General features: G+C 36.9%; 47 protein-coding genes and 2 tRNA genes (2 of these 49 cut by a window edge). 13 read left to right on the top strand and 36 right to left on the bottom strand.

Annotated elements, in window-relative coordinates:
- Positions 1–1,036 carry the 3' portion of a phosphoenolpyruvate carboxykinase (ATP) gene (pckA, locus tag H8S01_RS10805; RefSeq protein WP_186837204.1) on the top strand. The gene continues 569 nt to the left of window position 1, outside the view, so only the last 1,036 of its 1,605 coding nucleotides appear in the window; its start codon lies off the left edge, out of view; it ends in the stop codon at positions 1,034–1,036.
- A 154-nt stretch (positions 1,037–1,190) separates the two neighbouring features.
- Here pckA and fliD read toward each other — a convergent pair whose 3' ends face one another.
- From fliD to H8S01_RS10780, 5 genes are all read right to left on the bottom strand, one after another.
- The gene (gene fliD, locus H8S01_RS10800; RefSeq protein ID WP_186837203.1) at positions 1,191–1,868 is read right to left on the bottom strand and encodes a flagellar filament capping protein FliD; all 678 of its coding nucleotides are present in this window, start codon (positions 1,866–1,868) and stop codon (positions 1,191–1,193) included.
- A 159-nt stretch (positions 1,869–2,027) separates the two neighbouring features.
- Positions 2,028–2,906 (bottom strand): carbohydrate ABC transporter permease, encoded by an 879-nt coding sequence (locus H8S01_RS10795; protein WP_186837202.1) that lies wholly within the window; start codon positions 2,904–2,906, stop codon positions 2,028–2,030.
- A gap of 15 nt (positions 2,907–2,921) precedes the next feature.
- Positions 2,922–3,860, bottom strand: coding sequence for a carbohydrate ABC transporter permease (locus tag H8S01_RS10790; RefSeq protein ID WP_021866210.1), 939 nt, complete (start codon positions 3,858–3,860; stop codon positions 2,922–2,924).
- A gap of 108 nt (positions 3,861–3,968) precedes the next feature.
- Positions 3,969–5,336, bottom strand: coding sequence for a carbohydrate ABC transporter substrate-binding protein (locus H8S01_RS10785; RefSeq protein WP_186837224.1), 1,368 nt, complete (start codon positions 5,334–5,336; stop codon positions 3,969–3,971).
- 72 nt (positions 5,337–5,408) lie between these two features.
- The gene (locus H8S01_RS10780) at positions 5,409–6,422 is read right to left on the bottom strand and encodes a LacI family DNA-binding transcriptional regulator (RefSeq protein ID WP_186837201.1); all 1,014 of its coding nucleotides are present in this window, start codon (positions 6,420–6,422) and stop codon (positions 5,409–5,411) included.
- 371 nt (positions 6,423–6,793) lie between these two features.
- Between H8S01_RS10780 and H8S01_RS10775 the strand changes: the two genes are divergently transcribed.
- Positions 6,794–9,238, top strand: a complete 2,445-nt coding sequence (locus H8S01_RS10775) for a GH36-type glycosyl hydrolase domain-containing protein (RefSeq protein WP_186837200.1) — start codon at positions 6,794–6,796, stop codon at positions 9,236–9,238.
- A 38-nt stretch (positions 9,239–9,276) separates the two neighbouring features.
- Positions 9,277–10,575 carry a GH1 family beta-glucosidase gene (locus tag H8S01_RS10770; RefSeq protein WP_186837199.1) on the top strand — a complete coding sequence of 433 codons (1,299 nt, stop codon included), beginning with the start codon at positions 9,277–9,279 and terminating at the stop codon, positions 10,573–10,575.
- Here H8S01_RS10770 and H8S01_RS10765 read toward each other — a convergent pair.
- Positions 10,557–11,129 (bottom strand): TetR/AcrR family transcriptional regulator, encoded by a 573-nt coding sequence (locus H8S01_RS10765; RefSeq protein ID WP_186837198.1) that lies wholly within the window; start codon positions 11,127–11,129, stop codon positions 10,557–10,559. The two genes, H8S01_RS10770 and H8S01_RS10765, sit on opposite strands and share 19 nt — an antisense overlap.
- 195 nt (positions 11,130–11,324) lie before the next feature.
- On the opposite strand from H8S01_RS10765, the gene H8S01_RS10760 reads away from it, so the two are divergent.
- A complete protein-coding gene (locus H8S01_RS10760) occupies positions 11,325–12,167 on the top strand; it encodes a DegV family protein (protein ID WP_186837197.1) in 843 nt (280 codons plus the stop codon).
- A 1-nt stretch (position 12,168) separates the two neighbouring features.
- Here H8S01_RS10760 and H8S01_RS10755 read toward each other — a convergent pair whose 3' ends face one another.
- Both H8S01_RS10755 and H8S01_RS10750 read right to left on the bottom strand, forming a co-directional pair.
- A complete protein-coding gene (locus tag H8S01_RS10755; protein WP_186837196.1) occupies positions 12,169–13,494 on the bottom strand; it encodes an MFS transporter in 1,326 nt (441 codons plus the stop codon).
- On the bottom strand, positions 13,481–14,314 hold the full coding sequence (locus H8S01_RS10750; RefSeq protein ID WP_186837195.1) for a zinc dependent phospholipase C family protein: 834 nt from the start codon (positions 14,312–14,314) through the stop codon (positions 13,481–13,483). The genes H8S01_RS10755 and H8S01_RS10750 overlap by 14 nt, the downstream gene beginning before the upstream one ends.
- A gap of 143 nt (positions 14,315–14,457) precedes the next feature.
- Between H8S01_RS10750 and H8S01_RS10745 the strand changes: the two genes are divergently transcribed.
- Positions 14,458–16,089, top strand: a complete 1,632-nt coding sequence (locus H8S01_RS10745; protein ID WP_021866203.1) for a hypothetical protein — start codon at positions 14,458–14,460, stop codon at positions 16,087–16,089.
- Positions 16,076–16,981 carry a TPM domain-containing protein gene (locus H8S01_RS10740; protein ID WP_186837194.1) on the top strand — a complete coding sequence of 302 codons (906 nt, stop codon included), beginning with the start codon at positions 16,076–16,078 and terminating at the stop codon, positions 16,979–16,981. The genes H8S01_RS10745 and H8S01_RS10740 overlap by 14 nt, the downstream gene beginning before the upstream one ends.
- Before the next feature lie 127 nt (positions 16,982–17,108).
- On the opposite strand, the gene H8S01_RS10735 is transcribed toward H8S01_RS10740, so the two are convergent.
- Complete coding sequence (locus H8S01_RS10735) at positions 17,109–18,752, bottom strand: SulP family inorganic anion transporter (RefSeq protein WP_186837193.1); 1,644 nt, start codon at positions 18,750–18,752, stop codon at positions 17,109–17,111.
- Positions 18,753–18,852: 100 nt separating this feature from the next.
- A complete protein-coding gene (gene tig, locus H8S01_RS10730) occupies positions 18,853–20,031 on the bottom strand; it encodes a trigger factor (protein WP_021866200.1) in 1,179 nt (392 codons plus the stop codon).
- A 189-nt stretch (positions 20,032–20,220) separates the two neighbouring features.
- Here tig and H8S01_RS10725 point away from each other — a divergent pair, with 189 nt between their 5' ends.
- From H8S01_RS10725 to H8S01_RS10710, 4 genes are all read left to right on the top strand, one after another.
- The gene (locus H8S01_RS10725; RefSeq protein WP_186837192.1) at positions 20,221–21,252 is read left to right on the top strand and encodes an FAD:protein FMN transferase; all 1,032 of its coding nucleotides are present in this window, start codon (positions 20,221–20,223) and stop codon (positions 21,250–21,252) included.
- 23 nt (positions 21,253–21,275) lie between these two features.
- A complete protein-coding gene (locus H8S01_RS10720) occupies positions 21,276–22,007 on the top strand; it encodes a lysophospholipid acyltransferase family protein (protein WP_186837191.1) in 732 nt (243 codons plus the stop codon).
- Positions 22,008–22,070: 63 nt separating this feature from the next.
- Positions 22,071–22,514, top strand: coding sequence for a hypothetical protein (locus H8S01_RS10715; RefSeq protein ID WP_021866197.1), 444 nt, complete (start codon positions 22,071–22,073; stop codon positions 22,512–22,514).
- Positions 22,515–22,589: 75 nt separating this feature from the next.
- The gene (locus tag H8S01_RS10710) at positions 22,590–24,041 is read left to right on the top strand and encodes a nicotinate phosphoribosyltransferase (RefSeq protein WP_186837190.1); all 1,452 of its coding nucleotides are present in this window, start codon (positions 22,590–22,592) and stop codon (positions 24,039–24,041) included.
- A gap of 106 nt (positions 24,042–24,147) precedes the next feature.
- Here the strand turns inward: H8S01_RS10710 and H8S01_RS10705 are convergent, their stop codons facing one another.
- The 6 genes from H8S01_RS10705 to H8S01_RS10680 all read right to left on the bottom strand — a co-directional run bounded on the left by H8S01_RS10705 (position 24,148) and on the right by H8S01_RS10680 (position 28,798).
- Positions 24,148–24,621, bottom strand: coding sequence for a DUF1934 domain-containing protein (locus H8S01_RS10705; protein WP_186837189.1), 474 nt, complete (start codon positions 24,619–24,621; stop codon positions 24,148–24,150).
- Positions 24,622–24,680: 59 nt separating this feature from the next.
- A complete protein-coding gene (murI, locus tag H8S01_RS10700; RefSeq protein ID WP_021866194.1) occupies positions 24,681–25,499 on the bottom strand; it encodes a glutamate racemase in 819 nt (272 codons plus the stop codon).
- A gap of 7 nt (positions 25,500–25,506) precedes the next feature.
- Entirely contained in the window at positions 25,507–26,157 is a 651-nt protein-coding gene (spoIIR, locus tag H8S01_RS10695) for a stage II sporulation protein R (protein WP_186837187.1), read from the bottom strand.
- Between the two features lie 92 nt (positions 26,158–26,249).
- Positions 26,250–26,918: a GntR family transcriptional regulator gene (locus H8S01_RS10690; protein WP_021866192.1), complete on the bottom strand. Its 669-nt coding sequence runs from the start codon at positions 26,916–26,918 to the stop codon at positions 26,250–26,252.
- Positions 26,919–26,979: 61 nt separating this feature from the next.
- Complete coding sequence (gene ispE, locus H8S01_RS10685; protein ID WP_021866191.1) at positions 26,980–27,843, bottom strand: 4-(cytidine 5'-diphospho)-2-C-methyl-D-erythritol kinase; 864 nt, start codon at positions 27,841–27,843, stop codon at positions 26,980–26,982.
- Positions 27,844–27,961: 118 nt separating this feature from the next.
- Entirely contained in the window at positions 27,962–28,798 is an 837-nt protein-coding gene (locus H8S01_RS10680) for an AraC family transcriptional regulator (protein WP_207723054.1), read from the bottom strand.
- 198 nt (positions 28,799–28,996) lie between these two features.
- Here H8S01_RS10680 and H8S01_RS10675 point away from each other — a divergent pair, with 198 nt between their 5' ends.
- The 3 genes from H8S01_RS10675 to H8S01_RS10665 all read left to right on the top strand — a co-directional run bounded on the left by H8S01_RS10675 (position 28,997) and on the right by H8S01_RS10665 (position 32,603).
- A complete protein-coding gene (locus H8S01_RS10675) occupies positions 28,997–30,367 on the top strand; it encodes an MATE family efflux transporter (protein WP_021866189.1) in 1,371 nt (456 codons plus the stop codon).
- Positions 30,368–30,423: 56 nt separating this feature from the next.
- Positions 30,424–31,059, top strand: coding sequence for a hypothetical protein (locus tag H8S01_RS10670; protein WP_186837186.1), 636 nt, complete (start codon positions 30,424–30,426; stop codon positions 31,057–31,059).
- 83 nt (positions 31,060–31,142) lie between these two features.
- Positions 31,143–32,603 (top strand): immunoglobulin-like domain-containing protein, encoded by a 1,461-nt coding sequence (locus H8S01_RS10665; protein ID WP_021866187.1) that lies wholly within the window; start codon positions 31,143–31,145, stop codon positions 32,601–32,603.
- Positions 32,604–32,629: 26 nt separating this feature from the next.
- Here the strand turns inward: H8S01_RS10665 and H8S01_RS10660 are convergent, their stop codons facing one another.
- From H8S01_RS10660 to H8S01_RS10565, 20 genes are all read right to left on the bottom strand, one after another.
- Positions 32,630–34,219, bottom strand: coding sequence for a DUF3794 domain-containing protein (locus H8S01_RS10660; RefSeq protein ID WP_021866186.1), 1,590 nt, complete (start codon positions 34,217–34,219; stop codon positions 32,630–32,632).
- Between the two features lie 36 nt (positions 34,220–34,255).
- Positions 34,256–34,714, bottom strand: coding sequence for a protease complex subunit PrcB family protein (locus tag H8S01_RS10655; RefSeq protein ID WP_186837185.1), 459 nt, complete (start codon positions 34,712–34,714; stop codon positions 34,256–34,258).
- A gap of 94 nt (positions 34,715–34,808) precedes the next feature.
- Positions 34,809–36,164 carry a phosphoglucosamine mutase gene (glmM, locus tag H8S01_RS10650; RefSeq protein WP_021866184.1) on the bottom strand — a complete coding sequence of 452 codons (1,356 nt, stop codon included), beginning with the start codon at positions 36,162–36,164 and terminating at the stop codon, positions 34,809–34,811.
- 49 nt (positions 36,165–36,213) lie between these two features.
- Positions 36,214–37,230, bottom strand: a complete 1,017-nt coding sequence (gene galE, locus H8S01_RS10645; protein ID WP_021866183.1) for a UDP-glucose 4-epimerase GalE — start codon at positions 37,228–37,230, stop codon at positions 36,214–36,216.
- Between the two features lie 35 nt (positions 37,231–37,265).
- Positions 37,266–38,297 (bottom strand): hypothetical protein, encoded by a 1,032-nt coding sequence (locus tag H8S01_RS10640; protein WP_186837184.1) that lies wholly within the window; start codon positions 38,295–38,297, stop codon positions 37,266–37,268.
- A 9-nt stretch (positions 38,298–38,306) separates the two neighbouring features.
- On the bottom strand, positions 38,307–39,821 hold the full coding sequence (locus H8S01_RS10635) for an MBOAT family O-acyltransferase (protein ID WP_021866181.1): 1,515 nt from the start codon (positions 39,819–39,821) through the stop codon (positions 38,307–38,309).
- Positions 39,822–39,836: 15 nt separating this feature from the next.
- Positions 39,837–40,577: a polyprenol monophosphomannose synthase gene (locus H8S01_RS10630; RefSeq protein ID WP_021866180.1), complete on the bottom strand. Its 741-nt coding sequence runs from the start codon at positions 40,575–40,577 to the stop codon at positions 39,837–39,839.
- Positions 40,578–40,669: 92 nt separating this feature from the next.
- Positions 40,670–42,184, bottom strand: a complete 1,515-nt coding sequence (locus H8S01_RS13920; RefSeq protein WP_207723053.1) for a hypothetical protein — start codon at positions 42,182–42,184, stop codon at positions 40,670–40,672.
- A 64-nt stretch (positions 42,185–42,248) separates the two neighbouring features.
- On the bottom strand, positions 42,249–43,499 hold the full coding sequence (locus H8S01_RS10620) for a hypothetical protein (protein ID WP_186837183.1): 1,251 nt from the start codon (positions 43,497–43,499) through the stop codon (positions 42,249–42,251).
- Between the two features lie 27 nt (positions 43,500–43,526).
- Positions 43,527–46,247: a YfhO family protein gene (locus H8S01_RS10615; RefSeq protein ID WP_186837182.1), complete on the bottom strand. Its 2,721-nt coding sequence runs from the start codon at positions 46,245–46,247 to the stop codon at positions 43,527–43,529.
- A 35-nt stretch (positions 46,248–46,282) separates the two neighbouring features.
- Positions 46,283–46,831 (bottom strand): hypothetical protein, encoded by a 549-nt coding sequence (locus H8S01_RS10610; protein WP_186837181.1) that lies wholly within the window; start codon positions 46,829–46,831, stop codon positions 46,283–46,285.
- Positions 46,832–46,934: 103 nt separating this feature from the next.
- Complete coding sequence (locus tag H8S01_RS10605) at positions 46,935–49,286, bottom strand: type I phosphomannose isomerase catalytic subunit (protein ID WP_186837180.1); 2,352 nt, start codon at positions 49,284–49,286, stop codon at positions 46,935–46,937.
- Positions 49,287–49,333: 47 nt separating this feature from the next.
- Positions 49,334–50,884: an RNA polymerase sigma factor gene (locus tag H8S01_RS10600; RefSeq protein ID WP_186837179.1), complete on the bottom strand. Its 1,551-nt coding sequence runs from the start codon at positions 50,882–50,884 to the stop codon at positions 49,334–49,336.
- 11 nt (positions 50,885–50,895) lie between these two features.
- Positions 50,896–51,996, bottom strand: coding sequence for a UDP-galactopyranose mutase (gene glf, locus H8S01_RS10595; RefSeq protein WP_186837178.1), 1,101 nt, complete (start codon positions 51,994–51,996; stop codon positions 50,896–50,898).
- A 73-nt stretch (positions 51,997–52,069) separates the two neighbouring features.
- The gene (locus H8S01_RS10590) at positions 52,070–52,810 is read right to left on the bottom strand and encodes a glycosyltransferase family 2 protein (RefSeq protein ID WP_186837177.1); all 741 of its coding nucleotides are present in this window, start codon (positions 52,808–52,810) and stop codon (positions 52,070–52,072) included.
- A gap of 65 nt (positions 52,811–52,875) precedes the next feature.
- A tRNA-OTHER gene (locus tag H8S01_RS10585) sits at positions 52,876–52,961 on the bottom strand.
- A 4-nt stretch (positions 52,962–52,965) separates the two neighbouring features.
- A tRNA-Tyr gene (locus tag H8S01_RS10580) sits at positions 52,966–53,047 on the bottom strand.
- Between the two features lie 85 nt (positions 53,048–53,132).
- A complete protein-coding gene (locus H8S01_RS10575) occupies positions 53,133–54,566 on the bottom strand; it encodes a hypothetical protein (protein ID WP_186837176.1) in 1,434 nt (477 codons plus the stop codon).
- Positions 54,553–56,148 (bottom strand): MBOAT family O-acyltransferase, encoded by a 1,596-nt coding sequence (locus H8S01_RS10570; RefSeq protein WP_186837175.1) that lies wholly within the window; start codon positions 56,146–56,148, stop codon positions 54,553–54,555. Before H8S01_RS10570 ends, H8S01_RS10575 begins: the two co-directional genes overlap by 14 nt.
- A 39-nt stretch (positions 56,149–56,187) precedes the next feature.
- Positions 56,188–57,671, bottom strand: partial view of a sugar phosphate nucleotidyltransferase gene (locus tag H8S01_RS10565; protein WP_186837174.1) — the 3' portion only. It continues 445 nt past the right edge of the window; only the last 1,484 of its 1,929 coding nucleotides appear in the window; its start codon lies off the right edge, out of view — the gene reads right to left on this strand; it ends in the stop codon at positions 56,188–56,190.

The following is a 57,671-nucleotide window of genomic DNA, read 5'->3' as shown; positions in this document are numbered from 1 at the left end:
CCGCGAACAGGTTATTATCAATACATGGTACGGCGGTGAGATGAAGAAGGGTATGTTCTCTATGATGAACTACTATCTCCCATTAAAGGGTATCGCTTCAATGCACTGCTCAGCTAACACAGATTTAGATGGCAAGAACACAGCTATCTTCTTCGGTCTTTCAGGTACAGGTAAGACAACACTTTCTACAGATCCTAAGCGTCTCCTCATCGGTGATGATGAACACGGCTGGGATGATAACGGTGTATTCAACTTTGAAGGTGGATGCTATGCTAAGGTTATCAACCTTGATAAGGACTCTGAACCTGATATCTACAATGCAATCAAGCGTAACGCTCTTCTTGAGAATGTAACACTTGATGCTAATGGTAAGATTGATTTTGCTGATAAGAGCGTTACAGAAAACACTCGTGTATCTTATCCAATTAACCACATTAAGAATATTGTACGTCCTATTTCTTCAGCACCAGCTGCAAAGAATGTAATCTTCCTTTCAGCAGATGCTTTCGGCGTACTTCCTCCAGTATCTGTTCTTACACCAGAGCAGACACAGTACTACTTCCTTTCAGGTTTCACAGCTAAGCTTGCTGGTACAGAGCGTGGTATTACAGAACCTACTCCTACATTCTCAGCTTGCTTCGGTCAGGCTTTCCTTGAGCTTCACCCAACAAAGTATGCTGAAGAACTTGTTAAGAAGATGAAGATGAGCGGTGCTAAGGCTTACCTCGTTAACACAGGTTGGAACGGCACAGGCAAGAGAATCTCAATCAAGGATACTCGTGGTATCATCGATGCAATCCTTAACGGAGATATCCTCAATGCTCCTACAAAGAAGATTCCATTCTTCAACTTTGAAGTACCTACAGAACTTACAGGTGTTGCAACAGAGATTCTTGATCCTCGTGACACATATGCTGATGCTTCTGAATGGGAAGTAAAAGCTAAAGACTTAGCTGGCAGATTCATTAAGAACTTCGCTAAATACGAAGGAAATGAAGCTGGTAAAGCACTTGTTTCAGCAGGTCCACAGTTATAATTATAAACAATGAGTATATGGCTTCATGCCGATATGTCATGTGTTTTTAGATTACTTTAAAAGCACCGCTTCCGGGCAATCCGGAAGCGGTGCTTTTGTAAGCTTCTGCCTATGAAGAATATACTCTTTACAAGTTTCGTAAATTCAATAATTATCAACCAAGAAAATCATATTTTGAGCTGTTGAATGAAGACATAATATCTGCTGTAGAACTATATGTACTGCTCACACTCTGTAAATTAGCTTCAGCATTACTCTCAATCCTGTCTGTAACAAACGAAAGCTTTTTCATAAATTCAGAATCACTTCCAAATATTTTTTCAAGTGAATCAACGTCTGCCTTTTTAAGCTTATCAGAATCAACCTCAAGAGTTCCGTCACTGTTATAAGTTATTCCGACTTTTTCAAGTGATTCCTTAATACTCTTTGGAAGTCCCTTTAATGCTTTCTTATAGAATTCGTCAAGGCTTGAGGACGTTTTTGACATAACTTCAACAAGCGAATTATATTTATCTATAAGTTCCTGTGCTGCTGCTGTAACCTTTGAAGTATCTTTGCTTTCTCTTGCATCTTTAAATACTGTACTCTTTTCACCTGCAAGCTTATCAATAGCATTCTGCAAATCCTCTGATGATTTATCAGTATTTTCATATCCTGTTTTGGAAACTTTTGCTTTCAGCATCTGTGTCGCTGCTGATGTGCTGCCATTTATGCTGTTAAGCATCGAATCTGCTGAACTATCATTATTAATATAATCAAGCAATGTTGAATTATTAATTGGAAGTCCCGCTTTTCTTGCTGTCTCATTTAACATCTGTGTAGTAACTCTCATATTTCTCTCCTTTCCGCTTTATGTTGTATATTTTTTATCAAATGCACATATATATTTTATCGGTCATTTTTTTATATAAATAACCCCGGCAAAAGACTCTTTACAACTTTTACCGGGGTTTTATAAAGGAGGCCTTTGCCTATGAAAAGCAGTTTAAAATCAACCCTTTACACCACCAAGCGTAACACCTCTTACAATAAATTTTGAAAGACACAGATAAACTACAATAACCGGAAGAATTGCAAATCCAAGCATCATATAAACCTTACCCATATCAAACTTCAAAAAGTCAGCACTTCTAAGCTGTGCAATAAGTATTGGAAGTGTTTTTTTGCTATCCTTATTAAGAAGAAGCGAAGGAATAAAATAGTTATTCCATGAAGCAACGAAAGTGAATATCGCCTGTACTGCAATTGCCGGCTTCATAAGTGGAAGCACTATCTGATTAAATATTCTGAATTCATGTGCACCATCAATTCTTGCAGCTTCAACAAGTTCAATCGGAAGTACACTGTCCATATACTGCTTAATAAAGAAAAATACTACCGGTGAAGCTATTGAAGGAACAACAAGCGGTATGAATGAATTCATCAGATGCATATCACTCATCTGCTTGATAAATCCAAGTGCTGATACCTGTGTAGGCACCATCATTATAATCATAATAAATGTAAATGCCAGTTTCTTAAATCTGAAATTATAAGCATGTATTGCATACGCTGTAAGTGCCGAAAAATATACTGAAAGAATTGCTGTTCCACTGGCTACAAGAAGGCTGTTTGCCATGCCGCTTAATACCGGAAGCTGCTTATCTGTCAGAAGATTTTTCATGTTAACCAGAAATGATTTTCCCGGAATAAGTGAAAAACCTTTCTGTATATCCGGATGAGATCTTGTAGTATTTATAAGCAATACATAAAATGAAAACAGGCATAAAATTGATAACAGAATTAATACAATATAGCACAAAGTTCTTTGTATATATAATGCAATTTTATCGCTTTTATCCGCTTTTTTCTTATTTGTTTCTGTACTCATAATCTACGCCTCCCTTCACTTTTTTGCTTTCTTCGATGTTTTTGCACCCGTATCCACCATATCTTTTGTTACATATTTGAATACGAAAATACTAAGCACTGCTGTTATTATAAATAATATAACTGAAAGAGCACCAGCCATACCATAATTCTTACTATACAAATGCTTATTCAGATACATGATGGCAGTCATGCTTGTTCTGTCCGGATTACCATTACCATTAGTAAGAATCTGAGGAACATCAAACATCTGGATACCACCGATAAGTGAAGTTACAAGTGTATAAGCCATGATAGGTTTTATAATTGGAAGTGTAATCTTTCTGAATATCTGGAATGAACTCGCTCCATCAATTCTTGCCGCTTCCATAATTCCTGTATCGATTCCCATAATGCCTGCCATCAGGACAATTGTTGTATTACCGAACCACATGAGGAAATTCATAAGTGCGATAAGTCCTCTGGCTCCGGCGACCTCCGCCAGAAACCTGTATGTAGGAAGTCCCATTGAATTAAGAAGATTATTAATAGGTCCTACATCTGAGAATATTGTATAAAATAACATTGAAAATGCAGATGCCATAATCAGGTTCGGCATATATATAACTGTCTTGAAAAAACCTGAACATTTTAATCTTAATCTTAAATCCGTAAACCATGATGCAAGTAATAATGAGAAAAACATCTGTGGAATAAATCCCATCATCCATATAATAAATGTATTCTTTAAATACATTGGAAGTTCGCTGTTAAATAATATTTCTTTATAATTTTTAAATCCAACAAATGTAGGTCCTACCTGCATAAGACCAACTCTGTAATTTTCAAAAAAACTGTTATAGAAAGTGGAAAGCAACGGAATTAACTGAAAAATAATATATACCAAAAAGAATGGTATCAAAAAAATATATCCCCACTTTGCATAACTCACACATTTTGATTTTTTTCTTTTCATGCCGCCCTCCATTTCCAGCGACAGGAAAGCACGCCTTGAAACCGATTCAGATTAAATACCAATTATTGATTCCCCGACGTGCTTCCATCACTTAATTACATATATTTATTAGTGTGACAAGTTTGGATATTTCTCAATAGCTGCTTTGTAGAAGTTATCAAGTGCTTTATCCTTAGTTACATTTCCATCGAAGTAATCCTTCATAGCTTTCTGGAATTCTTCGTTAAGACCCTGGTCATAAGCTGAAATATTCTTCATGTTAATCTTAGGTGCAGCCTGTGCAAACAGTTTAATATGATTCTGTCCGCCAAGGAATGCTGACTTGAAATCACTTGAAGCAAGTTCATTCATACCTGAAATTGTGTTTGTGTAATCCTGTGTATCTTTTGTTATCTGAACTTCTGTACTCTTATCACATGTAAGTGTCTTCATAATCTCTTTAATGAGGTTTGGATTATCTGTTCCTGCTGCTGCACAGATCCATGTACCACCCCAGTAATAACTCTGTGGTCCCTGGCATACTGCATAATCACCATAGATACCATTACCAACTTCTTCCTTACCGCCTTCCTTTACAGGAGTTGCAAGTGAGTTACCAAGAAGTGTGAAGTTAATGCCCCATGTTGAATAGAAGAAACCAAATACCTTACCTTTAGGACCCTGGTCTGCTGCCCATACATTATCCCAGAGAGATGACTTGTTATTATATCCTTTCTCTGTGAAAAGCTTTGTCTGGTCAACCCACTTCATAATATTGTCATCAATTACAATCTTGTTATTTGAATCAACCCAAGGTGCTGATACGTTGTTAGAAAATACCCTGTATGCATCATCATAACCTGAAAGCATCTTATAACCTTTGGCAGCTGCCTTTTCAGCAACAGAATTAAACTTATCCCATGATGAAAGTGCTTCCTGAACCTTATCCGGATTATCAGTTCCTAATACATCCTTTGCAATAGAACGTCTGTAAGCGAAAAGTCCAGGTGTTGCCTGCCATGTTGTACCTTTCTGGACACCCTTTGAATCAGTTACGATATCCTTTGTATACTGATACTGGTCAGCAAGGTCATCTTTTGTAAGACCAATATCATTTACAACATCAAGTGTATAATCACTGTCTACATATTTTAATGCGTAATCGGCTTCTACAAGGAAAATATCAACCTTTTCATCTGCCGGTGCATCTTTCTGCTTTAACAGTGCTGCATCAAGTGCATTCTGATAAGCATTATTCTCATTTGGTGTAACAACGAAATTAACCTTTACATCTGAAGGTAATTTTCCTGATTTTTTAAAGTATTCAAATCTTTCCTGAAATTCCTGATTCCAGCAATAAATATTAAGAACCTTTCCCTGTGCTGCTTCACTTGTATCTACCTTTGCAGCTGGCTTTCCACCGGAATTACCGCATCCGGCAAGCGTTGTCATTACCATTGCTGTTGCAAGAAACAGACTTGTTAATTTTCTTTTCATCATAATCAAACCTCCTCTAAAACTTAACCAATACATAACCCTTTGTTTCTTTGCCTGTTGCATCACATCTGTTTACTTTTGTCTGATGTCTTTTACTGTCTCTCCTTCCAGTAATCTGCCATCAACGACAACTCTTTTAACCAATGCAGTCTTGGGATTCTCAACACATGTTATAAGCTCTCTCGCAGCAAGCATTCCTATCTTTCTTGATTGCTGTTCTACTGTCGTAAGCTTTGGATTCAATATCTGTGAAAGCTTAATGCCGTCATAACCTACCATTGAAATATCATCCGGCACTTTTAAGCCTCTGCTTTTTATAGCATTAAACCCTCCCGAATAAGATAAATCATCAGGATAAAAAATACATGTCGGTGCATCCGTCATATTAAGAAGTTCATTTGTAAGCTTCTCTGCTTTAACCGCATTCAAATATTCAGATGACTTAACATATTCATCCGGAACATCTACATCCAGTTCTTCAAGTGTCATATAAAATGATGCAAGTCTTTCTTTTGTTACTTCTGAATTACTCTCACCATGTATATAAGCAATCTTACGATGTCCCATCTTATATACATACTGTACAAGTTCTCTCATCCCCTTTACATTATCTGAGCTGACGGAAGTACAGTTGTTAAATATGTAATCAATAGTCACTGAGGGAATAGCACCATTGACAACTTCCTGTACTTCAGGTTCTTCAAAATCCGCGCAGGCAATAACAACACCGTCAAGATTGCGATATTTGCAATGTTCATAGTATGTCATCTTTCTGTTATGGGTATTGATAAATGTAATATCATATCCACGACTTTCGGATTCGACCTTAACACCCTCCAGCACCGCTGAAAAATATTCATGTGTCAGACCACTGTGTGCTCTATCGTTCATTAACACGCCAATGTTATATGAACGGTTAGTTTTCAATGCTCTGGCTGCTGAGTTAGGATAATAACCCATATCACTTGCAGTCTGACGTATCTTCTTTCTGGTCTCTTCACTGATGTCACTATGATTATTAAGTGCCTTGCTTACTGTCGCAACTGACACGCTGCATTTTTCTGCAATATCTCTCATAGAAACCATCGTATCTTACCCCTTTACCTGTGCTTGTTGTTATTACTTAATCGTTTTCGTAAGTTCACTATAGCACGACATCTATTTTAATGCAACTGTTTTTTATTTTTTTATAGTTATGACAAATTTTGTATATACATTTTTGTGCAATATGACTATTTTTCTGTTTTTTATCATTAAACATTGCTTTTTCATTTTCATTAAAATATACTCAAATCAGATAAATATATTCTTAATTTTTTAATTAGGACAATCATATTATATAATATACAGGTTTTATCTTAATTTCTCCTGTGTTTTACTGATTTTTGTTCCTTAATCGTTTTCGTAATATCTAATACAGCTTGCATATGAATAAAATATGCAGAAACGAGGTTTATATGAATTTGGGATATTTTGATGATGATAATAAAGAATATGTTATAACAACTCCCAGAACTCCTCTTCCATGGATTAATTACCTTGGATGTGAAAGTTTTTTCAGACTTATAAGCAACACAGGCGGCGGATATGCATTTTATAAAGACGCAAAGCTTTTAAGGCTTACAAGATACCGCTATAACAATGCTCCGCTTGATTCTAACGGTCACTATTTTTATATTAACGATAACGGATGCATCTGGAATCCGGGATGGCAGCCTGTACAGACTGAACTTGACAGCTACGAATGTCGTCATGGTCTTGGATATACAACATACAAAGGCAGCAAAAATGGCATTGAAGCACATGTTACATCATTTGTTCCAATTGGAGCAAACTGTGAGCTTACACGTTTAAGTCTTAATAATACTTCCGATAAATCTAAGACATTTTCAGTTTATTCATATATTGAATTCTGTCTCTGGAATGCCGTTGATGATATGAACAATTTCCAGCGTACATACAGCACCGGAGAAGTTGAGATTGAACCTTACAAAGCAAATTCATGTATTTATCATAAGACCGAGTACCGCGAACGCCGCAATCACTACGCTTTATGTGCAATGAATTCATCTTGTGACGGTTTTGATACTGACCGTGACAGTTTCCTTGGAACGTATGGAAGCCCTCAGATGCCTGATGCAGTCGCTGCAAAAACATCACATAATTCAAAAGCAAGCGGATGGAACCCTGTTGCATCTTTCAGAAAAGACATAACACTTAAACCTAATGAAAAATGTCATTTTATTTACATGTTAGGTTATATAGAAAATCCTGATGATGAAAAATGGGAAGCACCTCAAAAAATAAACAAACAACGTGCTAAAGCAATGATTGACACATATATGACTGATGAAGCTTTTGATAATGCATTTAACCGGTTGAAAGAACACTGGAACAATCTTCTTTCAAAATATACGCTTGAAACTTCCGATGACAAATTATGCCGTATGGTTAACATCTGGAACCAGTATCAGTGCATGGTTACATTCAATATGTCACGTTCCGCTTCATATTATGAGTCAGGAACAGGCCGCGGCATGGGATTTCGTGATTCATGCCAGGATCTGCTCGGATTTGTGCATCTTATTCCTGATGCTGCAAGGCAGCGTATTCTTGATATTGCCTCAACACAATTTGAAAACGGAAGTGCATATCACCAATACCAGCCGCTCACAAAACAGGGCAATTCCGATATCGGAAGCGGATTCAATGACGACCCGCTCTGGCTCATAGCCGGAACTGCCGCATACCTCAAAGAAACAGGTGACTATTCTATACTCGACGAAATGACGCCTTTTGACTGTAACAAAGAAAATACAGCACCTTTAATGGAACATCTGCGTCGTTCATTTAATTTCACAACGACACATCTTGGTCCTCACAACCTGCCGCTTATCGGGCGTGCCGACTGGAACGACTGTCTGAACCTCAACTGTTTTTCAACTGTTCCGGGCGAATCATTCCAAACTACCGGACCATCAGAAGGACCTGTAGCAGAATCAGTATTTATAGCCGGAATGTATGTTAAATATGGAAGGGATTACGAAGCAATATGCAGACATCTCGGTCTTGATGACGAAGCCGATGCTGTATGCAATCATGTAAATGACATGATTAAAGCTGTTACCGAATCAGGCTGGGACGGAGAATGGTTTTTACGTGCATATGATGCCGCAGGAGAAAAAGTTGGCTCCCATGAATGTAAAGAAGGTCAGATTTTCATTGAACCACAAGGTTTCTGTGTTATGGCAGGAATAGGAACCGATAATGGTCTTGCAGTCAGAGCACTCCGTTCAGTCGAAGAAAAACTTGACACAAAATATGGCATTGTTCTTTTACAGCCTGCTTATACATCTTATCATCCTGAGCTTGGTGAAATAACTTCTTATCCGGAAGGTTACAAAGAAAATGCAGGAATTTTCTGTCACAACAACCCCTGGATTTCAATTGCGGAAACTGTTGTCGGACATGGCAACCGTGCTTTTGATGTATACAAGAAAATCTGCCCGGCATATCTCCAGGATGTAAGTGATCTTCACAAGACTGAAAGTTATGTATACTCACAGATGATAGCCGGCATTGATGCTGCTCATTTCGGAGAAGCAAAAAACAGCTGGCTCACAGGGACAGCAGCATGGACATTCACCAACATTTCACAGTACATTCTTGGAATACGGCCTGAATTTGATGGTCTGTGCATAGACCCATGCATACCGGATTACATGAAAGAATTCAGCGTAAAGAGGACCTTCCGTGGTGCCGAATATAATATCCACATTGACAACTCTTCCGGTTCACAAAAAGGCCTGAAATCACTTATCGTCAACGGAAAATCTGTTGAAGGAAATATTATTCCATATGATGAAAATATCAAAAAATATGATGTAACAGCTGTTTTATAAAAAAACTTATACAATTCAGAAAGAATCGAGGATACAATATGAATTTTCCAAAAGATTTTATATGGGGCACTGCAACAAGTGCCTATCAGATTGAGGGTGCATATAACCGCGACGGCAAAGGTGTTTCTATATGGGACACCTTCTGCCACACACCCGGAAAAATCAATGATAACGAAACCGGTGACATCGCCTGTGACCATTATGACAAATATGAGGATGACATTAAACTTATGACTGAACTTGGCATAAGTGCATACAGATTTTCAATATCATGGACAAGGATTTTTCCTGAAGGCGATGACGAAATTCCTAATGCGAACGGGTTGCAATTCTACGACAATCTAGTAAACTGCTGCCTTAAAAATGGCATAACACCACATATAACACTTTTTCACTGGGATTTGCCACAGACTCTTGAAGATGACGGAGGATGGCTTTCAGAACGCACAATAAATGCTTTTGTAAAATATGCCGAATTGATTTGTAAACATTTTTCAGATCGTGTTGAATACTTTTCCACTATTAATGAGCCACAGATAATAACACGCATGGGATATTCAACAGGCCAGCATGCTCCCGGGCTTACTCTCCCGGACGACACAGTTCTTGAAATTCTTCATTCACTTGCAAAAGCACATGCAGCTGCCGTCCGTGCCATGAGAAAATGTGCAAAAAGAAAAATAAAAATCGGTTTTTCAAGCACAGGCAATCTGTGCTATCCTTCGACCGGTTCCAAAGAAGATATTGAAATGGCTAAAAAGCTCACTTTTTCAACCAATAAAGAAGACTTCCTGTTCTGCCACCAGATTTTTTGTGACGCAGTAATACTAGGAAAAACATGTGAATACAACCGTTCATGGGATGATGTTGAAACACTCAACCCACCACTTGATTTTCTTGGGCTCAACATATATAACGGGCACGAAGTCAGCTCTGATGGAATTGTAAAGCACGGAATTGGATTTGCAAGAACTGCATTGAAATGGCCTGTAACACCGGAAGTTCTTTGCTGGGGACCTGTTTTCATGTACGAACGTTACAAACTTCCAATTATAATAACCGAAAACGGATTTTCCTGCAACGACCACATTTTCCTTGACGGCAAAGTACATGATGCCGACAGAATTGATTATCTAACAAGATATATTAATGAACTTTCAAAAGCCATTGATGCCGGAACCGATGTAATCGGATATTTCCATTGGTCATTTACTGACAATTTTGAATGGCACAGTGGATACAATGAACGATTTGGGCTTGTATACATTGATTATGCAACAGGCAGACGTATTCCAAAAGATTCATTTCGCTGGTACAGTCAGCTTATCCGACGATAATCTGTGATTATACCGGCAAGTTCTTCAGGTGTGATGTTTTTACCGTTTTTCTGCCAATGTAAAAAAACGTTGACCATTGCACCTGAATAAAAATATAATTCATATGTTTTTTTCTTCAGAAAATCCGCATCATCGCTTGTACTATAATTATCTTTATATTCCTTTTCCATAATAATATTGGCAGCATCAATAATAAATGAATACATCCCTGCATCTGCAAGAGTTACAAAAAATTTACCATACCTGTCAAAAAATTTAATTAAAAAAAGTATATGCACATAATCCATTATATTATTTTTTTCTTTTAAATTATTTTTTTCTTCCTCAAAATATAGCGATGTTATTTCTTCTATATAATCTTTAACCAGTTCATCTTTCGTTCCATAATAATTGTAATATGTCATCCTTGACACTCCGGCTTTTTTAACTATATCAGAAACTGATATCTTGTCATATGCTTTCTGCTGCATAATATTTACAAGTGCGTCTCCCATACACATTCTCGTAAAACGATTTCTTTGGGTCTTTTTCTTTTCTCCGACAATCTTACGCAAATTTCCACCTCCGCATGATTAAATAACATTAATTTAACAGTTAAATCAATACTCTTATTTACATATTTCCTTTATTTGTAAATTGTATCACATCACGTTATATAATACAATATAATATAGTTTTAAAAACCACATCTTATTTTTATGCCGTAAAAAATATGTTAATACACAAAAATGGCAGAACGGAGATTTTTTATGAAATATGCAATTGTTACTGATTCAAGCTGTGATTTAAAATCACTGCCTTCTTCACATAATAACACAATTTACCTTCAGGCTCCACTCTCTTTGAGAATCGGAAACAGGGAATTTATTGATGATGAAAATCTTGATATAGAAAATTTTATGAACGAAATGCAGGAAAGCACAGAAGCAACAGGAAGTGCAGCACCAAGCCCGCAAAGCTGGATTGATGCATTTGAACAGGCTGATATTATATTTGCAATAACAATTTCTTCAAAACTTTCAGGCAGCTGGCAAAGTCTGATATCTGCCAAAGATATGTATCTGGAAGACCATCCTGATAAAAAGATTTTTGCGATAGACAGCAAAATGGCTGGTTCAGGGCTTGCAATACTCGCTTTAAAACTCGCTGAATATATTGATGAAAATCTTTCATATGAAGAAATATGCACACGAATCACAGAATACCACAAACATATAGGACTTTTATTCGTCCTTGAATCAATTGAAAACCTTGTAAAAAACGGAAGAGTTAATAAAATTATAGGTAATATCATCGGCAAACTTGGCATTAAGCTGCTGGCTGGTGCCTCAAAAGAAGGCACAATTGACATTGTACACAAATGCCGCGGACGCAACAATATCTATGACCGTCTTATTAAAAGCATGTTAAATGATGGCTATAACGGCGGTAAAGTAGTAATAAGCCACTGTTTTAATAACGAATCTGCAGATTATGTTGCCGAACAGCTCCGCCAGCAGTTCCCGACTGTAAATATCAAAATAATTCCTACAGGTGGTCTATGCAGCTATTATGCTGAAAAACATGGAATTCTTGTATCATATGAAAAATAAGCTAAATTGTATTTAATCGTTCTACAACTTTGTCATTTGTTTTAATTTGTGTCTGCCCGCAGTCTTTTTTCTCATCTGTTGCAATATCATCAAGCGGCGTGCGGACACAAATACTAAAGAAAACTATTCCAAGAATAAACATAATTGAAATCATGCCAACTCCTATATTAATATTACCTGTAATCTGTGAAGCGGCACCAACAACAGTTGTTCCAACAAATGAAGCTCCTTTTCCGCAAATATCAAGTATTCCAAAATACTCACCTGACTGATTCTGCGGAATTATTTTAGTAAAAAATGAACGTGACAGTGCCTGAATTCCTCCCTGGAACATGCCAACAAGCATCGCCAAAATCCAGAACTGTATCTGATTTCTTAAAAATACCGCAAATACCGCAATGCCGAAATATGCAACAATGCAAACCAGTATAAGTTTTGATGTTTCAATTTTTTCTGAAAGTCTTCCAAATATAATAGCACACGGAAATGCTATTATTTGTGTTACAAGCAGTGCCAGCAGAAGTGTTGTACTGTTGAGTCCAAGTGCTGAACCATATGCCGTAGCCATATCAATAATTGTATACACACCATCTATATAGAAGAAAAAAGCAATAATAAAAAACATTATTTTTTTCTGCTTTTTTATATTTGCAAATGTCTTTCCAATTCTTGAAAAACTGTCAGAAACCGCATTTCTGCTTTTTAAAATATAATGCTTCTGTTTATATGTTTTTATGAGTGGAATAGACATAAATCCCCACCAGACTGCTATAATTATAAATGAAATTATCATCGCAGTTTCAAGAGATATTCCTATTTTATCCGCAAATAAAACAATAACAAGACAGCCAGCAAATGGAACACAGCTTCCTATGTATCCCCATGCAAATCCTTGTGCCGAAACCATATCCATGCGTGAATTTGTTGTTACATCCGAAAGCATAGAATCATAAAAAATGAGACTGCATGAATATCCGATTTTTGCAATCATATATATTGCAAGAAATAAAATCCACTGTTTTGCAAATCCCATAGCAATACATCCTATTGTTCCGATTGCAATTGAAGCCATAAAAATAGGCTTCCTGAAATCTTTTATATCTGTCATAGTACCAACAACCGGTCCCATAAATGCAACTATTATTGTAACTATCGAAGCTGCATATCCCCAGTACGCAAGATAATCAACAGACGATATTCCTGCATTTCCGGCAATATAATTAAAATATATCGGCAACAGCGTTGATACAAGAAGTGTAAATGCTGAATTGCCAACATCATACAAAACCCAGTTTCTCTCAAGTGGCGAAAGCTTACTTTTTTTCATGTAACACCTCATTTTCTATAAATTTTGATCCAAACGAATAATTATATATATCATCAAATTTTTTATTTTCACCGCAAAGCTGTTCATCAAATTCAACTATATGCTTTTTTGCTCTTTTTAATGCAGTCTGATAAAGTGACATAAGTTTTAATGTTGAATCTTCACATTGGGGATTTTTCTTTTTATTAACAATAAGACCGTGCATCTCTTTATAATTTCCGCTTATTCCCAGCAATCCATATATTAATGCACGCTTTATCCCGGATGGTGCACATAAAAGATTGTTATAATAAATCATGCTTTTCAAAGCTTTATGTACATCCTTTGCCGATACACCTTTATAAAATTTTGAAATAACGCTTTCATTTTCATAATCAGTCCGGATATGATTAGTCAAGTGATGTCTTACCGGGTCAAGTCCTTCATTAATCATAAGTTCCCTGTCAAATTCAACTTCAATTTCTGTATGCGAAATACCGCTCTTCTCTATTTTTTCATCTATATAACCATGACATGCGACATCCAAGTCAAAATGACAGATAACACCGTAAATATATGCGATGTATTTTTCCTTTTTTTCCTGTCTTTTTATAATATTCAAAGCATGTTCAAAAAAATCTCTGCCCGATTTTTCATGTGTCTTATATCCCACCTCATTAATTTTGTTTCCTTTAAGCGGCTTATAATAAAATAAAATATCCGGACCATGCAGTCCTATTTCAAACAAATCCTGATATTTTTCTATTATCAATTTTTCTCTTCCATAAAGCTGACGCTTTATATCCTCACCAAATCTGTAATGTGCATATGTTGAAGGCATATCTGCTCCTATCTGAAAATATATTATTAAAAATTTTATTTTAATATATTATTGTATTGGTTATGTAAAATCTGCTATCATGTTATTGTAAATATTCAGTAAATTTTATATTAAATTTTTATTTAAAAGAAAGGAATTAGATAATGTATCAATGTCCCAACTGTGGCGGTAATATCAAGTTTGATATCGCTTCACAAAAAATGGCTTGTGCAAACTGTAATTCATACTTCGACCCATATGATATTTCCAAAGAAACTGACGCAGAGGAAAACACATATTTTGATGTGACAGAGTTTACATGTCCACAATGCGGCGGCAGGATTTTAAGTACAGAAAATACCGCTGCTAATTTTTGCTCTTACTGTGGTGCATCAACTATTCTTTCCGGCAGACTTACGAAAGAAAAGCGTCCGGGATATATCATTCCGTTCAAAATGACTAAGCAGGATTGTAAAGAAGCCTACAAGAAAAGAGTTAAAAATGCTATATTTGCACCTAAAGAATTAAAAGACCCGGAATTTATAGATGGTTTCAGGGGAATTTATATGCCTTACTGGGTATATCATGTAACCCAGAAAGGCATGAGCGGATTCCGTTTTTCAAGAAGCCACCGCAAAGGTGACTATATTTATACAGACAACTATGAGCTTTCCGGATATAACAATTCATCTTATAAAGGTCTGTCATTTGATGCTTCATCTTCGTTTGATGACACTTTAAGCCAGGCTATCGCTCCTTTTGATGCAAAAAACATGAATACATTCACGCCTTCATTTCTGAGTGGTTTTTATGCCGATACTGCGGATGTGCCAAAAAACACTTATGAATATGATGCAAAATCAATAGCGGAAGACGCATCTGTTGATTACATAAAAAACTCTGTAATTCCAGATTCAAAGGAAGCCCACAGATATAATCTTGATGACTCTGACAGCCAGATAGCCAGTCACCTTGATTCTCACATTGAGGAAACCGACTGTGCAATGTTTCCTGTATGGTTTTTGTCATATAGAAAAAAAGACAGAGTTGCATATGCTACAATAAACGGCCAGACCGGAAAAATTGCCGCAGACTTACCTGTATCTATAGGAAAATTTATTACCGGTTCGCTTTTGCTTACAATTCCTATATTTTTGTTTTTGAACATATTTTTTACATTTCGCCCAACTACAACATTAACGCTTGTTGCGTTTATAGCACTTATTTCTATGATTCTTTACGGAATAGAATTAAAGGAAATCAAAAAGCGTGACGAAGGGCTTGATGACATCGGAAAATATGCTATATGCAATGATAACTTCGACAATAAGCAGCCTGTAAAAAATAAACGGAAACGCTCCTTTAAAAAAGTTAATAATTCAAAATTTTTCAGCATTTTTACTGCATTTTTTATTGTTTTTATTACTTTTAATGTAATGTCAATGACTGCCGCCCTTATGAGCAGCCTTTTGCTTTTTAATTTCGGACCAATATTCTGGATTGCAATGATTATTATTGGCATTGTACTTGTCCGTACACATGAAAAGACTCTGAAGACACTGAAAAATAAATTTGTTATACCGGGTTCACTGCCGTCACTTGCAGCTATTATAATTGCAGCAGTTATTTCGATATTAAAGCCTGTATCAGACCTTTTCTATTATGGTGGATGTATCGGTGCCATGATTGCTGTTGTGTTCTCACTTATAAGTCTTATTAATTATTACAATATGCTTGCAACAAGAAAACTTCCCGAATTCGACAATTATAACGGAGGTGATGATGATGCAGATTAAAAACAGCAGTCTTTACAGCAGATTTTTCAAAGTTGTATATACATGTATTTTCTGCTTAACAATGCTCTTTTCAGTATTTTTATTCTCTTTAAATGCGTCTGCAGCAGATAACACCCCTAATACTGAAGCAACAACTTCTGCTGATACTAAAAGCAATGATTCTTCTGTCTCAGGAAATATTTATTATACAAATCCAGAGACCGGATATGTTGTGCGTATTGAGGATGATGCCGCACTGCTGACCGATTATGAAAGAACGCAGCTTGCAGATTTGATGAAAGATATAACACAGTACGGAAATGTCGCCTTTAAGAGTATTTTGACTAATTCGTACAGCACAACAGACGATTACGCATATGCATACTATGCACAAATATTCCAGAAAAACAGCGGAACTGTCTTTCTTATAGATATGGCGAAAAGAAAAATATGGATTCACAGCAATGGAGAAATCTATAAAACCATAACAGAAAGTTACGCTGATACAATAACAGATAATATTTACACTTACGCAAGTAAAAAAGAATATTATAATTGTGCAAGTAAGGCATTTGAGCAGGAATTGGCTCTTTTGAAAGGTTCAAAAATACGCCAGCCGATGAAATACACAAGTAATATTTTACTGGCTCTTATAATTGCTTTGTTTGCCAATTATGGAATTGTACGATTACTCACAAAGCAGAAAAAGCCAAAATCAAAACAGCTTATCAGCGGTGCTTTCGTTCATCAGGCTTTTAATGGTACACAATTTCAATTTATAAACCAGACAAGAGTGTATTCTCCACCAAGTTCCAGCAGCGGCGGTTCATCTTCCGGCGGTGGAAGTTCATCTTCCGGCGGTGGCGGTTCGTCAGGCGGCGGCGGTGGCGGTGGCGGCGGTCACAGCTTCTGATATTTCCGCTCATTATCAACAAACATCATTAACATAAACAGAGCAGCACTGATTACAAACCAGTGCCGCTCTGTTATTTTTATAAAATATTTTATCAGATTGTTATATTCTCTTTATTCCTGCTATCCTACAGCGATGCTGCTCTCTCTAATGCCGCATCTATATTCGCACAGAAATTCTCATGTCCGACAGCATCTGCAAATCCAGCCTTTTCCATCATAAGTCTTGGCTGCTCCTGAACATGTGATAAAAGAAGTGTTATATTACGCTTCTTACATGCAGCCTGTATCTTCTGCAATGATTTAAGTGCCGTAACATCCATTGCCGGAACACCTCGCATTCTTATAATAAGAACTTTTACGCCGGGTTCTAACGAAATCTCCATAAATTTGTCTGCTGCCGCAAAAAACATTGGTCCAATTATCTCATACACAACCGTATTCTTTGGAACAACTTTAAGTCTTATGCTGTCAGGGTCATCGTGCTCGTTAATATCCTCTCCGAGATACTTCCAGCTCTTAACTTCAGTTACGTTAGACATTCTCATAAGGAAAAGAAGTGCTGCCATAACAACACCGACCTCAATAGCAACTACAAGGTCAAATACCACTGTAAGGACAAATGTAGTCACAAGAACAAGGATATCACTCTTAGGAGATGTCTTGCAAAGTGAAACAAATTCTCTCCATCCACTCATATTGTATGCAACCATGAAAAGAATCGCCGCAATTGCCGGCATTGGAATCCATGCCGCATATGGCATAAGAACAACAAGTATAAGTAAAAGTGTGACTGAATGGACCATACCTGCAACCGGAGTTCGTCCACCACTCTTGATATTTGCCGCTGTTCTTGCAATGGCACCCGTTGCCGGTATACCTCCGAAAAGTGCCGATACAACATTGCCGGCTCCCTGTGCAACAAGCTCCATATTAGGCTTATGTCTGCTTCCAACCATACCATCCGCAACAACACATGATAAGAGTGATTCGATACCTGCAAGCACCGCAATTGTAAGTGCATCAGGGAAAAGTTCCCTTATCATAGTAAAATTAATTGACGGAAGGCTGACAGACGGAAGTTTATTGGATATTGTATACAAATCACCAATTGTCTTTACATCCATTTTTAACACCTTAACCATCACAATTGTCACAATCACTGCAATAAGTGATGGTGGGATTTTTTCTGTAATCTTAGGAAATATAATTAAAATAGCAAGTGCAACAACACCGACTATAAGTGCCTGATAATTAAAAGTTCCGATACAGTTTATACATTCTTTTACCTTATCAACTGTATCTATAGGTGAATTAGTAAATGTAAGCCCCAGAAAGTCCTTTATCTGGCCTACCAAAATGGTCACAGCAATACCAAATGTAAATCCTGTTGTGATTGTATAAGGAATAAATCTTATCAGATTGCCAAGCTTTAAAAAGCCCATTATAATAAGGAGTATACCTGCCATAATCGTTGCAGCCGCAAGACCTGACATTCCGTTTCTTGCAACAATTCCTGCAACAATCGTTGCAAATGCAGCTGTTGGACCGGCAATCTGGACATTGCTTCCACCTAAAAACGAAATAACAAATCCAGCAAATATCGCTGTATATATGCCTTGCTCCGGTCCCACTCCCGATGCAAGTGCAAGTGCTATTGATAATGGAAGAGCTATAATAGCGACAATAATTCCTGAAATAACATCTTTTGCAAACTGCTCTTTTGTATAACTCTTCATACAGTCAAACAGCTTTGGTACAAACTGATTCATTTTTCTCTCTCCGTTCTTTAACGCCATAACAAACATTTTGGGAAATCTCTGATAAAATCACAAAGATTTCCCAAAAACAAACGTTCTTTTGTTTATATTTTTACTGTTCTACTGAATTATCATTTAAGAAGCTCTGAACCTTTTCGCTAAGCTTCTCGTATCCGAGTTCTGCATTCATCTCGTTGCCATATGTATCAAGAATCTCCTGATAATCTGTATAACCATAATAGCTTGCATATGTAGCACCGATTTCATTAATATCATCTGCACTTACATCAATTCCGTTATCAGCTGCAATTATTGTAAGAACCATCTTCTCAAGAAGATATTCCTGTGCTGTCTGTGTAGCATAATCATCATATGCTGCATCATCAGAAAGATTGTATACACTTGAGAGATATGAAGAAAAATCTGAGATACCCTGTGCTGAATAATATGACTGATACTGATTATATTCTGCTTCCATATTCTGTTTAAGAATTGACTTTAAGCTGTCTAACTCTGCCTGTGGATATCCATTAACTGTTATATCTTTCTTTATTACCTCGTAAACAGCACTGTACTTATTGCTGTCATATGTGCTCTTTCCTGAATTCTCAAGATATTCTCTTGCCTCTTTTCTTAAAGCTTCAACTGTTGTTCCTTCAATTCCCATGCTCTCTGCATTAGCAGCAACCCACTCATCTGTAAGTTCAGGAATTGTCTTCTTTGTAATAGAATGAACTGTTACTGTAAATATAACGCTCTTTCCTGCAAGATCCGAACTGCTGTAATCACTAGGGAATGTACATGGAATATCATATTCCTGACCTACATTAAGCCCCACAAGTCCCTGGTCAAGGTCTGTTATGAACTTGCCTGAACCGATTGTGTATGATACATCTGTTGCTGTTCCGCCTGAAAATGCAACACCGTCAAGCTTACCGCTGTAATCAAGTGATATAGTATCACCGCTTGCAGTTGTTCCTTCTGTTACCTGCTCTGAAGTAGCATATGAAGATAAAATATTGCTTATGTAAGTCTCAACATCATCATCCGATACGGTAAGTGACGACTTATCAACTGACACTGCAATTCCCTTATACTCAGGAAGTGTAATGTACTTCTTATAAACCGCTGCATTCGATGCAATTGTTGCATTATATTCCTCTGCTGTAATAGCTTTGTTTGATGTATCATCAGCATCTGTTGCAGTATTATTGTTATTCTTCTTACCACAGCCCACCAATGAAACAACAAGTGTTGCCGCAAGCATAACACTCATAAATTTCTTTTTCATAATAAGTTCCTTTCAAAAAATAAAAATTTCTGCATTCAGGTATTGCAAAATATATAAAATATATTTATAATATAACCACAAACGCATATAGTTGTCAACTATTTTTAACAACATAGACTGTTATAGCATACTTATTGACAAAATAAAAGGCGTTTCACATTTTTTTCATTTTTATAAAGGAAGTAATTTATGAAATCAGTCACAAAAAGGCATTTGTCATCAGCAGCCTGCATTTTAATATTTTTGTCATTTTTACTAAACGGATGCCAGAACACTGTACTTTCCGACCCTGTACAGGTTACAGGTTACAAGCTCAATACTTATGTTGCTGTAAGTGCATATACAACAGGAGGTCACAAAACCTCAGAGCTTAAAGAGATTCTTAACGAAGCTCTGCGAATATGTGACACATATGAGCTGATGTTTTCAAGAACCAACCCTGACAGTACCCTGTATAAGCTTAATGATGGTCAGATTACAACTGTGCCGCATGAACTCGGAGAACTGATATCATATGGCATCCAATATGCCGATATGTCAGATGGTGCATTTGACATAACAATCGGCAGCGTATCATCTTTGTGGGATTTCACATCAGATAATCCGGCTGTACCTGATGACAGTGATATACAGAATGCATTATCATATGTAGATTATACCAGGCTTAAACTTACGGAAAATAATGACGGAACATATACTGTAGACAAGCCGGATAAGACCGTCATCGACCTCGGTGCCATAGCAAAAGGCTATATTGCAGATAAAATACGCAATTTTCTTTTGGAAAAAAGCATAAACCGTGGTATTATTAATCTTGGCGGCAATGTATTATGTGTAGGTGAAAAGTCTTCAGATAATCCTTTCCTTATAGGAATAAAGAAACCATTCTCTGAAGATTCAGTACCTCTTGTAACATTGCGTCTTAATAATAAATCCGCCGTATCTTCCGGTAACTACGAAAGATACTTTTATCAGGATGGCAAGCTTTATCATCATATTCTAAATCCATCCACAGGATATCCGTATGATAACGGACTTTCAGATGTAACAATCATATCTGATGCATCAGTCACGGGAGACTGTTTAAGCACCACATGTTTTGCACTTGGTGCTGATAAAGGATTAGAACTTATAGAAAGCCTGTCCGGCATTGAAGCCATGTTTGTCATGTCTGACGGAACTATTAAGTATTCGAGCGGATTTTCTTCATATCTGAAATAAACTAAGAAAGGATTTTTGTTTACATGATACGATTAATTCTGGTGTGTATATTTTTACTCATCATTTTTGTGTTAAGCCTTATTCTTTTTCCAATTGAATGGCTTATAGGCAGGATTTCACCAAAAGCAAAAGATATAAGCTCACTTCGTTTTGTGCAGTTTGTGTTTAAGGTGATTTTATTTTTATCGGGGGTAAGCACAACTGTTATAGGTCTTGAGAATATTCCAAAAGACGAACCTGTTGTTTTTATAGGCAACCACCGCGGGTTTTTTGACACGGTTGTATCTTACAGCCGCATGCCGCGTCTTACAGGTTTTATTGCCAAAAAAGAGATGCAAAAAGTTCCATTTATAAGATTATGGATGAAATATTTACACTGCCTTTTTATGGATCGTTCCAATCCGAGAGAAGGTCTTAAAACTATTCTTTCCGGTATAGAACAGATTAATAATGGCATTTCTATTGTAATATTCCCTGAAGGAACCAGGAACAAAGGTGATGGAATTATGCCTTTCCACGGCGGCAGTTTCAAACTTGCAGACAAGAGCAACTGCAAGATAATCCCTATGGTTCAGAATAATACTGAAAATGTTCTGGAAGCTCATTTTCCATCAATCAAAAGAACTCATACCATTCTTGAGTTTGGTACACCGATTGACACAGCTGCACTTGACCGGGATGAAAGAAAAGCCCTGCCGGATACAGTTCACGACTTGATGTTACAGATATACGAAAAGAATAAATCTCTTGTTTAACCATAAGGGATATGCTACAATATTGTACATTAGAATTCATTAATTATCAGGAGGATAAAATCAATGCCAGTATGGAGTATTGTATTATTAACAATATTGGTTATATTGTTAGTTGTATTTATTGCACTTATAATTGTCGGTAATAAGCTGCGTAAAAAGCAGGAGTCACAGCAGGAGCAGATTGACGCTGCAAAACAGATTATGTCAATGCTTGTAATTGACAAAAAGAAGATGAAGCTTAAAGAGGCCGGACTTCCTAAGATGGTTCTTGACCAGACGCCTAAGTATTTAAGGGGTTCAAAGATGCCTATTGTCAAGGCAAAAATCGGACCAAGAGTCATGACTCTTATGTGTGACCCAAAAGTATTTGAACAGATTCCTGTAAAAGCTGAAATCAAGGCTGAAGTAAGCGGAATTTACATCACAGGCATCAAATCAGTTCGTGGCGGCAAGATTGTCGTTGAAGAAAAGAAAAAGAAAAAGGGATTTTTCAAACGTAACAAATAAAATAAATAAACCGCAAAGCAATATTAAAAGGTATCGCCAGCCGGCGGTATCTTTTAATATATGAAAGGAGCTTTTATGCGTAATTTAACATTATTAACAGATTTATACGAGCTTACTATGATGCAGGGTTACTTCAAAACAGGCAATAACCGTACGGTTATATTTGATGCTTTCCACCGCAATAACCCTTGCGGCGGCGGATATGCCATTGCATGTGGTCTTGACCAGGTAATCGATTATATTAAAAATCTTCATTTTACCGATGATGATATTGCTTACCTTAGCAGCCTTAATCTTTTTGATAATGATTTTCTTGATTACTTAAAAAACTTCCACTTTACAGGCGATATATATGCCATTCCCGAAGGAACACTTATTTTTCCAAGAGAACCAATTGTTAAAGTAATTGCTCCTATCATTGAAGCACAGCTTGTAGAGACTGCAATCCTTAATATAATTAATCACCAGAGCCTTATCGCAACTAAGGCTGCCAGAGTATGCTATGCAGCAAAAGGCGACGGAATAATGGAATTTGGTCTGAGACGTGCCCAGGGTCCTGATGCCGGAATATATGGTGCAAGAGCTGCTGTCATTGCCGGTTGTGTTGGAACAAGTAATGTTCTTACAGGTCAGATGTTTGACGTTCCGGTCAAAGGAACCCACGCTCACAGCTGGATTATGAGTTTTCCTGATGAATATACAGCATTTAAGACATATGCAGACCTTTATCCGAATGCATGCATTCTTCTTGTAGACACATATGATACACTACGCTCAGGCGTTCCTAATGCAATCCGCGTATTTAAAGAAATGCGTGAAGCAGGAATTGAACTTAAAGGATATGGTATCAGACTTGACTCAGGCGACCTTGCTTATTTTTCTAAGAAAGCACGTAAAATGCTTGATGATGCCGGCTTTGAAGATGCTATTATATCTGCATCAAGTGACCTTGATGAATACCTTATTGATTCATTAAAAACACAGGGTGCCGCTATAACTTCATGGGGTGTCGGAACTAACCTTATTACAGCAAAAGACAATCCTGCATTTGGTGGTGTATACAAGCTTGCCGCTGTTATGGGAGATGATGGAAAGTTTATTCCAAAGATTAAGCTTTCTGAGAATTCGGAAAAGATTACTAATCCGGGAAATAAGACAGTTTACCGTGTTTACGACACTGACGGAATGTTAAAAGCAGACCTTATTGCACTTACAGACGAGACATACGATGAAAACGAACCTCTTCTTTTATTTGACCCTATTGAGACATGGAAAAAAACGCTTCTTCAGCCGGGTGAATACACTCTTCGTGAAATTATCGTTCCTGTATTCAAAAATGGAGAATGTGTATACACAACTCCACCTGTCATGGATATACAGAAATACTGTAAACATGAACTTGCTACTTTATGGGATGAATCAAAACGTCTTATAAATCCACAGGAAGTACATGTCGATTTATCAAAGAAATTATACGATTGCAAGCAGGAGCTTTTAAATACTTATTCAACTCCTCATATTCACTAAAATACAACCTGTAAAGCCCTGCAAAAAAGGGTTAATAAAAAGCGTTCAGGAACAGCAGTTATCCGCCTGAACGCTTTTAAGTTTCTATATTTTAAATTCCTGAATTTTAATTCTCCAACTTAAAATTCTTCTTTGAGCTTATCTCTATCTCAACACTTGATTCTGAAATTATTTCATGGTTAAGTTCAAGCGTATACTCAATCCCTGCATATATCCTTTCATCACTTCTTTCAATGACAATATTTTTTGAATTGATTCCAAGATAAATGCCGCCATATGGTGTCTCGTAATATGTTGTTGTTCGCTCCCCGGGAACAAAAGAAAAATGTGTTGTAACATATCCTTTTTTAGTAATCTCAACCGTGCCATCAGGCGTAATCTTTATAAGATTGCTGCATGGCTTATCCTCACCGTCAATCATATCCGAATACTTAATATACTCATTTTCTCCGGAACGCTTATATCTTCCGGTATTGACAGTCTCAATAACTTCTTCATCTTCACTGCCGTCAGAATCTGAATCCTGAACGCCACTCGCAAAATGAAGTCCTTTTATACTTACAAATACTCTTTCATCCATACTGTTTTCCTCAGTTAAAAATCATCTTCTTTACATATCATACACAACAAATAAACACTCTAATAATTCTCAATATTAATCTGCTTCGTCATTGTAATATCAAATGGAAGTATTGAATTAGCAAATAACTTAAACTTTTCTTCCGCATCGCTTACATAGAATCTATACATGCTTGATGGACTGTCAACATCACATTTATTTGCAAGATTATCTCTCTCAAGCAGATTTTTGAGTTCAATAGCAGTTTCATATGCCGGATTTACAAGATTCACTTTATCGCCCATAACCTTCCGTATTGTAGAACGTATAAGCGGATAATGCGTACATCCCATAATAAGCGTATCTATATCTTTTTCTTTTAATTCTTCCAGATAACGTGAGGCTACCTGAAGTGTTATATCATCATGAAGCCAGCCTTCCTCAACAAGCGGAACAAATAACGGACATGCTTTTTCAAACACTTTTGCCTCATCATCAAGTGACTTTATGTATCTTGTATACACTCCACTCCTTATATTTGCTTCCGTTCCAATAAGACCAATTCTTTTATTAGCAGTAGTCTCAACTGCCACCTTTGCTCCCGGCTTAACAACACCAAGAATCGGAAGGTCAAACTCCTGCTGCATCTCATCAAGTGCAAGTGCACTCGCTGTATTACATGCAATAACTATCGCCTTAACATTTTCTGTCTGAAGAAAACGTATAATCTGTCTTGAAAACTTTATAATATTATCTTTTGATTTGCTTCCATAAGGCACTCGTGCCGTATCACCAAAATAAACAATACGCTCATTTGGAATCTGACGCATAATCTCTCTTGCAACCGTCAGACCGCCGACACCGGAATCAAATACTCCGATTGGTGCGTTCTTATCCATAATTAACTTATTTTCCTCCCTGTAACCAGTCATTTAGAAATTTCAGATACTTAAATCTGTAAACATACTGAGTCTTTGTTATAGCATTATATTCATCATCTGTCAAAATATTCTTTAATTTTTCCTTAGAATCATCCGGAAGCACTCCACATGTCGAATCAACAAAACATAGCGGCGGATAGAGAACACACCACCAGTTTTTCCCACAATGCTCTCCTATGTCTATACGTAAAGCCTCATATACTCCCGGCGGAAATGTTACATCAGCATACGTTTTCATAGGAAAATAACTCTCCTCAAAATAGACATTTACTTTGCTATCTCCACCATGTGCCATAAGCGTTTCGTGTGCTATATTTTCAATATCAACCATTGATTCTGATAGAATCTCCTTTGATTCATCAATGCTTTGTGATTCAGCAAGAAGCGGCGAAAGATACTCAACAACAGCATCTTTTACGGCAAGCTTTCTTTTCTGGTCCTCATCGCTGTCACTGTTAGCCCTTACATGAAATCTGATAATATCCTGTGCAAGTTCTTCCTGTATTCTGTTTCTGCTCTCATTGCCCGAAACTCTGTATGTAAAAACTGCTGTACATAAACTCACAAATATAATACAAGCAATAAAAATAAATAGTCTGTGTCCTTTTTTCTTCATAATAACCTCCGTCTTAATATTTTCAACCGGTAAAATGCCGGTGTTTTAATAAATCTATAGAGATTATTTCCAAAATGACACAGACTAAACAATTATTTATTTAAAAGTCTGATAATACCTTTTTCCTGATTACGTATATGCTGACGCATAAACATCTTTGCACCCTCAACATCCTTGTCGGCAAGCTTCTGGATAATATCATTATGTTCATTTATAAGAATTGAATGTGTTCTTGCATCCTTAACATACTCAAGTCTGTATCTGTACATCTGCTCCCTTAACTTATTGATAATCTGTATAAGCCTGTCATTGTCTGTCATTGCATATATTGTATCATGGAACTGGACATCGGCATCTACAATATTTACAACATCTTTTGAAACAATTGCAGACTCAAACACCTTATTGGCAGCTCTCAGATCCATAATACGCTCAGGTGTCACATTTTTGCATGCGAGTGCAACTGCAAGCTCCTCAAGTGTACATCTTACTTCGAGAACATCTCTCATATCTTTTTCAGTTATATGGGCAACTTCTGCACCCTTTCTTGGAATCATAATAACAAGTCCCTCAAGTTCAAGCTTACGGATAGCTTCTCTTATAGGTGTTCTGCTTACTCCGAGCTTCTGTGCAAGCTGAATCTCCATCAGTCTCTCACCGGGTTCCATCTCGCCACGCAGTATTGCCTGTCTTAATGTGTTAAAAACAACATCCCTCAATGGGAGATAATCATTTACATCCATCTTTAATTCGCCCTTCATAATTTCTTATGTCCTCCATTTCTAATTATATTATTACGTATGTTTCGATTGAACAGTTATCCTAGTTAAATGTCTCAGTAATATATACCTGACGTGCCTCGCCCTGTGCCTTTAATACAGCCTGACATCCCAATGCCGTCTGTTCATCAGGAAAAATTCCGAACACAGTAGGACCACTTCCACTCATCATTGCTCCTATCGCTCCGTTTTTAAGCATCTGTTTCTTAATGCTGTCTATAACCGGATAAAGAGGAATTGTGACATCTTCAAGCACATTGCCCATCTTTTGTGCCACGCCTTCTACATCGCCTCTTTTTATTGCATCCATTATGCCATCAATATCAGGATGCTTGCTTATTCCGCCCATATCAAGACTTTCATAGACAAGCTTTGTTGAAACATTAATCGGAGGCTTTGCGACAATAAGCCAGCAGTGTGGCATAGGCGTAAGACGCGTAAGCTTTTCTCCTATTCCCTCAGCTAGTGCTGTTCCTCTCATTATGCAATAAGGAACATCCGCACCAATCTTTAAGCCCATCTCCATAAGCTTCGACTGCGATATTCCGAGGTCAAATATCTTATTCATGCCAAATAATGTTGAAGCCGCATCTGTACTTCCTCCAGCCATTCCGGCCGCCACCGGTATAAACTTATTAAGGTCTATCTCTACGCCCTCTTTGATATTATATTCATCTTTCATCATCCTGGCAGCCTTATAAATAAGATTATTCTCATTCACAGGCAGAAAAAACAGATTTGAATTAATCCTTATCTCATCCTCCGGAATCTTTTTAATGATGATTCTGTCATATATTCCGACAGTCTGCATTATCATGCGTACTTCATGATAGCCATCATCTCTTTTTCCAAGAACATCAAGACCAAGATTAATCTTTGCACGTGCCTTTAATCGTATACTGTCCATATCTTTTCTCCATTGTTTCTTGTATACAACAATTATATAAAATGTATTGTATTTTTGCAAGTACATAGTTATCTTTTATAAATATTTTCTTATTTTTTTACGTATATTTAATATCTGCCTAAATAGCTTCCTTATTTTTCCTGTATTTATTAGGTGAAACTCCCTTGACATGCCTGAATGCATCCCCAAAATAGTTACTGTCATTGAAACCGCACTCAAATGCTATATCAGTGATAGACTTATTAGTCTCAAGAAGGAGCCTGCACGCATTTTTAATTCGTACATTAACTATATATTCTTTAAATCCAAAACCTGTTACAGCCTTAAACTTCTTAGATAAGTATGACCTGCTTATATGGAATTTATCCGACATATCCTCAAGACTTAACTTTTTATCATAATTTTCATATATATATGTCGCAATCTGCTGCATGAGCTGATTATCAACATCAAGCTCTTTTATAACATTTTCCTCATATCTCCGGCATCTTATTATAAAAAGGACAAGTTCGATAAGCCCCGTCCTTATAAATGCCGGTGACAATATATCCTGTCCTTCATTTTCAAAAATCATCTTATTCATAAGTGCTTCAACATAATCTCTTCTTTTATCAGGAATAGAAATAACACCGGTTGAGAGAGATTCTTTCACAAAATCCGGTCCAACAATGTCATTGAGCCATTTTAAATTACTCTCTTTAAAACACAAAACATATCTCTCACTGCTGCCATGCTGCGGAAACGAGCTTTTATGAAGTTCCCCCTGCGGTACAATAATAAGGTCGCCTCTGTTCAGCTTATAAATATTATGGTCAATAAAAAATGTACAGTCACCATTTATCAGATAGAAAATCTCATAATATGGGTGCGTATGTGCCGGCTGGCTTCCCGAACTTTTATCTCTTTTTATCTTATAAACTTTAAAATCTGTAGGCATATCAAATAAATAATCCATAATGGCCTCCGTATATTAAATAAATTCCAAAACTTTTTTTCTGTATTATTCCACTAAAATTGTTATATTTTTGTAGAATTTACTGCTTTTTGTGCTATGATTAACATAAACATTAATGAACTTGATTTATCTTGTCAAGTACCAAAAATAATTATGTGCTAAAATATGCCATTTTGCACAGAAATGGAGATAATTAACATGTCAAAACCAATAAGTGCTGATAAACGCAAATTAATTCTTGAGGGTAACCTTATTCAGGCTATCCTTATGCTTGCAATTCCTGTAATGCTCAACAGTTTCATCCAGTCAATGTACAACCTTACAGATACATTCTGGCTTGGAAAAATCGGAACTGCTTCACAGGCAGCAATAACACTTGTATCTCCTGTGCAGAATATACTAATAAACTTTGGTGCCGGCATAACAACCGCCGGTTCAATTCTTATATCACAGTATCTCGGTGCCAGACAGGACAAGCAGGCCAATTCAATGGCAAACCATATTTGCCTGTGTTCGCTTGTATTTGCAGTAATATGTGCCGGAATATGCTGGATTGCCACACCGGGTATCGTAAAATGGCTTGGAGCTGAACAGGACATTTATCAATTCAGTATTTCATATTTAAGGATAGTTGTACTTGACCTTCCATTTCTTTTTATGATTAACCTGTATACATCTGTAAAACAGTCACAAGGTGACACTGTACGTCCTATGCTTCTTAATCTTCTTGGCGTATCACTCAACCTAATAATGGATCCGGTCTTCCTTATCGTATTTAAAATGGGAATCTCCGGAGCCGCACTTGCAACACTTATTGCCAAAATTCCAAGTGCCGTAATTGCAATACTTGCATTAAGACGCAAAAACCAGCTTATCCGTCTTGACTTTAAAAATTTCAAATTTGATAAAAATAAAATGACATCTATATTTAAAATTGGTCTTCCAACAGCAATCGGTGGAAGCACAATGCAGTTTGGTTTCCTTCTTATGACAAAAAATGTCAATGCATACGGAACTACAGCTACAACCGCATACGGTATCGGAAATAAAATCAACAGCCTTATCACAATGCCGGCAAGTGGAATCGGCTCTGCTATATCAACAATAGTCGGTCAGAATTTCGGAGCCAATAATCTCAAACGTGTAAATAAATCATATCATATCGCATTACGAATCGGTGCAGTATTTCTTTTTGTATTTGGTACTATCCTTTCGCGTCCATTTATCGCTGAACCAATTGTACGTTTCTTTACAAGCGATGAAAATGTTGTTCCGCTTGCAACACAATTTCTGTCAATCATGGCAATGTGCTGCTGGACTAATGCTTTTTATAACGTAACACAGGGACTTTTCCAGGGTTCCGGACATACATTGATAACAATGCTTGTCGATGCTACAAGAATATGGATTTTCCGTTTTCTCACATTATGGGTTTGTTCATCAATCCTCAAAATGGGAGTTGAAAGTGTATGGTATGCTGTTGTAGTAAGTAATGCGACATCCGCTCTTATTCTTTATATTCTTTACTGGACAGGAATTTGGAAAAAACGTACTATTAAGATTGAGTAAGTTCTGTCCGATATATAATGTAACAAATACTAAATTATACCACGGAGGGTAATATTATGGATTTTAACGGAATAGGAACAAGTTATTCAGCTTATGAAACTAAAAATGTATCAGCTAAATCAACAAATGACAAAAAAGCTGATTCAACTGATAAATCTTCAGAAAAATCTGTTTATTCTGAAATAAGTGCTTCTTATGAACCTTCTTCATCAACATCAAAATTAACATCTGCTACAGACAGAAAGGCCATCATTGCTCAGCTCAAATCTGATACAGAACAAAGAATGGCACAGATGCAGTCACTTGTAACAAAGATGTTTGCAAAGCAGGGCATTACAATCGGAACTGCCGATGATATGTGGAAAGCACTTGCCAATGGCAATTTTACAGCAGATGCTGATACTATTGCACAGGCAAAAGAAGATATTTCAGAAGACGGTTACTGGGGTGTCAACCAGACATCAGACAGACTTCTTGATTTCGCTGTAGCTCTTTCAGGCGGCGATGAAGAAAACATGAAAAAGATGGTATCTGCTGTAGAAAAAGGATTTAAAGAAGCAACTAAATCATGGGGAAAAGACCTTCCTTCAATCTCAAACGATACATATTCAGCAACAATGAAAAAGTTTGACCAGTGGTTTTCAGATAACGGATATTCAACAAAGACATCAGATATTTTAGGTAATAACTAAAACATAATTTTAAAAATTTACTGACATTGCCATGTTTAACTGCGACATGGCAATGTTATATTTTCGGGAGCAATATAGATAAAATGGCATCAGAAAACATCGTGCAAAAAAAGAAACAAAATCAGAAGAAGAAACAACTTTTAATTATTACAACAATTATCTCAGTATTACTTCTTTTAATTATTATATTTACCTCATTATGTCATATAAAAATACGATTAAACGGAGATTCTGACGAGACAGTTGAATATGGAAATGAATATACTGAAGAAGGTGCAACTGCAGCTTATACCGTATTATTTTCAAGGAAAAAGCCTCTTGCAGTAACAATTGATGGTATAGTTGACTCCTCAAAAGTCGGAAAATATCATATAAAGTACAAAGCCAAAAAAGGACTTTTCTCAAGCGAAAAAACACGCACCGTATCAGTTGTTGACACAGAATGTCCTGTAATTGAACTTAACCACACCGACGGCTATTATCCCAAAAAAGGTGAAGCCTATATTGAAGAAGGATACACCGCACATGATAACTATGACGGCGATATAACAAACAAAGTAACACGCAAGGAGACAAAACGTTCCATAACTTATACAGTAAGCGATTCTTCAGGAAATATCGCAGTTGCAACCCGTGAAATTGAATATAATGACGGAATTGCACCGACAATCACATTGAACGGCGATTCAGATATAACAATGAATGCCGGAACAGCTTTTGATGACCCCGGCTGCACAGCTTCCGACTCAAAAGGAAATGATCTCACAGAAGCAGTGACTGTTGACGGTGATTTAAATACATATAAAGCCGGTGATTATACTATAACTTATTCTGTCACTGACAAATATGGAAATGAATCAAGTGTCGAAAGACATATAAAAATCAATCCGCTCCGGCAGGCAGATACTGTAAGTCCCGGTTCAAAAACTGTCTATCTCACATTTGATGACGGTCCTGGCGAATACACGCAACAGCTTCTCGACACACTCGCAAAATATAATGTAAAAGCAACATTTTTTGTAACTGACGGAAACAGTAATTACCGTTATCTTCTTGCAAAAGAAGCAGCCGCAGGACACACTGTTGCAATACACAGTGCAACCCACGACTACAAGTATATCTATTCAAGCTGTGATGCTTATTTTGAAGATTTAAACCGCATGTCAGACATAATAACCGAACAGACAGGAAAACGTCCAAAACTTCTGCGTTTTCCAGGTGGAAGTTCAAATACAATAAGCAAACAATACTGTTCCCGTATTATGTCAGTTCTTACCAAAGCTGTCTCAGACCAGGGATACAAGTATTTTGACTGGAATGTATCAAGCGGTGATGCAGGCGGAACAACAAGCACATCCGAAGTTTATAATAATGTCATAAGCGGAATACAGTCACATGACATATCTGTAGTTTTACAACATGACATAAAACTTTTCAGCGTCAACGCAGTTGAGGATATTATTGTATGGGGACTTGCCAACGGATATACATTTCTTCCTCTTACTGAATCAAGCCCTGCTATACACCATGGTGTAAATAATTAGTCTTAAACATTTTTCCGGCTGTCTTACTAGATGGCCGGAGTTTTTATTAACAGCAGTTTCTGTCCTCTCGGCGGTCTGTAATTTAAATCATCAATATCAGAAAGCTGGCTGTTCTGCTGTTTTATCATATCCATTGTAGTGTGATATTTTTTTGTAATATTCCACATATTCTGCGTTCCGTCAGATATATATCCGGCAATTCCCGGAAGTGCCAGGTACTCTTTCTCATCATAATCTGTTATTTCACATTCATTTGCCGCCTGACATGTATACATCTCAAAACAAATGGCATCAATTGAAACACTTCCCTTTATCTCTATTTCATCTTTTGTCGTCATCACTGCCGAAAGCTGCTCAACACATATGTCAAGCGTATAATCCATATCCTTGCATGATGTCAGCTGCAATTTGTATGAAAACGGTACGACAGCTTTAAGCCCGCCCATAGGTACAGCGTCGTCTGATGTCACATAAAACACAGCTGCTATAACTGCACCATTTATTACAATTCCATCTTCTTCAACCGATATATCATCAATCTGTGCAGTTCCGCTGCAATTACATATCTGCATTATACCGGCATATCTGTCTGTCTTTACCCTCTGTGATACACGGCATTTTCCGTTATTTCTGACAATAAGCTTCTTTAATTTTGTCTCATCACATTTTACGGTTATATTTTTTACAGGAGAATATATATCATTTATCACCGTCTGGTGCCTTTCTTCATATCCCCTTACGGACAAATCAAGCACCATCTCAACTGCAATTTCCCTGTTTTCGCCGTCATAGTCCGGACGTGCCTCCATTGTAAAACTGATGAGTCTGTACTGCACAAAGCTCACCATATCCTCACTGCATCCATTTATATCAAGTTTTCCCTCAAATGGAAATGTTGTCTCAACCCATTGTACAGGCTGGCTTTCATCAACCGGAATATACATAAAAAATATTCCTGCCTCACCGTTAAGTGATACCCCATCATCTGTAAGTCTGCTGTTAAATGATTTTATACATGATTCTTCCCAGATAATTTCACCAACTTCAGGCTTTCCAGCCGGTACAGACAGACTTTCTTTTATTCTCAGATTATCCCTGAGATTAACCGCAAGCTCAGAATATACCACATCCTCACTAAGTGTCTGTATATGCCATCCATCGTCTTCTTCCACTCCTGCTGCTGCCTGAATCTCACTTAATTCCTCGCACACAACAGTAATTGCAATTATTGCCTTAATACTGACTTTTCTTGAATTAATTGCCTTGACTGTTAAATCCTCCAGCTTGGCATCGCACACCGCATATGTACCATCTGCATTATCAGGCAGATTGACATTTTCATTAAAATTCATGCTGCCTGCCATTTTATACGGCATAACTTTTCCGTTAGTTTCATTTCTTCCACAGTAAAGAAACGCAAAATCGAGACTTCCCTTCACCTCTGCACGTTCTCCGCTTACTTTCACGCTGTCCGCATGTGGATTTCCCCACTCACGTATAATCGAATCTATATCCGCTTTGCTGTCAGGTACATTAAAATCATCATCAAGTGTAATCTGCATTGTATTCTTACATTTAACGCTGTTTTCACGGATTCTTTCTTTATTGATTTTCAAAATGTTTCCCCCTTTATAATATTAATATATAAAATATTACATCTTAAATACTACCGGTTCCTCACGCTTTTCTGTCTTTAAAACTATATATGGTGTTGTGGCTCTCTGTGTGACCGGTTCCTGAGTTTTTGGACCAGCAAGGCTTAAATCTACATATATTGAATTCTCGCCCAGATATACGTCATTAACGCTTATACTGTAGCCACTCGTTGTCATAGTTCCATAACCTGCAACCATATATGTATAATCTTTTGTTGTATATGTCATTTTAAGCGTACTTCCCTTTTTTTCATCTATAAGTTTCTTTAACTCAGCCGGAAGATCTTCGTCTTCGACAACTGTATAGTCTATCTCCTCTTTTTTAGTGTTGTTTATTCCCTTCAGGGAACATCCCGGCAGAACACACATTCCGGACAGAAGTACCGCAATAACAAGCAATACCGGAATCAGATGCCTTTTTGCCTCAATTCTTTTAAATACATTTCTTTTTTTCAATACATATTCACCACCTGAAAATAATAAATCCCTGTAACAAGACTTAATAAAATCTTATTACAGGGATTTGCTATTTATTCGTAGTTTATTATATTTATCCTATAACATAACCTTTATTTTTGATAACTTCGATTACATCGTCAACATATTTCTCACATGTCTCAACTGAATCAGCCTCAACCATAACTCTCACAACCGGCTCTGTGCCGCTCTCACGTACAAGAATTCGTCCATTCTCGCCGAGTTTTTCTGCCGCTGCTTCAACTGCTGCCCTGACATCAGCATCATTTTGTGCCTCTGTCTTATCTGTCACACGCACATTTTTAAGCACCTGAGGATATATAACAACAGGTGATGCAAGCTGTCCAAGCGTCTTTTTCTTTGCAAGCATTACTTCCATCATCTTGATTGCAGTGATTATACCGTCGCCTGTTGTTGCATATTTGCTGAAAATAATATGTCCTGACTGCTCTCCACCCAGTCTGTAACCATTCTTTGACATGCATTCATATACATATTTGTCACCGACTGCTGTCTTTTCATAATCAATTCCAACCGCGTCAAATGCCTTATAAAGTCCAAAGTTTGACATTACAGTAGTTACAACCTTATTGTCTACAAGCTTGCCTCTTTCTTTCATATAACAGCCATAGATGTATAAAATATGATCTCCGTTTATAACATTGCCATTCTCGTCAACACAAAGGCATCTGTCCGCATCTCCATCAAACGCAAATCCGGCATCAAGGTGTTCTCTTTTTACAAGCTCACAGAGACTTTCGATGTGTGTGGAACCGCAGCCGTTGTTGATATTTAATCCGTCAGGCTCTGCATGAATCACATATGTCTTTGCTCCGAGTGCATCAAATATGCTCTTTGCAAGTGACCACGCACTTCCGTTTGCTGCATCAAGTCCAATTCTCATACCCTTAAAAGAATAGATTGCAAGACTCATAAGATAGCCCATATATCTGTTACGTCCGGCTGCATAATCAACAGTACATCCAATTTTTTCTCTTGTAGCAAATGGAAGCTCTGCCATCTCACCGTCAAGATACTTTTCAATCTCTCCGATGACATCTTCTCTCATCTTCTCGCCCTTATCATTGATAAGCTTGATTCCGTTATCATAATAAGGATTATGGCTTGCTGAAATCATAATTCCACAGTCAAAATCTTCTGTTCTTGTAACATATGACACACTCGGAGTCGTTGTAACATGTAAAAGATATGCGTCAGCTCCTGATGCTGTAAGTCCGGCTACAAGTGAATACTCAAACATATAGCTGCTTCTTCTTGTATCTTTTCCAATTACAATCTTTGCCTTTCCATCTTCATGATTTTTCCCGTAAAACCATCCTAAAAATCTTCCGACTTTGTAAGCATGCTCCACTGTGAGATTAACATTTGCCTCACCACGGAAACCGTCTGTTCCAAAATATTTGCCCATAACTGCCTCACTTTCACATTAATACAATAAATATTATGAATCTCTATTATTATGCTTCATATCCATTAGGATTGCTCTTCTGCCATCTCCATGAATCTTCACACATATCAAATAAATCTCTCTTCGCTTTCCATCCAAGTTCTTTTTCAGCCTTTGTTGCATCACAGTAATTAACAGGAACATCACCGGCTCTTCTTGGCTTCATCTCATAAGGAATCTTTACACCTGATGCCTTCTCAAATGTCTTTACAACATCAAGAACCGAAGAACCTTTTCCTGTTCCGAGGTTGTAAATTTCTATTCCCGGATTGCACTTTAACTTCTCAACTGCCTTTACATGTCCATCTGCAAGGTCACATACATGAATATAATCTCTTATGCATGTCCCGTCCGGTGTGTCATAATCATCGCCAAACACGCCGAGACATTTTAATTTGCCGACTGCAACCTGTGTGATGTATGGCATAAGGTTATTGGGAATTCCATTCGGGTTTTCTCCGATTTTCCCACTCTTATGTGCCCCGATAGGATTAAAATATCTCAAAAGAATTACATTCCATTCAGGGTCAGCCTTCTGGATATCAGTAAGAATCTGTTCAAGCATTGCCTTTGTTCTTCCGTAAGGATTAGTAATCTCACCCATTGGGCATTCTTCTGTGATAGGTACAAATGCCGGATCTCCATAAACTGTCGCAGATGAAGAAAATATAATATTTTTAACATTATGATTTCTCATCTCATCAAATAAAACAAGAGAACCTGATATATTATTACTATAATATTCAAGCGGCTTTGACACTGACTCACCAACTGCTTTAAGACCTGCAAAATGAATACAGCTGTCAATATTTTCAGCTTCAAACATCTTCTTTAACAATTCACGGTCAGCAATATCGCCCTCGTAAAATGTTACTTTTTTACCTGTAATCTCTTCTACCCTTTTAAGAGACTCTTTTGATGAATTAACAAGATTATCAAGCACTACAACTTCATATCCTGCATTAAGAAGTTCGATTACCGTATGACTGCCGATATATCCGGCACCGCCTGTTACTAAAATAGACATTGTACTACCTCTTTTCATATTTATTAAGTAAAAATTTATTTTTTATAAAGATTAGACATATCCTTATCAAAATAGTCTTCTTCGTTTAAAGTATCAGCGATAGCTTCTTTTACAGCCTTTGCACAGACTGCACTAAACTTTTCAGCCATATCACCATACATATGACCCTCTTTATCATAGAAATCATCTGTTGTTCTGTCAAGTACATCAAACTTTAACTTATTGAAATTAAGGTATTTGACATCAAGCTGTGCTGCAAGATCGCTAATATATGCATCCGCCTGTGCAAAACCGCTGCATTTTTCAGACACTGTGTCGGGATCCTGCACAACTGTTGTAAGTACTATGTTAATTCCGTTTTTACGACAGAGATTAACAATCTTCCCAACATATTCCCCCTCTTCTCTGTCAAGCTTGCTCTCGTCCCAGTCAAGACATGATGTTGTGGATTTCTTATAATCTTTGCTCCTTGATACAAAACCATTTCCCATATATGTATCATATTTATTCATGCTGACAACTTCAGGAGAATAATTCTTATATGCGTCTGACTGCTTTAATTTAATCGTCTTTCCAACTGTCTTGTAGCACTGCCAGTAATTAGTCCATCGAAGAAATGTTCCCCGGTACTCTTCTCTTGCCATTTTGTGCATATAATACCCAAACTTTTCATTACATGCCGGATAAGCATTGTATACATTATTAAAAAGAATACTCTCATCATGCTGGTTTACAAAATATTGATAATCAAGGTCAAGTATTACTGTTTTTAATTTTTTGTATTTTAATGCATATTTTAAAATATAATATGCATCATACATATACTCTCCGCCTATACACATATTCATTGTGGACATTCCAAGCTCTTCGCTCATTTTGCTGCTGTCAAAGCCATAACTTCCATGTGATGCACCAAGAATAAGACATTCATAATCATTATTTTTACACTCATAAAACATTGTCCTGCCAAGTCCGGGCTGCACCAAAGCATAATTAAGAAACTGGTTGATAGCAGTGACAAGAATTATGAACACCACTGCTGCAATAAGACCTTTTCTTTTCTTCATAATACTCTCCTAAAACTGTGCATATACAAATTCAGTCGTACTTCCGACATATCCAAACGGTGCTGTTGCAAATATAAGAATTATATATAATGCCCATCTTACAACAAGCGGTCTTTGTGCAACAAATTCACGTAAATTAATACCTTTTTCTTTCATTACACTTGTTATAAATAAAATAACTGTTCCTACAATCAGAATCTTGTAATCCCTCATATTAAGCCCAAGTCTTAAAAGACTGCCATTTGCAAGAACTGAAAAAGTAAATCCCCTGAATATCCCTGTAAAGGCCTTAAATGCAAGTTCTGCTGTCAAACAGGCGTCGAAAAGCCAGCCAATATTAACAATTATAAATGTCCTTATAATACTTACAACCTTCCAATAGCGTGATGAAGTATTTATATGGCATTTTTTTGCCATAGATGCATAAACAGGCTTTAACAGATTGCTGAGTGCAATAATTATACCGTTATAGAGACCATACAGTATGTACTTCCACGAAGCACCATGCCATACACCTACTATAAAAAATATAAGAATATTGGCAAGACATATAGGAAGAACTCTTCCTGTTGTTTTACCAAAACGTTTTTTTGCAAATTTACCAAAATGAAGCATATGTTTAGATATAGAAAACGGATAGAAAATATAATCTTTCATCCATGTACCAAGACTGATATGCCATCTTCTCCAGAACTCGCCAAGATTTTTTGAAAAATACGGCTGTCTGAAGTTCTCATCAAGATGTATCCCGAATATTTCTGACGCACCGATTACCAGGTCCATTCCGCCGGCGAAATCACAATATACATATATAGAAAACAAAAGAAGTGCAAATACAATATGTACTCCCGAATATGTATTCAGACTTGAAAATACAGTATTTGCCGCAACGTAGGCCCTGTCTGCAAGAATCAGCTTCTTTGCAAGTCCCCATGCCATACGCTGCATGCCAAACTCCACATTCTTAATATCAAAGTCATGTCCTTCAAAAAACTGCGGTGCAAGTCTGTCGTATCTTCCGATAGGTCCCTGCAAAAGCTGAGGAAGAAATGCCGTAAAAAGAGCAAGTTTAAATATATTTTTTTGTGCCTCATACTTTTTCTGATATACATCTATCACGTAACTCATAGTCTGGAATGTATAAAATGAAATTCCAAGAGGCATTATAATCTTAAATCCCGGAAGCTTTGCTGTACTTCCAAATAATGCTCCCACTGCATTGATATTGCTTATAAAGAAATTGATATATTTCATGCCCGTCAATATACCAAAATTGCATAAAAGGCATGCAATTAGAAGCCTGCGTCGATTTTTCTTATCAACGCAAGCCTCCATCTTAATTGTAAATATATAAGACGATATTATCGTAAATATAATATACCCCATATATTTAATTCCATATGTAGCATAAAAAGCAAAACTCATAATCAGCAGCACAACCCACTGATACTTTTTCGGCATAAGATAATATATAAATGCCGTAATCATAATTGTAAATAAAAACCCCGCAGAAATGAATGACATATCTGTTCTCCTAGATTATCTTCCAAGCATCTTATCTTCAGACCATATTTCAACTTTATACTTGTTAGCCTTGTTATATCTCTTTCTCAAGTCTTTGAGCTGCTTTAAGTATTCCATTGTAACTTTTCCTGAAAGCTTTGATTCGCCCTCTGTTCTTTGCTGGAACTTGTAAGGAATCTCTATAACTTTTGAATATGTACCCATAGCAAGAACTTCTACCATAATCTTCCATCCAATTGGCTGAAGGTCAGCATGTTCAATTACTTCTCTTCTGAACATGAAAAGTCCGCTTGTAGGGTCAGAAATCTGTCTTAAACACGGAAGCATAATCTGTCCAATCTTTCTTGCAGTTCCTGATACAAACTTTCTGTACCAGTTAAGTCCGCCGTCATCGCCACCGGGAATAAGACGGCTTGGAATACAGAAATCAGCACCCGCTTCCATAGCTTTATACATATATTTAAGCACAATCGGAGGATGCTGTAAATCCGCATCCATACATGCCATATACTCACCTTTTGCAAGTCTGAAGCCTTTAAGAACTGCTGTTGCAAGTCCGCTCTCACCTGTTCTGTGTTCCATTCTCACAGCCGGGAAATCTTTTGCAACCTCCATAATTATCTGTGGTGTATCATCTTTACTGTCATCCACAAAAAGAATCTCATAATCAATTCCTTTAAGTGCCTCATCTATCTGTGTTACAAGATTTCTAATATTCTTTCCCTCATTAAATGTAGGTACTACTACTGATAACATTGTATTTTCTCCTTTTTATTCAAAATAAATCCGTATTATCGCTTGTGTCTAAGCTAATTGATTATAATACTTATTTATAAAATATACAAGTATCAACTCCAATATCCGAGTTCTACACCTTTAAGATATATGCCTTTTCCTTTTGAATAATAACCCATACAGTTAAGATGTGTCCAGTCTGAACGAAGTTTCTTTGAGATATTACCTCTTTTATAATTTTCCAAATCATCTTTTGTAGGCATTATACCTGTATCTTTAAGACCATTTTCGATTAAATATGTTCGCATATTAATAAAATGGTCACCATATGCAAGTCTTAATGCAGCTTCCCAAGAAGTATCACCTGTACCTATATAATTACCGTTTGCATCTGTTTCCCCCTGACTGAGATCACCGATAGATGTTCCCGGGTCGTCCGTGTCACCTACAACAATATAATATTTACAACCAAACTCCTGAATCATGGCATCATATTGAAGAATAAGTGTCTTATAATCATTTTCCCAACCGCCATTACTTCCAATTTCAAGAATAAGAATATCACCGCTGTGATCAATTGCTGTCTTTGTGTAAACTCTCGTTCCCTCAGGTATTGTAATTGTCTCATATGCCGGTGTTGCTGGTTCTGTCGTCGGTTTCTGTGTTGCGGTTTCTTTTGACGGATTTTCTTTTTCTACCGCCTCAGTCTCTTTTATAACAGCCGCATTTGAATCTTTCCCCTTGACATCTGAAAGCATTACAAGTTCTTTAGAATTTTGTACTTCACTATTTAACTCAAGTTCATATATTCTTGAAATATAATGCCAGCCTTCTGTCTTTCTCACATTGAAAGGTCTGTTTAATATATAAACATCATCAAGAAATCCCCAGTCGTTAGAAATAAATTCATTATTATCAGATCTTATTATTCTAAGTTCTGCCTCATTCGTATCTTTTACTGTTACAGTCCTGTCCGTTTTCATTGCAAGTCCACCCTGCATCATGGCAATTTCATCAGATGTAGCACCCGGCATACCAAAATTATATGCAGTAATTCCTGTAAGTTCCTGCAACGTCTGAGGATATGAATAATACGAAACATTTTTCTTCATTCCATTGACAGTTATACTTCCCGGACCACTGTTAGTTCCATATGTCATCGAATCCCCCCAACAAGAAATCTCCCTGTATTGTCCGTCATATGGTATACATTCAGATGTCATAGTTCTTGGTGGAAGTTCCCATGGTGCCTGATCCTCATCCGGAACTTCTTCCTCCATCATCTCATCAAACTCCTCATACGCAATCTCTTCTTCCGTTTCCGTCTCAGTTTCCGTCTCAGTTTCCGTTTCCGTCTCAGTTTCCGTTTCCGCCTGGGTTGTCGTAATTTTTTCAGTCTCAGAGAGTGCCTCTGTCGTCAATACTTCCTTATTCTTAGGTCTGTTGACCTTTTTCCAGCCTACAACTCCACAGACCGAAGCTATAACAATAATGATTACAAACAATGATGTAACAGCAACATTCTTCCTGTCGCTGAAAAAAACATTTAGTCTTTCGCCAAATTTTCTCAAATTCTGATTATTTTGTTTTTTATTTGTTCCTTTCCTTCTTTTAAGTTTAATTTTCAATGACCGTTTCTCCTTTTCTTTCCAGCATTCCCTCTCAGTATTCCACATATCTATATACGTAATACTACATCAGCCAGCAATCAGAATTATACCACAAAAACAATAAAAATAACTCTAAAGCAAAAAAGATTATTAAAACAATAGAATCAATAGCAATTACTTTCTTTTTATTTTTTAATTCCAAATACTCCCGTCCACCGGCAGTCATCAAATCATACACACCAATAAATATGACAAATGAGCCTATTATAAATCTACATGTACTCATAACATGTGATGTAAGTGGTACAAGCAGTGCTATTATTCCAAAAAATGCCATTGAATAATATTTTCTGTAAATCATATATGCATATACAGCAAACGCTGCAATACAGAACCAGCCCATATATGTATATCTAGGTTCAATCTGTCCTGTGCAGGCTTTCCACATAACCCCGATTACAGGAAAATATGAATCTTCTCTCCAGGCAATCTGAACATGCATGAATGCCCACACATCTCCGCAGAAAAATCTCAAAAAAGTCATATATATAAATGTTCCAAGAGGACAAAGCATAACTGACAATATCTCTTTCGGCGTCTTTATAAAATGAACCACAAAATCTCTGACGTTTTGCCAGATTCCTGCTTTTTTGCTGTCAATAACTGTATTTTTATTCTTATAGTCAAGATAAAGTTCGATAATCAGTGCAAATACAAGTGTACAGCCCACAATTCTTGTTGCACTTGCAAATGCAGACATAAGTCCCGCAATAAGCCATTGCTTTTTCTGGCTGAAATAAAAGAATAAAACAATAAACATTATAAACATCGCTTCAGTATAAACAGATGCACAGTAAAATGAATATGGTGCCATAAACATAAGAATTCCAAGAAGAATTCCATAATTATTATTAATATCCGGCTGTGTACCATTATTTATTTTATATCTGTCTCGAAGCCATTTTATACCAAAATATGCTGCTATATAAATACACACATTTGATACAAACATGCCAACCCAGTACGTATCGGCTTTCCAGAATGTGAGCAGTTTCACAAACTGACAGACAATAACATACATCGGAAAGAACGCCCAGTTCGCCTGCGGGTCAGTATCAAGAGGAAATGTATATCCATTATCTACCATAAACTGGTATCTTTTTGCATCCCACTCATTCATAAGGAAACTAAATGACCGGTTTGTTCCCATAATTCCATTGTATACCGGTACCATAATAAGCATAACCACCCTTGATAGTACAAGTATAAAAAGCAATTGAACAGCCAGTCTGAAATTACTGTTCTTTTTGTATTTTTCAATCAAAGTATTCATTCTTTATCCCCTATTTGGACCGCTGCATCAGAACAGCTGCATCAGCCTTATAACAATCTGATAAATCAATGCCGGAATTGCCGCTACTACAGGAATTAAAAACATTGCAACAATTACAATATTATAAAGTTCAAGATATATGAATGCTGCACACATTTTTAATAAAGCCGGCACTTTCAATTTTGTAAACTTCAAAATAAGTGCTGATGCTATCATCATAATAAGTGTTGCTAAAGATATAAGCATTCCTGCTTTTTTGCCTTTAGGCTCAAATGTCATCTCAATCACATTTTCACCTGCATGAATATCAACACCTGTAAAAAGTCCGCAGACACTTTTAGCTTTTACTTTCTTTTCATTCACCTTTACATTCCAGTTATCACTGTATACAACAGGAATAAGTGCCATATTATTTACACCGCTTCCGTTAAGCTTAACTGTAAGCGAATCTGAAGTATATGATGTCTCACAGTAATCATCGGCATGTTTATCGACAAGTGACTGCATCTTATCCATATCAAGTCCGGCAAATGATACCTCACTTACCTTCAGATACCATGGGTCATCATATTCAACTCTTATTGTAAAATTCTCATTCTCAAATGTGCCAAGATATACGAGATTATTATTATAATCTGTAAAATATGCTGTATTCTTAACATCACCAAGTGTCGGAACAAGAACCGCTTCACCATTGACATATATATGCATTGAACTTATAAGCCATGAAGCATTAGCATCTGTATTACGGTTATTTACATCAACAATATTAATATAAACAGCCTGTTTTCCATCTGCTCTTACATTATACTCCCTTATAACCGATGACTCTTTCTTAGTATATGACATACCATTAACAATATCCTGTGTGTCATTAGTGAGTGCCTTGTAGAAAATATTATGTAAATCTTCCCAGTTGCCGCTGAAATCCTGACGTGTAATGTTTTTATTTACACTCATTGCAAAAGGAAGCTTGTAATTAGCATCATATAACGTATAGTCTCCATCACTTCTTACTGCTGTATACATCTGTGAATCAAGTTCATTCACATTGACTGCCTGAGTAACATGAAAAAGTGAATTAGTAAATACCGTGCCGCCTGAATCAAGAAGCCAGAGGAAATACTTAGAGTAACCAAATTTCTTTGAATAACTCTGTGTATCACTCTGAAGGGCCGCCGTAAAGCTTGACATTGCACTTCTCCTTAAAATAAGCGGATAGTTGGCATTAAGGCTTATATCCGGATTGACAATTCTTTCAGTCACAGACTCTTCAATATCAAGTGAATCCTTTACTTCATTCGCAGCCTGGACATAATCGCCATACTGATATGGCTCATATTCATAAAACTTAGGTGGTCCGATAAGCGAATATGCACCAATAAATACTTCTATAGCAACTATCGCTATAATAGTATTAAAATCAAATCCAATTCCATCTTTTTTAAGCTTTTTATTATAAAAAATAAATGCCGCTATAAATATCGCTATAAATAATATAAATGCTGCTAAGATGATATCATTTGAAGGAATAATATTATAAATAACTGCATATACAGCTGCCGCTACAACAAATATGACAAGCTGTTTTACAAGCTGTTTTTTATCAGCTGTCACTTCTTCAAACATCCGCTGTGCAAAATACGCAGCAACAGTTATAAGCGTAAATGCGACAATATATCCGTTTCTTAACGTATATCCGTTATACGAACCAAAATGCCACATAAGATTGATTCCTTCGACAACAATTGGCAGAAGCGAAATAAGAAGCAGGGAAATCATATATCTTATAGTATTCTTCTCTTCTTTGAACTTCTTTAAGCCCATAATTATTACTGCTGCTGCAAATGCCATTCCATAAAGCATCATCCATCTCTGAAATGCTGCCATCTGTCCGTCAGATATAATAGCACTCTTTATCCAGCCGATATACTGCGATACAATTCCCTGTCCGGAGCCACCTCTCTGTGAGCCTGAAAGCTGCATCATTACAGGCACAAGCACAAAACATGAAAGCCCAAGTCCTGCAACAGTTCCGATTCCAAGATTCCATGCATGTTCCTTGATTTTTTCTTTCTTAGACATAAGAAGAACATACGCCCCGCTTATAAGGAATATGTATACAAGTGACATGGCACCGAGATAATAGTTAATTATGAAAATAATTGCAACCATTATTATGTAAAAAAGCTTTTTGCCTGTCTGCATCATATTTTCATATGCAAGCATAAGGAGTGGGAATAATGCAACTATATCCATCCATGGTGTAAAGCATGAACCATAGAGCACTGTATATCCGCAGAATGTATACATAAGTGAAAATACAACTTTCATATTATATGAAAGTCTGTTATATTTTTTATTAATATATGCATACATGGCAACTGCCATAAATATCATTTTTACAAGCGTAAGTATTGATATACTTTCAAGTATCAGAGTTCTCGGAAAAAGATACAGCAAAAGATTAAAAGGACTAAGCATTGAAAATGCAGATATACTCATTGATACATTCGTGCCAAATCCTGTGTACCAGTCAAACCACAATGACGCCTTTCCATGCATCCAGTCCCAAAGATGTGCATAGAGTGGTGCTACCTGCTGCATATTGTCAAAATAATCTATACGGTTAGCTCCAAACGGCCATATACCTTTAAAAACATAAATAAATACAATAACCGCACACGTAATCAATCCGGGTATGGCATATAATTTTACTCTCTGAAATAACGATTTGTTGTCTTTCATAACGCCTCCATCACTTAATAATCAACCAGCCTGCATTATTCAAGGCAGGTACTCCACAGTGTAAAACTGCTTCCTCTTTCTGTCTCAAATTTTATTGTAAATAATTTATCACTCACAGCATTTCCTGCTTTAAAACTGTATGTTCCGTCTTTTTCAAACTCACCTATCTGCTTATCATCCGCATATACCTTTACGGCTCCTGTAACATTTTTTACCTCAATCGTATATGTAACATTATCCGCATTTTTTTCAGGAAGATAATATATGTAGCTTTCAGATGCATTGCTTACGCTTCCGTCATACTGCTCCCTGTTCCAGCCCTGACCTTTCCTCACACATACATCCCATGTATAAGGACTTCCATTTCTGTCTTTGTATGATGTACAGATTTCTTTGGTTCCAAGTTTATAGCTTAATCTGCCATATCCCGGCCAGTCAGAAAGTTCGTGCGTTATATAATACATCTTATATTCAATTCCTACTTTTGGGGTAATTCCCCACCACATTACAATTATATAAAATAATACCAATATAATACTTGCACTGTAAAGCACAATCCTTGTCTTCTTACCGCCGCTTTTCATCAGAAACCTGCCTTTTTATTTTACATCGTAAAGCCCGCAGCTGATGCGGGCTTACATGACACATTGTGTCCATGTAACACATATATAAATACACTTTGTGTATTTATACATGTGTTACTATGCATGTGCCTTTTCCTTTAATATTAATGCTTCTTTTTCCTGAACTTACAAAGAAACTTTCTCCCGCTTTGAACGGAACTTCCTGCTTATAATCATCTGCCTCTATCGTTCCGCTTCCCTCTATAAATACAAGTGAAACAAATGATGATTCATCTGCAACAATCTTAACTTCGTCTTTTATCTCATATTTGAGACATTCAAAGTATTTGCACTGTACAAGACGTTCAAGGGAATAATGCTCATTTTCCTCAAGCATAACTTCCGTTGTATTATCTTTCACATAAGCTTTTGTGTCAACAACATCAAGTGCTTTTTTTACATGAAGTTCTCTCGGATTGCCATACTTATCTCTTCTGTCATAATCATACATTCTGTATGTGCAGTTTGAGTTCTGCTGGATTTCACAGATAATTATTCCGGCTCCTATAGCATGTATTGTTCCGGCTTTAACCATAACAACATCGCCCTTTTTAACTTCAATTTTATTGAGAATGTCTGTTATTGTATTATCTGCAATTCTGCGTTCAATCTCTTCTTTATCAGTATTCTTTTTAAGTCCGCAGTAAAGATATGAGCCCGGTTCACTGTCAACAACATACCACATCTCATTCTTGCCATACTCGCCTTCATTTTCAAGTGCATATTCATCATCAGGATGAATCTGTACTGACAATGCCTGCTTTGCATCAATAAACTTTATAAGGATAGGGAATCTGTCCTGTGCCTGACATTTCCAGCCAAGACTTTCTTTTCCGATAATTGAAAGATAATCGCCAAAAAGCATACCCTTGTATCTACCATCTGCTATACGGCTTGGTCCATCCGGATGTGCTGATAATTCCCAGCTTTCCGCAATAATATCATAATCGCATTTCTTGCCGAATACAGTACGAAGCTTCGTGCCGCCCCAGAGATTATCCTTAAATGCAGGGTCAAGCTTTATAACAGGATTATCCTGTGTTGCAATATAATTACCCTCAGAAGATTCATCTGTATATATCTTTACAATATCTCTCTCAGATACAACCTCACCTATTCCAATCTCTATAATAACAACATTTTTATCTGTTTTATTAGCAACTTTGTGCTTCATTCCAATAGGCACAAATACGCTTTCAAACTTATGATAATCCCTTGTCTCCTGACCGAGTGTGATAGTCGCTGTACCTTCAACAACAGCCCAGTGCTCACTTCTCATCTCATGCTGGTGAAGATTCATGCTCATTCCCGGAAAAACTGTTACTTTCTTTACTTTGTACCCTTCGGACCAAGTAAGAAGTTCATGAATTCCCCATTCACGATAAGAAAGTCTGTTGTAATCAAAATAACTTTCGTACTTTTCACGGTTATCTTTTATTATATCTTTAATATCTTTTGCACGTTCTTTTGAAGAAACATAAACTGCATCTTCAGTATTTACAACTACTATATCATTCAAATCATTTGTTACAACAAGCTGTCTCTCTGCATTGTTTACGACTGACACATCTTCACAATTATTCTTTATTACATAATCAGAATGTGTCACACTGCCAAATCCGTCAAGATCACTTACATTGCCGACATCTTTCCAGCCAAATTCTGCCTCAACAACTTTTACAATACTGTTCTTTGAAAATACAATCTGCTCAATACTGCCTGTAGGAATATCTTTCATCACATTTTCAGAAAAGCGGATGCCTCGTCTTATTGCAGGAGTTCTTCTCTTTGCCGAACGACATGTATTATATAATTCAGGTGAAATATTTTTCACACTGTTTATAAGATCCCCAACTCTGTATATATACATTCCGCTGTTCCAAAGATATTCTTTATTCTTATATGAATCGCTTTTCAAATCGAACTGCTGTCTCTCGATAAAACCTAATACATCCTCTTCATCTTTTATAATATAATCATATCCGGAAGCATTCTCTGTCGGCTTGATTCCTATAGCCGCAACATATCCTTCTTTAGCAAGTTCCTTGCCTCTAAGAACTGCTTCTCTGTACTCCTGACCCTCTATCAAATGATCCGCAGTTACTACAAAAACCAGTTCCGACTGATTGCAGAACATATTTCCAAGCATAATTGCCGCAGCTGTCCCCTTTGGTGAACCCTCAAGAATAAGCCGGTACTTCAGACTCTGAAATGCTTTCATCTGCCCATTGACTATATTCCTGTAGCTCTCCTTTGTGACAATAACAAATTCATCACAAAATGGCATATTTCTAACGACCGTTTCCTGTAAAAGTGAACGGCCTTCTTTAATATTCATAAACTGCTTTGGATAATTCTTTCTTGACAATGGCCAAAGGCTGTCTCCGCTGCCTCCGGCAAGTATTAAACATTTCATTGTTTTTCGTATCCTCCTTGCTTTGCAACACAAATCAAAAGCAATCGTTAATTACCTGCGGCTTCTGAACTTCCGGTTTCACTACCACTTTCGCTTCCACCTGTGTTTCCACTATCACCTGAACCGCTTCCACCTGTGCTTCCGCTGTCACCTGAACCGCTTCCACCTGTGCTTCCGCTGTCACCTGATCCGCTTCCGCCTGTGCTTCCGCTATCGCCTGAACCGCTTCCGCCTGTGCTTCCGCTGTCGCCTGAACCGCTTCCGCCTGTGCTTCCGCTGTCGCCTGAACCGCTTCCGCCTGTGCTTCCGCTGTCACCTGATCCGCTTCCATCTGTGTTTCCGCTGTCACCTGATCCGCTTCCGCCTGTGCTTCCGCTATCGCCTGAACCGCTTCCGCCTGTGTCTCCACTATCGCCTGAACCGCTTCCATCTGTGCTTCCGCTGTCACCTGATCCGCTTCCGCCTGTGTCTCCACTATCGCCTGAACCGCTTCCATCTGTGCTTCCGCTGTCACCTGAACCGCTTCCGCCTGTGCTTCCACCATCTTCGGTATCTCCGGCAGCCTCAGTATCATTCGTTTGAGTCTGCGTTCTTCTAGTTGTTGCAGCCTCTGTCTGTTCATCAGTCTCTGCTGCTTTAGTTGTTGTCGTCTCTGCCGCCTTTGTTGTTGCATTATTATTCTTTGATGACTTCTTAGTTGTAGCTTCTTCTGCCGCTGTTGTAACAGGCGTAGGATTAAATGTGCTCTTTGACTTATTTTTCTTTATACGTCCGGCAATTGCAACAGTTACCACCGCAAGCACAACCACTAATGCCGCACATATTGCTATTATTCCTCTCATACGTGCATCTGCCTTAATTCCATGATTTGCACTCTTAGCATCATATCTGTCAGAATAATTGTCATTATCATCAAAATCAATTTCAGGTACACTGTCATCGGAACTATCTTCATCATCTGTCTCATCCTCTGATGAATCCTCATCTGCCACATGTACTTGTGGCCCATCACCATCCAATGATACCATATCAAGTCCGAGCATACCTCGTATCTGCATAATCTGTGTGCCGATAAATGTGCTGTCAATTTCAAGTAAATCCTCAATCTCATCTATCGTATAACTCTCATATGCAAACATAAGATATAGGAGCCTCTGTCCCTTTGAAAAATCCTCAAAATCTGTCATAATCTCATTTAACTGATCTATATCAAGAAATGCCTGATTATAATCAGCTGCACATTTTGCAAATTCTGAATCTTCACTTATTGAATCATAATTGTACTCTTCGGCAGAAATCTGTGTATCAAATAATTCACCATTCTGTTTTTTGCACACATTATAGACTTCAACTGTTGTAAAACGGGCAATCCACAAATGTATATCAAGTTCTTCATTATCAAACTCTGAAGCATTTTTGAACATTCTGACAAGAACGTGCTTGGTAAGCTTCTCTCTTGATTCCTTTGTTATATAGACAAATGCAACAAGATTATAAACTTCCTGATATACAAGTCTTGTGAATTTTTCAAAGCTGTTTTTATTGCCTTTTTTAGAATCATTTAATAACTTAATTAATTCCCTGTCCTCTTTTTCCATTTTCATTCCCCTTAAACCAATTCTTCACTACACATTTCAAGTGCAGCTTTAATAACTTTATCCATATCGTAATATTTATATCCGCCTAATCTTCCACCGAAAATCACACGTTTTTCTTTATCTGCAAGCTCTCTATATCTCTGATACAGCTCATTATTTCTTTCATTGTTAATCGGATAATAAGGCTCATCACCTTTATGCCACTCACTTGAATATTCCCTTGAAATTACCGTAACTGGCTGTTTTCCAAATTCAAAATGTTTATGCTCAATAATTCTTGTATAAGGAACTTCACGTTCTGTATAATTGACAACTGCATTTCCCTGATAATTATCAGTTGCAAGCGTCTCCGTCTCAAATCTTACCGAACGGTATTCAAGAACTCCCAGCTTATAATCATAAAACTGGTCAATCATCCCTGTGTATACAATCTTATCTGCCATGGAATCAAATTCTTCCCTGTTTGCAAGATAGTCAGTATCAAGCCTTACCTCAATTCCTTCAAGCATCTTTTCTACTATCTTAGTATATCCACCAATTGGAATTCCCTGATATCTGTCATTAAAATAATTGTTATCATATACAAATCTTAACGGCAGTCTCTTAATTATAAATGAAGGAAGTTCTTTGCAGTCTCTTCCCCACTGTTTCTCAGTATATCCCTTTATAAGCTTTTCATATACATCTTTTCCGACAAGTGATAATGCCTGTTCTTCAAGATTCTTCGGCTCTGTTATATTAAGGTCTGCAATCTGTGCTGCAATAATATCTTTTGCCTCCTGTGGAGTGCTTATTCCCCACATCTTGCTGAATGTATTCATATTGAAAGGAAGGTTATATAATTCATTTTTATACTTTGCAATCGGTGAATTAATATAATTATTGAATTCTGCAAACTCATTTATATAATCCCATATAAATTTGTCAGAAGTGTGAAAAATGTGTGCACCATATACATGTACATTAATCCCTTCAACATTTTCACAATATATATTACCTGCTATATGATTTCTTTTTTCTATAACCAGACAGGTCTTTCCTTTTTTCTTTGCCTCATGTGCAAATACTGCACCGTAAAGTCCGGCACCAACAACAAGATAATCGTAATGCATCTTTATCGTCCTTTCGCATCTATTAATCATATACTTTTTTATTATATCAATTTTTATTTATATATGCAAATATCTAGTCATAATAATGTTTAAAATAAACTCTTATAAATATAGCCCATGTATCTTTAAACGCACGCCATATATCTTTCATTCCAATTCTTTTTGTATTCTTATCCCTTACATATACCACAGTTACAGGCATTTGTGCAATAGTACATCCTCTCCTGTTAAGTGCAACAAGCAGTTCTATGTCATATGCAAATCCTGAAGTCCTCACAAGATGTGCCACCGGTCTTATCGCTTCTGCACGAAATACTTTTAATCCTGTCTGCGTATCTTTTACATTAAGATGAAAAAGAATGAGCAGCATTATATAATATCCCATACTTATTATTTTACGTATTAAAGGATAACTTAGTTTTGAATCTTTGTGAAATTTGCATCCGATTACAACATCTGCATTATCATCAATCATCTTGCGAAGGTAACTCTCAAGCTGTGAAGGATTAAGTTCAAGGTCCGCATCAAGAAATGCAATATATTTTCCTTCTGACTCTGTTACGCCTGATATTATAGCCGTACCTTTACCCCTGTTTTTATCAGATGACACCATTCTTACTCTGCCATCTTCTTTCATGGCACGCTTTATTTCCTCTTTGGTCGCATCAGTGCTGCCATCATTTACCGCAACTATCTCAAAATCTTTTACAAATCCAGAAATAACAGAAATAGTTGTTTTAATACTATTGTATATGAGTTTTTCCTCATTATACGCCGGCATTACAACTGATAATTTTCCATCAAGATTAACCATAACCCCTCCAATAACGTAAAAAAACAGCAAAGTGTAAATCTATCCACTTTGCTGTCATATGTTTATGCCGGCAACGGGAATCGAACCCGTATGGGAGTATAAGTCCCGCAGGTTTTAAGTCCTGTGCGTCTGCCAGTTCCGCCACACCGGCTTAATGGGCGGAGAAGGATTCGAACCTTCGAAGGCATAGCCAGCAGATTTACAGTCTGTCCCCTTTGGCCACTCGGGAATCCGCCCTTATGGGCTATCGCCCATGTTTATAAATTATATCATAGTTTAAAATATAATGCAATTTATTATTTTATTAATTTGATGCTTACAATTAATTTGAAGGTTTCTTTTTAGTAAGATACTTATTTACAGTTTCATCATTTAACAAAATCTTTTTTGTCTTTGATTTTGCTTCATATTCTTCACTGCTTCCTTTATTTCTTCCATACACATTTATCGCAATATATATTTCATCATCAAACTCATAATGATACTGCATATTATCACTATATCCACTGTCGTATAGAATTTTTTTGGTATCCATGCTCTTTATAACAACACGGCATTCCGGAGTAACATTCTTACCTCCGTCAAGTATTGCATTTATATTAACTGCATACCCACCATTATCAAGTTTTATTGGTTCAACCTTCATATCAGCAAGCTGAACATAATTCATGTTTTTTGACATTTCATCATATGAAGCATAAAACGAATCTGATACTACACTTTCTACTTCCGAAGATTCTTTGCCATAATATTCCTGCGTTCTGCTAATAACATCTCCCAGAACATGGGAGTACCTGTCAGCAAGCTCACCAACCATATGTCCGTCATAATCAACATAATCTGTATCTTCAAAATCAAGCACATCGTCTTTTATTAGATTAAAATCATAATATTCAACATCCTGTTCTTCACATAATGATGTAAAATATTCTGTAACCTTTCCATAATCACCGCATGTAAGCATAGATGGTGTTATTGGAGATGTGGCACATACAAGTCTTATATTTTTGTCTTTACAATATTTTACTATCTTTCTAAAAATCTCGACCGTCTCTTTGTCAACACCATCAGCATCAAACGAAATTGCCTTAAACTCACCAAATCCGCTATCCTCATCAAGTTTCTGACGATAAAAAAATCCTTTGCCAAGATACGGTCCACCGCCATCTCTGTTATCAACGCACTCTATGCTATAATCAAAATAATCTTTAGTCAACTTTGTTTTAAGATTGCTCTTTGCATTTTTAATAAGATAACTGTATCCTGCCCAGCGTGTCAATGCCACTCTGAAATCCTCATCCAGAAGATTATCTGTAAAATATTTTGCTTTAACAGACGACAAACTAAGCTGATCATATATAAATGTCGAAAAATAATTATTTTCTTTCAACCCATACCAATATTGATAATCAATATCAAGTATGACCGTTTTTATGTCATTTGTCCTTGCCGCTTCCTGTAAAAGATAATATGAATCCTTTATCGTCTCATTTGGAATACACACATTTAACGAATTGCAACTCAGCTTTTCATCAAGCTTATATGGATTAATAGCACTTCTTCCATGTGATGCTCCCAATACAATAGTATCATAATTCTCATCTTTGTCATTCATTGTATGAATTATAACTCTTGCATAACTTGGTGGCATAATCGCAAACTTTAATATCGAACATACAGCAATGAGACAAAGCATAAATAAAACTACTCTCATCCATGCAAAAAATTTCTTCTTTTTGTCATCAGAACTGTGCATACATAAAGCCTCCTATCGTATTACTTACCTTTCCAAATACCGGTATTGCTACAATCAATGCACCATATACAGCCCATCTTACAATCCATGGTTTTCTGTCAAGTGCTTCTCTTATATCTATTCCTTTTTCTTTTAACAGGCTTACTATAAACCATATTACACATCCAACAAATATAATGCACATCCCATAATAGTCCACTCCTAATTTAAGCAATGAACCATCGGTAAATGTCTTGAAAGTAAATCCCGTAACCGTGCTTCTCATCATATATAATGCTGCATAAAGGCTTTCACAGACATCAAAATAAAAGCTTATAACAACAAGCACAAATGTCCTTAATATGCGTACAAGTTTCCATGCACGACCTTCATTGTTAATATGAAGAGCCTTAAATATCTTAGGATATAACGGCTCAAATAAATTGCTTGCGGCAATCAGAAATCCGTTATAAAAACCATATGCTATATACTTCCACTGTGCACCGTGCCATACACCTACTATAAAGAAGATAAGCAGGTTCGCAAGGCATATAGGAAGACATCTTCCCACTGTATTTCCAAAAACTTTTTTCGTGAATTTACCGAATTTGTTCATTGCCTTCGACAGTGAAAACGGATAGAATATATAATCTTTCATCCATGTTCCGAGTGTTATATGCCAACGGTGCCAGAAATCCGATATTGAATTTGAGAAAAACGGCTGTTTGAAATTCTGGTCGAGCTTTACGCCAAACATTTCGGACGCACCCATTACAATATCCATTCCGCCCGAGAAATCGGCATACAGTTGCAATGTATATGCCAAAACACCGAACAACACGGTAAATCCGTGGTAAAGATGAACATATCTGAATACTTCTTCAACAATAAGTGCGGCTCTGTCTGCAAGTACCATTTTCTTGAAAAATCCCCACGCCATAAGCTGTAAACCGTGCTGGATTCTCACCAAGTCAAATTCATGCTTCTCAAAAAACTGATGTGCAAGACGGTTGTATCTTCCGATAGGTCCCTGAAGTATCTGCGGAAAATATGAGACAAACAGTGCGAACTTAAACAAATTCCTGTCAGCCTTATATTTTCCCTGGTACATATCAATAATGTAACCCATTGACTGGAATGTATAAAATGATATTCCGAGCGGCAAAAGAAAATCAAATCTTTTAAGCCCGACATTCATATGAAATACACCTGACAGCAACGCGTTTATGTTGTCTACCGTAAATCCGTAGTATTTTATAACTGCAAGGATTCCGAAGTTAATTACAAGAATCAATGCAAGAATGAGCCTTTTGTATTTTTTCGTCTTCGCCTTATATGCCTTTTTTTCTTCTGAAGACATGTCCGCTTTATGTTCTTTAAGCCATTCGTCTCTTTTTAATGTAATATCTTCAAGCCATATTCCGCCCAAAAATGTTGTTATTGTCGTCGTAATAATCAACCCTAGCGTTTTTACACCCGAACACATATAAAAATAATAGCTTAAAATCAAAAGCCAAATCCATTGAAATTTTTTTGGTATCAGGTAATATACGATTACTCCCACAAGAAGGAAAATCAAAAAACCTGTTGAAGCAAATGCCATAACTTCCTCCTAATAACATCCCTCATATCTTATATATGTCTACATTCCGTAATTCATAATTGTATCACGATACATCTCAGGCGTTCCGACATCAAATACTTTGCCGTTAAATACAAAGCCCATGATTCCCGATGTTTCTCTCACCTTATCCAATGCGTCTGTGAGCTGGATTTCTCCCTTTGTTGTAATATTATTGTCAATATTGTACTCAAGAACTTCAAACACTTCAGGAGTAAGAATATACTGACCATATGCACAATAATACTTATCCCCATCATTCTTCGTCTTTACTCTCAGACAATCTTTTGCATAATTGACATCCGGTTTTTCTACCATCTGTGTTATTTTAAGAAGATTCTCATTGCTGTTTTCCCATTTTCCACACATAATACCATAACGGGAAACTTTCTCAAGCGGAACGTCCTGCATAGAAATCATTGTTTTCCCGCACTCCTCATATGCCTCGATAAGCTGAAGGCTGCATGTTCGCTCTTCAAATGACTGATATATCATATCCCCTAAAAGAAGCAGAACCGGTTCATTGCCAGCAAATTCACGACACTGATATACAGCATGTCCAAATCCTTTACGCTCTTTCTGATATACATATGTTATTTTCTTGCCAATCTCAAGAATCTTCTCCTCATATGCACGTTTTTCTTCTGACAGCTTGCTGATATGCTCCTGAGAAAGAGGACTGAAAAATGCATCATACTGTGACTGTTCTTCTTCTCCTATCACAAGACATATCTCTTCTATTCCTGATGCCTCTAACTGTTCCAAAAGATTCATAATCACAGGCTTTACATAACCATCTTTATCAATAATCGGGAAAAATTCTTTCTTTATCGCTCTCGTCTCAGGATAAAGTCTTGTACCGAAGCCCGCAACAGGAATTATGGCTTTTCTTACCTTCTTCTCAGGCTTGAGCGTCAATGTAAAGCCATCCATGTTATATTCGTCTTTGATATATTTTATCAATTCGGCCTGTGACTGCTCATCTTTTGCCAAGAACTGGACAGAACCATCGCCCTGTGAGCCGACACCTTTTGCACCATATGTGTATTTCTTTATATTTTCGTCATTAAGTACCTTGTGAAGCTGAGGTGCAGCAAGTTCTTTGGGAGAAGCCGGAGCAACCATACTGTCAAACATATTTTGTGCCTCAACCATCAATGACCCAACCTGCTCTGCATCTCCGCTCTCGATAGCTTTGGTTGCTTTTGCTATGAGCTTTTCATTTTCGATTCCCAATGCCTTTTGCACGTTCTTTTCGATTTCTGTCTCGGCAAAAGGATAACATTTGTTTAAGTCAGAAAGAATTTTTACCGTATCCTTGCTTCCGTTAAGCTCCGAAAATACCCAGTATAACGGTTTCTTTACTTTTATCTTGTCAACAAAAACTTCGTTTCCGTCAAATGTCATATTTACAGGCATAACGCCGAATGCACATGCCTGGTCAAGTCTTCCGCATCTTGATGGTGTTCTCTGTTCTCCGTAAAATGCTATATTCATTTCCCCCA

Origin of the sequence: Lachnospira hominis (ex Liu et al. 2021) (genome assembly GCF_014287955.1) — a bacterium.
In the GTDB taxonomy this organism is placed as follows: Bacteria; Bacillota; Clostridia; order Lachnospirales; family Lachnospiraceae; genus Lachnospira; species Lachnospira hominis.
This window is presented reverse-complemented; position numbering and strand designations above follow the sequence as displayed.

Coding starts and splice junctions, on each gene's coding strand:
- fliD (WP_186837203.1), bottom strand. CDS start 1,868: ATGAGAGTTACTACACAGATGTTAAATGAGACAGCAAGAAAAGCGGGA.
- H8S01_RS10795 (WP_186837202.1), bottom strand. CDS start 2,906: ATGAGTACAGAAACAAATAAGAAAAAAGCGGATAAAAGCGATAAAATT.
- H8S01_RS10790 (WP_021866210.1), bottom strand. CDS start 3,860: ATGAAAAGAAAAAAATCAAAATGTGTGAGTTATGCAAAGTGGGGATAT.
- H8S01_RS10785 (WP_186837224.1), bottom strand. CDS start 5,336: ATGAAAAGAAAATTAACAAGTCTGTTTCTTGCAACAGCAATGGTAATG.
- H8S01_RS10780 (WP_186837201.1), bottom strand. CDS start 6,422: ATGGTTTCTATGAGAGATATTGCAGAAAAATGCAGCGTGTCAGTTGCG.
- H8S01_RS10775 (WP_186837200.1), top strand. CDS start 6,794: ATGAATTTGGGATATTTTGATGATGATAATAAAGAATATGTTATAACA.
- H8S01_RS10770 (WP_186837199.1), top strand. CDS start 9,277: ATGAATTTTCCAAAAGATTTTATATGGGGCACTGCAACAAGTGCCTAT.
- H8S01_RS10760 (WP_186837197.1), top strand. CDS start 11,325: ATGAAATATGCAATTGTTACTGATTCAAGCTGTGATTTAAAATCACTG.
- H8S01_RS10755 (WP_186837196.1), bottom strand. CDS start 13,494: ATGAAAAAAAGTAAGCTTTCGCCACTTGAGAGAAACTGGGTTTTGTAT.
- H8S01_RS10750 (WP_186837195.1), bottom strand. CDS start 14,314: ATGCCTTCAACATATGCACATTACAGATTTGGTGAGGATATAAAGCGT.
- H8S01_RS10745 (WP_021866203.1), top strand. CDS start 14,458: ATGTATCAATGTCCCAACTGTGGCGGTAATATCAAGTTTGATATCGCT.
- H8S01_RS10740 (WP_186837194.1), top strand. CDS start 16,076: ATGATGCAGATTAAAAACAGCAGTCTTTACAGCAGATTTTTCAAAGTT.
- H8S01_RS10735 (WP_186837193.1), bottom strand. CDS start 18,752: ATGAATCAGTTTGTACCAAAGCTGTTTGACTGTATGAAGAGTTATACA.
- tig (WP_021866200.1), bottom strand. CDS start 20,031: ATGAAAAAGAAATTTATGAGTGTTATGCTTGCGGCAACACTTGTTGTT.
- H8S01_RS10725 (WP_186837192.1), top strand. CDS start 20,221: ATGAAATCAGTCACAAAAAGGCATTTGTCATCAGCAGCCTGCATTTTA.
- H8S01_RS10720 (WP_186837191.1), top strand. CDS start 21,276: ATGATACGATTAATTCTGGTGTGTATATTTTTACTCATCATTTTTGTG.
- H8S01_RS10715 (WP_021866197.1), top strand. CDS start 22,071: ATGCCAGTATGGAGTATTGTATTATTAACAATATTGGTTATATTGTTA.
- H8S01_RS10710 (WP_186837190.1), top strand. CDS start 22,590: ATGCGTAATTTAACATTATTAACAGATTTATACGAGCTTACTATGATG.
- H8S01_RS10705 (WP_186837189.1), bottom strand. CDS start 24,621: ATGGATGAAAGAGTATTTGTAAGTATAAAAGGACTTCATTTTGCGAGT.
- murI (WP_021866194.1), bottom strand. CDS start 25,499: ATGGATAAGAACGCACCAATCGGAGTATTTGATTCCGGTGTCGGCGGT.
- spoIIR (WP_186837187.1), bottom strand. CDS start 26,157: ATGAAGAAAAAAGGACACAGACTATTTATTTTTATTGCTTGTATTATA.
- H8S01_RS10690 (WP_021866192.1), bottom strand. CDS start 26,918: ATGAAGGGCGAATTAAAGATGGATGTAAATGATTATCTCCCATTGAGG.
- ispE (WP_021866191.1), bottom strand. CDS start 27,843: ATGGACAGTATACGATTAAAGGCACGTGCAAAGATTAATCTTGGTCTT.
- H8S01_RS10680 (WP_207723054.1), bottom strand. CDS start 28,798: ATGGATTATTTATTTGATATGCCTACAGATTTTAAAGTTTATAAGATA.
- H8S01_RS10675 (WP_021866189.1), top strand. CDS start 28,997: ATGTCAAAACCAATAAGTGCTGATAAACGCAAATTAATTCTTGAGGGT.
- H8S01_RS10670 (WP_186837186.1), top strand. CDS start 30,424: ATGGATTTTAACGGAATAGGAACAAGTTATTCAGCTTATGAAACTAAA.
- H8S01_RS10665 (WP_021866187.1), top strand. CDS start 31,143: ATGGCATCAGAAAACATCGTGCAAAAAAAGAAACAAAATCAGAAGAAG.
- glmM (WP_021866184.1), bottom strand. CDS start 36,164: ATGGGCAAATATTTTGGAACAGACGGTTTCCGTGGTGAGGCAAATGTT.
- galE (WP_021866183.1), bottom strand. CDS start 37,230: ATGTCTATTTTAGTAACAGGCGGTGCCGGATATATCGGCAGTCATACG.
- H8S01_RS10640 (WP_186837184.1), bottom strand. CDS start 38,297: ATGAAGAAAAGAAAAGGTCTTATTGCAGCAGTGGTGTTCATAATTCTT.
- H8S01_RS10635 (WP_021866181.1), bottom strand. CDS start 39,821: ATGTCATTCATTTCTGCGGGGTTTTTATTTACAATTATGATTACGGCA.
- H8S01_RS10630 (WP_021866180.1), bottom strand. CDS start 40,577: ATGTTATCAGTAGTAGTACCTACATTTAATGAGGGAAAGAATATTAGA.
- H8S01_RS10620 (WP_186837183.1), bottom strand. CDS start 43,499: ATGAATACTTTGATTGAAAAATACAAAAAGAACAGTAATTTCAGACTG.
- H8S01_RS10615 (WP_186837182.1), bottom strand. CDS start 46,247: ATGAAAGACAACAAATCGTTATTTCAGAGAGTAAAATTATATGCCATA.
- H8S01_RS10610 (WP_186837181.1), bottom strand. CDS start 46,831: ATGAAAAGCGGCGGTAAGAAGACAAGGATTGTGCTTTACAGTGCAAGT.
- H8S01_RS10605 (WP_186837180.1), bottom strand. CDS start 49,286: ATGAAATGTTTAATACTTGCCGGAGGCAGCGGAGACAGCCTTTGGCCA.
- H8S01_RS10600 (WP_186837179.1), bottom strand. CDS start 50,884: ATGGAAAAAGAGGACAGGGAATTAATTAAGTTATTAAATGATTCTAAA.
- glf (WP_186837178.1), bottom strand. CDS start 51,996: ATGCATTACGATTATCTTGTTGTTGGTGCCGGACTTTACGGTGCAGTA.
- H8S01_RS10590 (WP_186837177.1), bottom strand. CDS start 52,810: ATGGTTAATCTTGATGGAAAATTATCAGTTGTAATGCCGGCGTATAAT.
- H8S01_RS10575 (WP_186837176.1), bottom strand. CDS start 54,566: ATGCACAGTTCTGATGACAAAAAGAAGAAATTTTTTGCATGGATGAGA.
- H8S01_RS10570 (WP_186837175.1), bottom strand. CDS start 56,148: ATGGCATTTGCTTCAACAGGTTTTTTGATTTTCCTTCTTGTGGGAGTA.